The 57,671-nt window shown below is 71.7% G+C and carries 44 protein-coding genes, 3 tRNA genes and 2 pseudogenes (1 of these 49 running past the window's edge); 29 read left to right on the top strand and 20 right to left on the bottom strand.

Annotated features, from left to right (window positions below; all coding sequences use genetic code 11):
• The 4 genes from O1Q96_RS08745 to O1Q96_RS08730 form a co-directional block, all read left to right on the top strand.
• Positions 1–199 carry the final stretch of an acyl-CoA synthetase gene (locus O1Q96_RS08745; RefSeq protein WP_269247607.1) on the top strand. It extends 1,298 nt beyond the left edge of the window, so 199 of the gene's 1,497 nt are visible here — the last part of the coding sequence; its start codon lies beyond the left edge, outside the window; the stop codon is at positions 197–199.
• The gene (locus tag O1Q96_RS08740) at positions 192–1,550 is read left to right on the top strand and encodes a carboxyl transferase domain-containing protein (RefSeq protein WP_269247606.1); all 1,359 of its coding nucleotides are present in this window, start codon (positions 192–194) and stop codon (positions 1,548–1,550) included. The genes O1Q96_RS08745 and O1Q96_RS08740 overlap by 8 nt, the downstream gene beginning before the upstream one ends.
• Before the next feature lie 267 nt (positions 1,551–1,817).
• Positions 1,818–2,855: a rod shape-determining protein gene (locus tag O1Q96_RS08735; protein ID WP_269247605.1), complete on the top strand. Its 1,038-nt coding sequence runs from the start codon at positions 1,818–1,820 to the stop codon at positions 2,853–2,855.
• 47 nt (positions 2,856–2,902) lie between these two features.
• Positions 2,903–4,561, top strand: coding sequence for a sensor histidine kinase (locus O1Q96_RS08730; RefSeq protein ID WP_269247604.1), 1,659 nt, complete (start codon positions 2,903–2,905; stop codon positions 4,559–4,561).
• Between the two features lie 110 nt (positions 4,562–4,671).
• Here the strand turns inward: O1Q96_RS08730 and O1Q96_RS08725 are convergent, their stop codons facing one another.
• A complete protein-coding gene (locus O1Q96_RS08725) occupies positions 4,672–6,255 on the bottom strand; it encodes a glycoside hydrolase family 32 protein (protein WP_269247603.1) in 1,584 nt (527 codons plus the stop codon).
• A gap of 216 nt (positions 6,256–6,471) precedes the next feature.
• Here O1Q96_RS08725 and O1Q96_RS08720 point away from each other — a divergent pair, with 216 nt between their 5' ends.
• The 4 genes from O1Q96_RS08720 to O1Q96_RS08705 all read left to right on the top strand — a co-directional run bounded on the left by O1Q96_RS08720 (position 6,472) and on the right by O1Q96_RS08705 (position 11,175).
• Positions 6,472–7,881: an extracellular solute-binding protein gene (locus tag O1Q96_RS08720; RefSeq protein ID WP_269247602.1), complete on the top strand. Its 1,410-nt coding sequence runs from the start codon at positions 6,472–6,474 to the stop codon at positions 7,879–7,881.
• Complete coding sequence (locus O1Q96_RS08715; RefSeq protein ID WP_269247601.1) at positions 7,878–8,843, top strand: carbohydrate ABC transporter permease; 966 nt, start codon at positions 7,878–7,880, stop codon at positions 8,841–8,843. The genes O1Q96_RS08720 and O1Q96_RS08715 overlap by 4 nt, the downstream gene beginning before the upstream one ends.
• A 65-nt stretch (positions 8,844–8,908) precedes the next feature.
• Positions 8,909–9,769: a carbohydrate ABC transporter permease gene (locus O1Q96_RS08710; protein ID WP_269253535.1), complete on the top strand. Its 861-nt coding sequence runs from the start codon at positions 8,909–8,911 to the stop codon at positions 9,767–9,769.
• Between the two features lie 5 nt (positions 9,770–9,774).
• Positions 9,775–11,175 carry a glycoside hydrolase family 32 protein gene (locus O1Q96_RS08705; protein WP_269253534.1) on the top strand — a complete coding sequence of 467 codons (1,401 nt, stop codon included), beginning with the start codon at positions 9,775–9,777 and terminating at the stop codon, positions 11,173–11,175.
• On the opposite strand, the gene O1Q96_RS08700 is transcribed toward O1Q96_RS08705, so the two are convergent.
• From O1Q96_RS08700 to O1Q96_RS08685, 4 genes are all read right to left on the bottom strand, one after another.
• Complete coding sequence (locus O1Q96_RS08700; protein WP_269247600.1) at positions 11,138–12,202, bottom strand: LacI family DNA-binding transcriptional regulator; 1,065 nt, start codon at positions 12,200–12,202, stop codon at positions 11,138–11,140. The two genes, O1Q96_RS08705 and O1Q96_RS08700, sit on opposite strands and share 38 nt — an antisense overlap.
• 342 nt (positions 12,203–12,544) lie before the next feature.
• Positions 12,545–12,618: transfer RNA gene (locus O1Q96_RS08695), tRNA-Ile, on the bottom strand.
• 168 nt (positions 12,619–12,786) lie between these two features.
• Positions 12,787–12,859: transfer RNA gene (locus tag O1Q96_RS08690), tRNA-Asn, on the bottom strand.
• A 6-nt stretch (positions 12,860–12,865) separates the two neighbouring features.
• A tRNA-Asn gene (locus O1Q96_RS08685) sits at positions 12,866–12,938 on the bottom strand.
• Between the two features lie 164 nt (positions 12,939–13,102).
• On the opposite strand from O1Q96_RS08685, the gene O1Q96_RS08680 reads away from it, so the two are divergent.
• The 4 genes from O1Q96_RS08680 (at position 13,103) to O1Q96_RS08665 (ending at position 18,758) form a co-directional block, all read left to right on the top strand.
• On the top strand, positions 13,103–13,411 hold the full coding sequence (locus O1Q96_RS08680; RefSeq protein ID WP_269247599.1) for a YtxH domain-containing protein: 309 nt from the start codon (positions 13,103–13,105) through the stop codon (positions 13,409–13,411).
• Positions 13,412–13,474: 63 nt separating this feature from the next.
• Entirely contained in the window at positions 13,475–14,929 is a 1,455-nt protein-coding gene (locus O1Q96_RS08675; protein ID WP_269247598.1) for an FGGY family carbohydrate kinase, read from the top strand.
• Between the two features lie 167 nt (positions 14,930–15,096).
• Positions 15,097–16,830, top strand: a complete 1,734-nt coding sequence (locus O1Q96_RS08670) for an ABC transporter ATP-binding protein (RefSeq protein WP_217454422.1) — start codon at positions 15,097–15,099, stop codon at positions 16,828–16,830.
• Positions 16,830–18,758: an ABC transporter ATP-binding protein gene (locus tag O1Q96_RS08665; protein ID WP_269247597.1), complete on the top strand. Its 1,929-nt coding sequence runs from the start codon at positions 16,830–16,832 to the stop codon at positions 18,756–18,758. Before O1Q96_RS08670 ends, O1Q96_RS08665 begins: the two co-directional genes overlap by 1 nt.
• Before the next feature lie 99 nt (positions 18,759–18,857).
• Here O1Q96_RS08665 and O1Q96_RS08660 read toward each other — a convergent pair whose 3' ends face one another.
• Entirely contained in the window at positions 18,858–20,171 is a 1,314-nt protein-coding gene (locus O1Q96_RS08660) for an RNA polymerase sigma factor (protein WP_269247596.1), read from the bottom strand.
• A gap of 138 nt (positions 20,172–20,309) precedes the next feature.
• Between O1Q96_RS08660 and O1Q96_RS08655 the strand changes: the two genes are divergently transcribed.
• The gene (locus O1Q96_RS08655) at positions 20,310–21,002 is read left to right on the top strand and encodes a hypothetical protein (protein WP_269247595.1); all 693 of its coding nucleotides are present in this window, start codon (positions 20,310–20,312) and stop codon (positions 21,000–21,002) included.
• Complete coding sequence (locus tag O1Q96_RS08650; protein WP_269247594.1) at positions 20,999–22,024, top strand: nucleotidyl transferase AbiEii/AbiGii toxin family protein; 1,026 nt, start codon at positions 20,999–21,001, stop codon at positions 22,022–22,024. Before O1Q96_RS08655 ends, O1Q96_RS08650 begins: the two co-directional genes overlap by 4 nt.
• A 12-nt stretch (positions 22,025–22,036) precedes the next feature.
• On the opposite strand, the gene dnaG is transcribed toward O1Q96_RS08650, so the two are convergent.
• From dnaG to O1Q96_RS08630, 4 genes are all read right to left on the bottom strand, one after another.
• Positions 22,037–23,944, bottom strand: coding sequence for a DNA primase (gene dnaG / locus O1Q96_RS08645; protein WP_269247593.1), 1,908 nt, complete (start codon positions 23,942–23,944; stop codon positions 22,037–22,039).
• Positions 23,945–23,990: 46 nt separating this feature from the next.
• A complete protein-coding gene (locus O1Q96_RS08640) occupies positions 23,991–25,256 on the bottom strand; it encodes an NAD(P)/FAD-dependent oxidoreductase (protein ID WP_269247592.1) in 1,266 nt (421 codons plus the stop codon).
• 115 nt (positions 25,257–25,371) lie between these two features.
• On the bottom strand, positions 25,372–26,700 hold the full coding sequence (locus O1Q96_RS08635; RefSeq protein ID WP_269247591.1) for a deoxyguanosinetriphosphate triphosphohydrolase: 1,329 nt from the start codon (positions 26,698–26,700) through the stop codon (positions 25,372–25,374).
• A 222-nt stretch (positions 26,701–26,922) separates the two neighbouring features.
• Complete coding sequence (locus tag O1Q96_RS08630) at positions 26,923–27,822, bottom strand: sirohydrochlorin chelatase (RefSeq protein WP_269247590.1); 900 nt, start codon at positions 27,820–27,822, stop codon at positions 26,923–26,925.
• A 211-nt stretch (positions 27,823–28,033) separates the two neighbouring features.
• Between O1Q96_RS08630 and O1Q96_RS08625 the strand changes: the two genes are divergently transcribed.
• Both O1Q96_RS08625 and O1Q96_RS08620 read left to right on the top strand, forming a co-directional pair.
• Positions 28,034–28,738, top strand: a complete 705-nt coding sequence (locus O1Q96_RS08625) for a SanA/YdcF family protein (RefSeq protein WP_269247589.1) — start codon at positions 28,034–28,036, stop codon at positions 28,736–28,738.
• 121 nt (positions 28,739–28,859) lie between these two features.
• A complete protein-coding gene (locus O1Q96_RS08620; protein WP_269247588.1) occupies positions 28,860–31,184 on the top strand; it encodes a molybdopterin oxidoreductase family protein in 2,325 nt (774 codons plus the stop codon).
• A gap of 104 nt (positions 31,185–31,288) precedes the next feature.
• On the opposite strand, the gene O1Q96_RS08615 is transcribed toward O1Q96_RS08620, so the two are convergent.
• Positions 31,289–31,699, bottom strand: coding sequence for a gamma-glutamylcyclotransferase family protein (locus tag O1Q96_RS08615; RefSeq protein ID WP_269247587.1), 411 nt, complete (start codon positions 31,697–31,699; stop codon positions 31,289–31,291).
• A 185-nt stretch (positions 31,700–31,884) separates the two neighbouring features.
• On the opposite strand from O1Q96_RS08615, the gene O1Q96_RS08610 reads away from it, so the two are divergent.
• The 3 genes from O1Q96_RS08610 (at position 31,885) to O1Q96_RS08600 (ending at position 35,291) form a co-directional block, all read left to right on the top strand.
• On the top strand, positions 31,885–33,528 hold the full coding sequence (locus O1Q96_RS08610; RefSeq protein WP_269247586.1) for a M4 family metallopeptidase: 1,644 nt from the start codon (positions 31,885–31,887) through the stop codon (positions 33,526–33,528).
• 244 nt (positions 33,529–33,772) lie between these two features.
• Positions 33,773–34,201: a VOC family protein gene (locus tag O1Q96_RS08605; RefSeq protein WP_269247585.1), complete on the top strand. Its 429-nt coding sequence runs from the start codon at positions 33,773–33,775 to the stop codon at positions 34,199–34,201.
• Between the two features lie 193 nt (positions 34,202–34,394).
• Complete coding sequence (locus O1Q96_RS08600) at positions 34,395–35,291, top strand: aminoglycoside phosphotransferase family protein (protein WP_269247584.1); 897 nt, start codon at positions 34,395–34,397, stop codon at positions 35,289–35,291.
• A gap of 28 nt (positions 35,292–35,319) precedes the next feature.
• Here O1Q96_RS08600 and O1Q96_RS08595 read toward each other — a convergent pair whose 3' ends face one another.
• Positions 35,320–35,943 (bottom strand): NADPH-dependent FMN reductase, encoded by a 624-nt coding sequence (locus O1Q96_RS08595; protein ID WP_269247583.1) that lies wholly within the window; start codon positions 35,941–35,943, stop codon positions 35,320–35,322.
• Positions 35,944–36,256: 313 nt separating this feature from the next.
• Between O1Q96_RS08595 and O1Q96_RS08590 the strand changes: the two genes are divergently transcribed.
• Together O1Q96_RS08590 and O1Q96_RS08585 are read left to right on the top strand one after the other, a co-directional pair.
• A complete protein-coding gene (locus O1Q96_RS08590) occupies positions 36,257–36,781 on the top strand; it encodes a hypothetical protein (protein WP_269247582.1) in 525 nt (174 codons plus the stop codon).
• A 247-nt stretch (positions 36,782–37,028) separates the two neighbouring features.
• On the top strand, positions 37,029–37,649 hold the full coding sequence (locus O1Q96_RS08585) for a class F sortase (RefSeq protein ID WP_269247581.1): 621 nt from the start codon (positions 37,029–37,031) through the stop codon (positions 37,647–37,649).
• Positions 37,650–37,692: 43 nt separating this feature from the next.
• On the opposite strand, the gene O1Q96_RS08580 is transcribed toward O1Q96_RS08585, so the two are convergent.
• From O1Q96_RS08580 to O1Q96_RS08565, 4 genes are all read right to left on the bottom strand, one after another.
• Positions 37,693–38,475 carry a sulfite exporter TauE/SafE family protein gene (locus O1Q96_RS08580; protein ID WP_269247580.1) on the bottom strand — a complete coding sequence of 261 codons (783 nt, stop codon included), beginning with the start codon at positions 38,473–38,475 and terminating at the stop codon, positions 37,693–37,695.
• A gap of 70 nt (positions 38,476–38,545) precedes the next feature.
• The gene (locus O1Q96_RS08575; protein WP_269247579.1) at positions 38,546–39,196 is read right to left on the bottom strand and encodes a LuxR C-terminal-related transcriptional regulator; all 651 of its coding nucleotides are present in this window, start codon (positions 39,194–39,196) and stop codon (positions 38,546–38,548) included.
• 41 nt (positions 39,197–39,237) lie between these two features.
• Complete coding sequence (locus tag O1Q96_RS08570; RefSeq protein WP_269247578.1) at positions 39,238–40,572, bottom strand: sensor histidine kinase; 1,335 nt, start codon at positions 40,570–40,572, stop codon at positions 39,238–39,240.
• Between the two features lie 32 nt (positions 40,573–40,604).
• Positions 40,605–41,108: a hypothetical protein gene (locus tag O1Q96_RS08565; protein ID WP_269247577.1), complete on the bottom strand. Its 504-nt coding sequence runs from the start codon at positions 41,106–41,108 to the stop codon at positions 40,605–40,607.
• A gap of 340 nt (positions 41,109–41,448) precedes the next feature.
• On the opposite strand from O1Q96_RS08565, the gene O1Q96_RS08560 reads away from it, so the two are divergent.
• Genes O1Q96_RS08560 through nirD form a run of 3 tightly spaced genes read left to right on the top strand, consistent with a single transcriptional unit; the run spans position 41,449 to position 45,632 of the window.
• Entirely contained in the window at positions 41,449–42,678 is a 1,230-nt protein-coding gene (locus O1Q96_RS08560) for an NAD(P)/FAD-dependent oxidoreductase (RefSeq protein WP_269247576.1), read from the top strand.
• Positions 42,679–45,273, top strand: a complete 2,595-nt coding sequence (gene nirB, locus O1Q96_RS08555) for a nitrite reductase large subunit NirB (RefSeq protein WP_269247575.1) — start codon at positions 42,679–42,681, stop codon at positions 45,271–45,273.
• Complete coding sequence (gene nirD, locus O1Q96_RS08550; protein ID WP_269247574.1) at positions 45,270–45,632, top strand: nitrite reductase small subunit NirD; 363 nt, start codon at positions 45,270–45,272, stop codon at positions 45,630–45,632. Before nirB ends, nirD begins: the two co-directional genes overlap by 4 nt.
• A 23-nt stretch (positions 45,633–45,655) precedes the next feature.
• Here nirD and O1Q96_RS08545 read toward each other — a convergent pair whose 3' ends face one another.
• The 3 genes and pseudogenes from O1Q96_RS08545 to O1Q96_RS08535 all read right to left on the bottom strand — a co-directional run.
• Positions 45,656–47,119, bottom strand: coding sequence for a sensor histidine kinase (locus tag O1Q96_RS08545; RefSeq protein WP_269247573.1), 1,464 nt, complete (start codon positions 47,117–47,119; stop codon positions 45,656–45,658).
• A pseudogene (locus tag O1Q96_RS08540) lies at positions 47,116–47,451 on the bottom strand (winged helix-turn-helix domain-containing protein); the annotation flags it as partial. The gene O1Q96_RS08545 and the pseudogene O1Q96_RS08540, both read right to left, overlap by 4 nt.
• 813 nt (positions 47,452–48,264) lie before the next feature.
• Positions 48,265–48,537 (bottom strand): annotated as a pseudogene (locus O1Q96_RS08535) (response regulator); the annotation flags it as partial.
• A 283-nt stretch (positions 48,538–48,820) separates the two neighbouring features.
• Between O1Q96_RS08535 and O1Q96_RS08530 the strand changes: the two are divergent.
• The 5 genes from O1Q96_RS08530 (at position 48,821) to O1Q96_RS08510 (ending at position 54,411) form a co-directional block, all read left to right on the top strand.
• On the top strand, positions 48,821–49,426 hold the full coding sequence (locus tag O1Q96_RS08530) for a carbonic anhydrase (protein ID WP_269247572.1): 606 nt from the start codon (positions 48,821–48,823) through the stop codon (positions 49,424–49,426).
• A gap of 314 nt (positions 49,427–49,740) precedes the next feature.
• The gene (locus tag O1Q96_RS08525; protein ID WP_269253533.1) at positions 49,741–51,405 is read left to right on the top strand and encodes a SulP family inorganic anion transporter; all 1,665 of its coding nucleotides are present in this window, start codon (positions 49,741–49,743) and stop codon (positions 51,403–51,405) included.
• A 132-nt stretch (positions 51,406–51,537) separates the two neighbouring features.
• The gene (locus tag O1Q96_RS08520; RefSeq protein WP_269247571.1) at positions 51,538–52,470 is read left to right on the top strand and encodes an oxidoreductase; all 933 of its coding nucleotides are present in this window, start codon (positions 51,538–51,540) and stop codon (positions 52,468–52,470) included.
• A 149-nt stretch (positions 52,471–52,619) separates the two neighbouring features.
• A complete protein-coding gene (locus O1Q96_RS08515) occupies positions 52,620–53,780 on the top strand; it encodes an alkaline phosphatase PhoX (RefSeq protein WP_269247570.1) in 1,161 nt (386 codons plus the stop codon).
• Between the two features lie 217 nt (positions 53,781–53,997).
• Positions 53,998–54,411, top strand: a complete 414-nt coding sequence (locus O1Q96_RS08510; RefSeq protein WP_269247569.1) for an LAETG motif-containing sortase-dependent surface protein — start codon at positions 53,998–54,000, stop codon at positions 54,409–54,411.
• A gap of 171 nt (positions 54,412–54,582) precedes the next feature.
• Here O1Q96_RS08510 and ppdK read toward each other — a convergent pair whose 3' ends face one another.
• On the bottom strand, positions 54,583–57,333 hold the full coding sequence (gene ppdK / locus O1Q96_RS08505) for a pyruvate, phosphate dikinase (RefSeq protein WP_419586538.1): 2,751 nt from the start codon (positions 57,331–57,333) through the stop codon (positions 54,583–54,585).
• Positions 57,334–57,671 lie beyond the last annotated feature (338 nt).

The raw sequence follows: 57,671 nt of genomic DNA, 5'->3' as shown, positions 1-57,671 counted from the left end.
GGACCCCGACCTCGGGGAGCGGATCGTGGCGTGGATCGTGCCCGCCGACGCCGAGAACCCACCGCGGCTCGCGGAGTTGGCCGACCACGTGGCAGTCCGTCTCGCGCCCCACAAACGGCCCCGGGTCGTCCATTGTCTCGGCGCCCTGCCCCGCAACGACATGGGCAAGATCATGAAGCGTGCGCTGACTCATGACTGAGGCGTCCCGGCGGTTCACGGCCCGAGAGGCGATCGGTCTCCTCACCGCCGACTTCACCGAGCTGCCCGTCCCCTCGGGCGTGCACCGGCCGGACGGCCCGCTGTCCTGGCAGGGGTACGACGCCTCGCGCGCCCGGGCCGCGGACCGCACCGGCGAGGAGGAGTCCGTCGTCTGCGGTACCGGCACCCTCGGTACGACTCCCGCCGTGCTGATCTCCTTCGAGTTCGGCTTCCTCGGCGGCTCGCTGGGCGAGCGGACGGGCGACCGCCTGGAGGCCGCGTACACGTACGCGCGTGCACACCGCCTGCCGGTCGTCTCCCTCGTCGCGACGGGCGGCAGCCGTATGCAGGAGGGCATGCGCGCCCTGGTCCAACTCCAGCGCGTGGCACGTCAGTCGGCGCTCACCCGGGCGGCCCGCCTGTCCCAGGTCGCCGTCCTGCGCGACCCGACGACGGGCGGTGGCTGGGCCACCCTGGGCGCGGGAGCCGACGTGATCCTCGCGCTGCCCGGAGCACAGGTGGGTTTCGCGGGCTCGCGGGTCCGCCCGCCCGACGCGGACCCGGCGGCGTACACCGCGCAGGCGCAACTGGCGGCAGGAGCGGTCGACGCGGTGGTGCCCGAGCAAGAGCTGCCGGGGACGCTGGCGCTCTGGCTGCGCCTGCTGAGCCACCCGTCGACCGACCCCGTCCCCCCTCCCCCGGCCCTGGCCGGCACCGCACTCCCCGACACCGGCTGGGAAGCGGTGCACAACGCGCGGTCCCCCCAACGACCCCGCGCACAGGCCTACTTGGACGTCTGCTTCGCCGAGCGTGCTCCGATCAGCGGCGACCGCTGCGGCGGCACCGACGACGGCATGCTCTGCGGTGTCGGCGTACGGGCGGAGGACGGCCGGGTGGTCGCCTACGCCGCCCAGACGGGCACCGCGACCCGCCCCGCCGGCTACCGCACCGCCGCCCGGCTGATCCGGCTCGCGGACCGGCTCCGCATCCCCGTCCTGACGCTGGTGGACACTCCGGGGGCCGCCAACGACGCGGAGGCGGAGCGGCAGGGCGCCGGCGCGGCCATCGCCGACCTGTTCGGGGCCGTGGCGGCCGCGGAGACCCCCGTCACCACGTTGCTGATCGGCGAGGGCGGCTCGGGCGGCGCGCTGGCCCTCGCGGCACCGGACAACACGTGGGCCACGCCGGACAGCTACTTCTCCGTCATCGCACCGGAGCTGGCGGCCGCCATCCTCAAGCGACCGCCGCAGGAGGTGCGCGCCACCGCGGACCAGCTCCGCATCCGCCCACAGGACCTGGTGGACCTCGGCGTCGTACGCGGCATCGTGCAACCGGCAAGGCACCCCGAGTAGTCGGTCGGGGGCGACGCCGGCCGCCCCGGCCACCAGCCACCACCCGGGTCTCCGCACCACCCGGGCTCCAGCCCTCCGCCCGGCTCCCGACCACCACCACCCGGGCCGGCCCGTCACCTGATCGCCCGTCGCCCTCGAAGATCACCCATCCAGCGGCACCCCGCCCGGCCCACCCCGAAAGGCGACACCCCGTCAGGTCCCGCACGATGCGTAGGAGGACCGCCGCCCGGCCGAGTCCCACCGTCCGTGCTCTCGGGAGGACCCGCGATGACCGCCAGCCTGGAGCAGTTGCGCCGCTGCCATTTCGCCGTCGACATGGGGGCGGCGAGGACACGTGTCTTCGTGAAGGGCGCCGGGCTCGTCGTGGACCAGCCGAGCGTCGCCGCCGTGAACACGAAGACCGGCGCCCTGATCGCCGTCGGCGAGTTCGCGGAGAAGATGACGGGCCGTACGCCCGACTACATCCGCGTCGTACGGCCCGTCTCCGGCGGCACGGTCGTCGACATCGAGATGGCCCAGCGCATGCTGCGCCAGCTGCTCGGCGACAAGGTCCGCCGCGCCCTGCGCCGCAAGCCCCGGCTGCGGGCCGCCATCTGCACCCCGCACGACGCCGACCCGCTCGCGGAGCGCGCCGCCGTCGAGACGCTCGTCGGACTCGGGGCGCGGCGCGTCGAACTCGTCGACACGCTCATCGCCGCCGGTGTGGGCTGCGGGCTGCCCGTGGAACGGCCCGAGGCCACCATGATCATGGTGTGCGGGGCCGCCGCCACCCAGGTCGCGGTGCTGTCCCTCGGCTCGATCGTGACCGCCGCACGCATCCCCGTCGGCGGCGAGGCCATCGACCACGCCATCGTCCAACACCTGCGCCACCAGCACGAGTTGATGCTCCCGTCACAGTCCGTACGGCCGCTGCAGCTCGCCCTCTCCGGGAACGGCCTCACCCCGCACGGCCCCGCCTCCACCGAGATCCACGGCCGGGACGTGGCCACCGGCCTCGCCCGTTCCGTGCAGGTCGACACGGCCGCCGTGCGCGACGCGATCCAGACCCCGCTGACCGCCGTACTCGACGGCATCGGCAAGGTGCTGCGCGTCTGCCCGCCGGACCTGGTGGCCGACCTCGCCGACCGCGGGATCATGATGGTCGGCGGCAGCGCCCTGCTGCCGGGCCTCGACCAGATGCTGCGGCACGCGACGGGCATGCCGGTGAACATCGCCGAACGGCCCGACGTGTGCGCGGTCCTCGGCCTGGGCGCGATGCTGGAGGGCAGGATCGAGCCGCTGGTCCTCGACTCGACGGCCACCTGAGCGCCCGTACGGATCCGTACGCGCAGAGCCCGCCCCCGCCGCCCCGCATGACGGAACCCACCGGCCCCGCCGAGCCCGCGCAGTCCGCCGAGCGCCCCGTCCCGGAGCCGGCTCCCCGCCCCTCCCTCGCCCTCCCCCGCCTCCTCGAAGCCGTCCTCGGTGTCGGCAGCGATCTGGAGCTGCGTGCCACGCTCCAGCGCATCGTCGACAACGCGGCCGGGCTGACCGACGCCCGGTACGCGGCACTGGGGGTACTCGCCCCCGGCGACCACGGCCTGGCGGAGTTCTGCACGACCGGGCTGCCGGAGGCCGAGCGGGCACGCATCGGGCATCCGCCCGACGGACGCCGGGGCCTGCTCGGCGTGCTCGTCCGCGAGCCCGCTCCGCTCAGGCTCACCGACCTGGCCGCCGACCCGCGCTCGTGCGGCATGCCCTCCGGGCACCCGGAGATGCACAGCTTCCTCGGCGTTCCGGTGCGCGTGGAGGACGAGGTGTACGGCAACCTCTATCTCACCGAGAAGCGCGGCGGCCCGTTCACTGCCGAGGACGAGCAGGTGGCACGCCTGCTCGCCACCCAGGCGGGCATCGCCATCGGCAACGCCCGCCTGTACGAGACGGCCCGCCGGCGGGAACGCTGGATCGAGGGTGCGGCGGCCGTGACGACGGCGTTGCTCACCGGCGAGGCGGCGGCCGACGCGCTGATGACGGTCGCCGAGCGTGCCCGTGTCCTCGCCGGCGCGGCGGCCGGGGTGATCCTCCAGCCCACGGACGAAGGCGGTATGGAGATCGTCACGGCGTCGGCACTGGACGGTCCCGATGGCCTGGTCGGCACCACCATCGCGCCCGGCAGCTCCGTGCTGGAACAACTCCTCGGCGGGGAACCGGTGTTCGTCGAGGACTCGGCGACCGACCCGCGTATGACGACCCCCGTACGGCACCGCTTCGGACCGAGCATGCTGCTGCCGTTGCAGGCCGGGGGCCGGCTCATCGGCACCCTCGCCCTGCCGCGTCGGCGCGGTGACCGCCCCTACACCTCCGCCGAGAAGCTGCTGGCCACGCAGTTCGCCTCACAGGCCGCGCTGGCACTGGTGCTGGCCGACGCCCAGCAGGGCCGGGAGCGGCTCGCCGTCTTCGAGGACCGCGACCGGATCGCCCGTGACCTGCACGATCTGGTCGTCCAGCGGCTCTTCGCCACCGGCATGATGCTGGAGTCCACGCTGCGCCGCGCGGCCGCGGAGGAGCAGGACGCCGGGGTCCACGCGACGCTCGGCCGGGCCGTCGACGAACTCCGGTCGACCGTCCAGGAGGTCCGTACGGCGATCTTCGCCCTGCAGCAGCCGCCCGCCGACGCCCCGACCAGTTTCAGGGGCAGGGTGCTCCGCGAGACGGCGGGCGCCGCGCCGGTCCTCGGCGCCCAGCCGTCGGTCCAATTCACCGGTCCCGTCGACACCCGTGTGACGGACACGGTGGCCGGGCACCTCCTCACCGCCCTCCGGGGCGCCCTCACCGCCGTGTCCCGGCGCCCCGGCACGACGCGGGTCGGGGTCACGGTCGACGCGACGGTGACGCTCCCGGACGGCCGTCCCGGCGTGCGGCTCACCGTGTCCGACATCGAGAGCCCGGACGGCGACGACCGGGCCAAGGACACGATGACGTGGGTGTCCCCCCTCTGGACGGGCGAGGCTCCACCACAAGTCCCGGGGTGAAGCCTCGTGCCTGTTTCCGCGGTGCAGACGTCCCGCCTGCCTCGCGTTGGAGAGCCCTGGCGCGCCGGGCGTCGCCGACGGCCTTGTACGCCCACCCGCCTCACGTCGGATCAGACCGTGAACTCCCGGATCACCGTGTTCCGGAACACCGCCTGCCCGTCGATGGTGAACAGTGCCAGCCCCGTGTCGGACGGGTCGGGGAAGGCCTCGGTCGAGTGCACGTACCGGCCGTCGCCGACGAACATCTCGACGGACGTGCGGTCGACGAGGATCCGCAGGCGGACCGTGCCGGCGGACAGGTCGAAGGGCGTCCGGCTCTCCTGCCAGCGGCCGGAGGTGTCGGGGCTCACGGTGTAACCGCGGTTGACGAAGGCGTAGTCGCCGTGGACTCCCGCGTCGATGTGCCGCCCGCCGTCCGCCGAGCGCCGCAACTGGAGCCCGGCACCGGCCAGTTGGTCCCAGGTGATGTCACAGGTCAGCTCGTACGCGGTACCCGTGTAGTCGAGCGTTCGCGTGCCGTCGACCGTGATGTCGCCGAGGTCCACCGTGCGCGACACATGGTCGTCCAGGGCCGCCACCGGCCGGGACGCCAGGTAGTACGTACCCGACGACGAGCGCCGCAGCCGCACCTCGCGGACGATCGAGTCGGTGCCGTTGAAACCGTCGCACTCGACCGTGGGCGTGGTGTTCGCGTAGTCCCAGTGGTTCATCCACCCGATCGCGTACCGTGCGGCCGGGTCCAGGGCCCCGTTCGCGTCGCGCTTGTCGAAGGTGACCGCCGCGTACCAGTCCCAGCCGTGGTCCAGCCACTGGGGATCGGACGCGTCGGCGGTGAAGGTCGTGCCGTCGAAGGAACCCGTCCAGTAGGCGAACGTGCTCGGCAGCCCGGAGCCCTTGCCGTTGGCACTGACGCCCAGGACCCACTGCCAGGTCCCGTCCTCCGCCCTGATGCGGAACAGGTCGGGGCACTCCAGGACGCCGATGCCGCCCTTGATGAAGCCGCCGACGTACGTCCACGACGTGAGGTCGGCGGAGTGGTAGAAACCCACCTTGTCGTTCTCCGCGAGCAGCATCACCCACCGCCCGCGCTCCTCGTCGCGGATCACCTTGGGGTCGCGGAAGTCCCGTACGCCCGGATTGGCGAGGACCGGAGCCGTGCCGTGGTTCGTGAAGGTGCGGCCGCCATCGGTCGAGTAGTACAGGTACTGGGCCTGGGTGACGTCGTCGGGCGCCATGGTGGCGATGACGATCACCGCGCCCGCGCCGAAGCCCGCCGTGTCGTCCGTGTCGATGACCGCCGAGCCGGACCAGACATCGCCGTTGGGGGTCGCGTCCTTCGGCACGGCGACGCCCCGGTCGGTGAAGGAGACGAGGTCGGTGCTCGTGGCCAGGCGCCAGGCGGTGCCCGCGGTGGTGCCGCCCGTCAGGTAGTCGGGGTTGTAGAGGTAGTAGTAGTGGTACTCGCCGTCGATCCAGACCGGGCGCTGCGGGTCGTTCATCCACTGGTCGGGGACCGTGAAGTGGTACTCGGCGCGGTAGCTGCCCGTGCACGCGGCCGCCGTGGCCTCGACGGGCGCCGCCACCGCCGGTCTCACGAAGTCCGGAAGCAGAGCACCGGCGGCACCGGCGGCCGAGACCACCAGCAGCGACCTCCTGGACAGAGTCCCCGCTGGACTCAGCGAACTCCTCGACATGCCACGCATTGTGCGGCTCCCTTCCCCGACGTCGTCGTCGGGACGCGGCTCGTGTGACTCAGGTGGCCGGAACCGTATACCTAACTCGTTAAAGGTCAACCCTTCGCACACATTCCGTTCACGTGACTGCCCATTGGTGCCCATCCCTTGACAGAGCCACAACGGGGTTCTCATCATCGGGGAATCACCTTCGACTAACACGAGTTAGGCTCGCCGATGACCGACTCGCTCCTCTCCCGCCGGGGCCTGATGCGCTACGGCGCGTACGGCGCCGGAGCCGCCGCTGTCGCCGGTGTCGCGGCCGGCTGGGACCGCCTCATCGCCGCCGACATCCCCGGTCGCGACGACGGCTCGCTCGTCATCGCCACCCTCGGCTCCGCCTTCAACCTCGACGCCCAACGCGCCCTGCGCGACGGGTTCCGCGAGGTCCACCCCGACATCAAGATCCGTATCAACCCCGTACAGGCCTACGACTGGTCGGACTTCTTCTCCAAGATCCTCACCCAGATCGCCGCGGGCACGGCACCCGACCTCGTGTACGTCGCCACCGAGGGCGTGCAGCTCTTCGCCCAGCGGCTCGGCGTACCGCTGGACCGGTGGGCGAAGCGGGACGCGGCCGAGCTGCGCTCCTACTTCGCCGACGTCCATCCCTCACTGGTCGAGTCGATGATGTACGAGGGGAGCCTCTACCAGCTGCCGGTCGAGTTCAACGCGGCCGACATGTACCTCAACACCCGGGTCCTGGAGCGCGCCGGCGCCGACCTCCCCGACAACGACTGGACCCACGACGACTTCACGACGCTGCTGCGCGCGATGAAACGCAGCAACGGCGCCGGATTCACCCCGTACTTCTGGACCAACCGTCTGTGGGGCGGAGTGGTCCCCTGGCTGTTCGCGGGCGGCACCAACCTCCTCGCCGAGTCCAAGGCCCCCGGGGGCGACTGGCTCTGGAACTCCTTCTACCCCGAGGCACAGCGGCGCGGCCGGGGCGGCGGCTACCGGTGGACGACACCCCTGGCCGACTCCGACCGCGTCGCGGAGGTCTACGACTATCTCGCCTCCCTCATCCAGGAGGACCTGTGCACCCGGCCGGAGGGCGGCGACGGCCGGAACCTGGTCGGCGTGTTCTCCACCGGCCGCGTCGGTGTGACACCCGCGGGCGGCTTCTGGGCGGGCGGCCTGCATGAGGCGGGCATGAAACCGACCGACTACGACGTCCGGTATTTCCCGCGCCGGCACACACGGCGTCACCAGTTCGGCGCTGCCGGGTACGCGATGCTGCGCACGTCGAAGATGCGGGACGAGGCCTGGGAGTTCATCAAGTACGCCGCCCGCAAGGACGTGATGACCCAGCTCTTCGCAGCCAACCAGACCACTCCGGCCCGCCGCTCCATGGTCGACGCGGCCCGCTACCGGGAGACAGGACCGGCCCACTGGCAGGTCTTCTACGACACCCTCGACAAGATCCCCTCCACCGGCCCGATCCCGGCCCCGCCGCAGGTCAACGAAGTCGAGCAGCTGCTGATCAAGCACACCGGAACCGCCCTCGCGAGCCCCGGCGCGGTGCGCCCCGCGCTGCGCCGGCTGCAGGGGGACCTGGAGAAGGCCATGGAGCGTGAAGTGTGACGAACACCGAGATCAGGCCTGTCCGGCCGGAGCCCACCCGTCCCCGCAGGGCCCGTAAGGCGTCCGAGCCCGCGGCCACGACCGCCCGCACCCGGGGCACCCGTCTGCTCGCCGTGCTGTTCCTCGCGCCCACCGTCGTCGGTATCGTCGTCTTCACGGTCGTACCGATCGTCGGCTCGGTCGTCCTCAGCCTCTTCCAGTGGGACGTGATCGACGACCCGCGGTGGGCCGGAGCGGCCAACTACCGGGAGATCCTGACCGATTCGACGGTTCTCGTCTCCTTCCGCAACACGCTCGTCTTCATGGTGCTCGCGGTCGCGCTGCAGCTGCTGATCGCGCTCGTGCTGGCGATCGCGGTGAACGGCCGCATGCCCAAGTGGCTTCGCTCGGTGTTCCGTTCAGCCTTCTTCTTCCCGCTGGTGCTGTCCGCCGCGTCCATCTCGGTGGTGATGAAGTACCTGTTCAACCAGGACTTCGGCCCCGTGAACTGGCTCCTGGGCACGGTCGGTATCCCCTCGGTCCCCTGGCTGACCTCGGAGAACGGGGCGATGGCGGCCGTGGTCCTGGCGTACGTCTGGCAGCAGTTCGGCTTCTCGTTCCTGCTGTTCGTCGGCGGCCTGAACAACATCCCGAAGGAGGTGCACGAGGCGGCCGCGCTGGACGGCGCGAGCGGGGTGCGCAAACACCTCGCCATCACCCTGCCGCTGCTGTCGCCCACGCTGCTGGTGGCGTCCGTGGTCGGCATCATCAACGCCCTCCAGGTCTTCGAGCAGCCCTACGTCCTCACGGCCGGCGGCCCCGGCGACTCCACCCGCACGGTCGTGATGGTCATCTACGAGACGGCCTTCGAGCAGCTCCGCTTCGGCGAGGCGTCCGCCGTGGGCGTCCTGCTCTTCGCCCTGATCATGGCGGTCACCGCACTCCAGTTCCGGCTCAGCCGGCGTTACGTCCACTACCAGTGAGCCGGGTGAGTCAGATGAGTACGAGTTCCCTCTCGAAATCCCTGCCGGGTTCGGCGTCGGGTTCGATGCCGGGTCCCCGCACGAGCCCCACCGCGTCACGCGTACGGCACGGCCTGGCGCCCTGGGGCCGGATCACCGGCCTGGCGCTGTGCGCCCTGTTGACGCTCGGCCCGGTCATCTGGACGGTGTCGACATCACTGCGCACACCGGCGGAGTCCTTCGACCTGCCGCCGGAGATCATCCCCACGAACCCCACCGTCGGTGCCTACAGCGAGGTCTTCGACCAGATCGACGTCTGGCTGTACGCGCTGAACTCCACCCTGGTGACCGCGCTGATCGCGGCCGGCCAGATGATCACCGCGGGCCTGGCGGGCTACGCCTTCGCCCGCCTCGAATTCCGCTTCAAGAAGTCGCTGTTCGCGCTGGTCCTGGCCACGATGATGGTGCCGTTGCAGGTCACGATGGTCCCGGTCTTCCTGGAACTGAAGACGATGGGCCTGACCGACACCCTCCTCGGCCTCATCATCCCCGCCTTCCCGACGGCCTTCGGCACCTTCCTGATGCGCCAGTACTTCCTGGGCATGCCGAAGGACCTCGGCGAGGCGGCGATGATCGACGGCGCGGGCCCGTGGCGCGTCTTCCGGTCCGTGTACGCCCCCTTGGCGGCCCCCGGTCTCGCCATCGTCGGCGTCCTGGCCTTCAACTACCACTGGAACGAGTTCTTCCGGCCGCTGATCCTCGAAACCTCCACCGAGAACCTCACGCTGCCCCTGGGCCTGGTCTCCCTCCAGGGCAACCTCGGCACCGGATCGATCTCCGTGGTCCTCGCCGGAGTCGTCCTCTCCATGCTCCCCGCCGTCCTCGTCTTCGTCGTCGGCCAGCGCCCTCTGCGCGAGGGCATCACATCCGCAGGAGTCAATCGTTGAGTTCCGTGAGCCGGTCGACCGACGCCCACAGCCCGCGCTTCCGGGTCCGGCCGCCGTCCAACTGGATGAACGACCCGAACGGGCCGGTGCGCTGGGGCGGTCGATACCACCTCTTCTACCAGCACAACCCCGACGCTCCCGTCCATGCGAACGTCCACTGGGGCCACGCCTCCAGCCCCGACCTCGCCCACTGGGACGACCACGGGATCGCTCTGCGACCGATGCCCGGCGGCCCGGACGAGGCGGGCTGCTGGTCCGGCTGCGTGGTGGACGACGGTGGTGTACCGACAGCGGTGTACTCCGGGATCGGCCACGACCACCAGGGCCTGAGCGCGATCTGTCTCGCCGTGGCCGAGGACGACGGCCTTCAGGACTGGAAGCAACTGCCACTGCCGGTGGTCGCCGGCCCGCCGGCAGGCCTGGACGTGACGATGTTCCGGGACCCGTTCGTCTTCCGCTTCGCCGGCCGCCGCTGGGCGCTGATGGGCGCCGGCCACGCCGACGGCACCCCGTCCGTCCTGGTGTACGACTGCGAGGACCTGTACGCGTGGCGGTTCGCCGGGGTCCTGCTGGACGGCCGGGACGCGGCGGCGGCCCGCGCCTTCGGTACGCGGGCGATCGGCTGGGAGTGCCCGCAGCTGTGGGAGACCGCCGGGGGCGACTGGGTACTTGCGGTGGCGCTGTGGGACGGCGACCCGCTGAGCACCGCGTACCTGACGGGGCATCTGGTGGAGGAGCCGGACGGTGGATTGAGGTTCGCGGCCGGTACGGGCGGCGGCCCCCTGGATCTCGGCCGTGACTTCTACGCCCCCTCCGTCCTCCAGGACACGGAGTCCGGCCGCGCCCTGCTCTGGGGCTGGTCCTGGGAGTCACGCCCGCCCGAGGAGGTGGACCGCGCGGGCTGGTCCGGCGTCCTCACGGCACCCCGGGTGATGGACACCCACGAGGACGGCACGCTCCGGGTCGTACCGGCCGCGGAGCTCGAACTCCTGCGAGCGGCCGTCCCGTTCACGGCCGCGCCAGGACCGCACCGGCCACTCCCCCACGCGTACGACCTGCTGGTGACCGCCCGTTCAGCGGCGACCGTGAGTCTGCTGCGGGCCGCGTCCGGGGCCGAACTGACCGTACGGCTCGATCCGGCGTCCGGCACGGTGACCCTGGACCGCACGGCCTGGCCACGCTCCCGCCCGGACGGCGCGGCCCCCCTGGTCCTGCCGACCCCACCGGGCGAGACCCTCGCCGTACGGATCCTCATGGACGGCTCCCTGCTGGAACTGTTCGCGGGCGACCGGGCGACAGCCACGGAACGGGTCTACCGGCGGGACGACGATGTCGCGGAGCTGGCCGCGTCGGGCGCGGACGTCGAGGTCACGGGCTGGGAGCTGGTCCCACCGAACCCCGCATGACGACGGGGCACTCCAGCCGCCGGGTGGTGACCGGCGGCGCGGTCCCGCTGTCGATGGCGTCCAGGAGGAGGCGGACGGCCGTCTCCCCCATCGCGCGATGGGGCAGAGCGACCGTGGTGAGGGGCGGGCTGAGGAAAGCCGCCATGTGTTCCTGGTCGTCGTAGCCGACGACGGACAGGTCGGCGGGCACGTCGAGGCCCAGGCGCGCGGCGGCGTGGAGGACACCCGCGGCGACCCGGTCGTTGTAACAGACGATCCCCGTGGGCCGCCGGTGGGCGGGAACACCGTCCAGCAGCCGCAACGCTCCCTCGTACCCGGCGGCGATCTCCCCTCCCGTCCGCGTGATCCAGTCCTTCTCGGCGGTCAGCCCCACCGCCCGCAGCGCGTCCCGGAAGCCGCGCAGCCGCTCCGCGGTCGCGATGTCGTCCAGACCGCCCACCAGGGCGACACGGCGGTGACCCGCGTCGAGGAGGACGCGCGCGGCGCTGCGGCCACCGGCCCGCTCGGCGGGGATGACGGCCGGGAGGGAACCGTCCTCGGCGAGACAGTTGGCAAGCACGGCGAAGGTGCGGTGCAGCCCTTCCGGGACGTGGGCGCGGCGCAGCGACAGCGCGGCGTAGATGATCCCGTCGACCCTCCGGTCGAGCAGTTCGGCCACGGCCGCGTCCTCGGCGACCGGGTCCTGCCCGGAATCGACGGTGAGCACCAGATGCTCACTGTTCCACGCCATGTCCATGGCCCCGCGCAGCAGCCGCCCGGCGAACGGCGAGGTGGCGATCTCGTCCGTGACCAGACCGATCACGGCGGTACGACGCCGGCGCAGTCCACGGGCGACCGCGTGCGGCCGGTAGCCGAGCTGTGCGGCCGCCTTGCGGATCTTCTCCTGCGTCTCGGCGGAGAGGTTGCCCTGGGCACGCCCGTTGAAGACGAAGGACACGGCCGTGTGCGAGACCCCGGCAAGCCGGGCGACATCCTTCGAGGTCGCCCGCTCGGCTCCGCCACCCCGCGTCTTCTCGACCCCGCCCATGCACCGTCCCCGCCGACTTTGCCCGACCGGGCCAGCCTACCCGCGGACGCCGCCGCGGAGCCCGCCACCGCAGACCGCACGGGGCAACCGGTTTCGTGAGTCGGTGCGGTGCGGCGGGGGCAGTCCGGGCTGCCCTGGATCAGCAGCAGTGCTGCGACCGAAGGGAGCCCGTACGGTCGGCCCAACGTCTACGAACGGGCACATCCGCGCAGGTCAAAGCCGCTTGAACCAGCAACCCCGGCAACGAGGTTGAACTCATGCGCAGCGGATTCGGTCCGTTCGCCCAGGATCCTGAATACGCACTCCTGCTGAGACGTTTCCGCAGGTTACAAACGTGCACAGTGGGGCGGGTGGGACTCGAACCCACGGCCGGCGGATTATGAGTCCGCTGCTCTAACCGGCTGAGCTACCGCCCCATTACGGCGCGTCGCGCACATGTGTGCGCGCCGTCTGCCGCAGCATAGCCGCTCATACGATCTCCTGCTTCGGATGGTCGACTTCGCCTGCCCTCAAGGACCTCACCTGGGGCGCAGCGGTTCCCGCACACATGAAAAAGGACCCCATCGGGGTCCTCGTTCTGGTTGCTCTCCCGACTGGACTCGAACCAGTAACCTGCCGGTTAACAGCCGGCTGCTCTGCCAATTGAGCTACGGAAGATCGAAGCTCCCCCGACTGGACTCGAACCAGTAACCTGCCGGTTAACAGCCGGCTGCTCTGCCAATTGAGCTACAGGGGATTGCCTCGCTTGCATCGAACGTATCTCCCTGGGTATTCGCCAGGGGGCGTGCGCTCGCTGCGACACATACATTAGCGCAAGCAGGGGGGTGCTCCGCCAATCGGTAACCCGCCTGCGACCGACGCCGCCGCAATGACCGACTCACAAGAGGAAGGGTGGCCCCCATGCGCTACCGGCTCACGTTCGTCGTCGGACTGACCCTGGGATACGTGCTCGGCTCACGTGCCGGGCGCGAGCGGTACGAGCAGCTGAGGAAGACCGCCCAGCAGGTCGCGCAGAATCCGGCGGTGCGCAACACCGCCGAGTCCGCGGCCCAGCAGGGGCGGCAGTTCGCCGGGAAGGCGTACCACGTGGTGAGTGAGAAAGTCGGTGACAAGGTCCCCGACTCGGTCACCGAGAGGGTCCGCTCCCTGCGCGAGCGCAGCCCGAACGGCACCCGTACCGAGGACGACTGGGGCACCAGCAACACGTAACCGGTACGAGAGCCTCCGCCGCGCCGGTACGGCCGGCTCCGGTCGTACGGCAGAATTTCCGCCATGGGGATAGTCGCCGGGCTGGACAGTTCGCCCGATTTCACACGCATCGTCGTCTGTGACGCGGACAGCGGAGCCGTGCTCAGGCAGGGGTATGCCCCGCATCCGCTGGACGGCTCGGCGGACGGCGGGCGGCCCTCGGACGTCGACCCGCAGGCCTGGCTGCTGTCCCTGGGCGAGGCCGCGGGCGGCGGGCTCCTGGAGGGCGTGCAGGCCATCGGTGTGTCCGCGCAGCAGAACGGGCTCGTCCCGGTGGACGCCCAGGGCAACACGATCCGCCCGGCGATGGTCGGCGGGGACAAGCGGGCGCAGGTCGCCGCCGCCGACCTCGTCGACGCGCTCGGCGGGCGGGAGGCCTGGGCGCAGGCCGTGGGGTGCGTGCCGCAGGCGGCGCAGCCCGTGACGAAGCTGCGCTGGCTCGCGAAGAACGAACCCGAGGCGGCCATGCGCACCACGGTGCTGCTCCAGGCGCACGACTGGCTGGTGTGGCAGCTGCTCGGCCGTCCGGCGCGCCGGACCACGGACCGGGGCGGAGCCTCCGGCACCGGCTACTGGTCGGCGGCCACCGGTGCGTACCGGCCCGATCTCGTGGAGCTGGCGCTCGGCCACCAGGCGTTGCTGCCCGATGTGCTCGGACCGTGGGAGGCGGCGGGGACGACGCCCGAGGGGCTGCTGATCTCCGCCGGCACGGGCGAGACGATGGCGGCGGCCTTCGGCCTGGGCATCGGCCTCGGGGACGCGGTGGTGTCGCTCGGCGCCTCCGGTTCCGTGATGGCCGTTCACCAGGAGGCGCTGGTCGACTCCTCCGGGATGATCACCTCGCTCGCGGACGCGACCGGGATGCACCTGCCGGTCGTCACCACCCTCAACGCCGTACGGGCACTGCGCGGGGCCGCCGAACTGCTCGGCGTACCCGATCTGGAGGCCCTGTCGGACCTCGCGATGAAGTCCACCCCGGGCTCCCACGGGCTCGTGATGCTGCCGTATCTGGAGGGCGAGCGGACGCCCAACCTGCCGCACACCGCGGGGACGCTGGCCGGGCTGCGGCGGGAGTCGATGAAGCCCGAGCATCTGGCGCGGGCCGCCTTCGAGGGCATGCTGTGCGGGCTCGCGGACGCCCTGGACGTGCTGCGCAAGCGGGGTGTGGAGGTGCGGCGGATCTTCCTGCTGGGCCAGGCCGCCGAGCTGAGCGCGGTGCAGGCGTGCGCGCCTGCGCTGCTCGGTACGCAGATCGTGGTGCCGCAGCCCGCGGACTACGCGGCGATCGGCGCGGCCCGGCAGGCGGCCTGGGCGCTCGGTGTCCAGCAGGGCACGATCCAGCCGGGTCTGCCCCCGGTCTGGCAGGGGGCGGCCGCGCAGGTCCTGGAGCCCGGCGAGGAGCTGGCGGTGGGGCAGGCCGTGCGGCAGCAGTACGTCTCGGTGCGGGACCAGACCCACCCGGGGGCCTTCCGGTCCTGAGCCCTCCGAGGGTCCCGGCCACTCGGTCGGCCTACGGCTCCGGGCCGGCACGTGGTCCCCTCTTGGACCTCTCTTGGGTTAATCAGTTGAGGTAACACGGGTGGAGTGTTCGACGATAGGGGCCAAGGGCAACCAACCGCCCCGCCGCCGACCCCGAGAGACCCAGCGTGCTCATACGACTCCTGCGTACCTATCTCACGCCCTACAAGAAACCCATCGGCCTGCTCGTACTGCTGCAGTTCCTGCAGACCTGCGCCACGCTCTACCTGCCCACGCTGAACGCCGACATCATCGACAACGGTGTCGTGACGGGGGACACGGGCTACATCCTGTCCTTCGGTGCCCTGATGATCGGCATCTCGCTGGCGCAGGTCGTCTGCAACATCGGTGCCGTCTACTACGGCGCCCGCACGGCCGCGGCGGTCGGCCGGGACATCCGGGCCGGGGTCTTCGACCGGGTGCAGTCGTTCTCCGCGCGTGAGGTCGGCCACTTCGGGGCGCCGTCCCTGATCACCCGCACGACGAACGACGTGCAGCAGGTGCAGATGCTCGCGCTGATGACGTTCACCCTGCTGGTGTCGGCGCCGATCATGTGCGTGGGCGGGATCGTGCTGGCGCTCGGCCTGGACGTTCCGCTGTCGGGGGTGCTGCTGGCCGTGGTGCCGGTGCTCGGGATCTCCGTCAGTCTCATCGTGCGCCGGCTGCGGCCGCTGTTTCGCACCATGCAGGTGCGGCTCGACACGGTGAACCGGGTGCTGCGCGAGCAGATCACCGGAAACCGCGTCATCCGGGCCTTCGTGCGGGACGCGTACGAGGAGGAGCGCTTCCGGAAGGCGAACGCCGACCTCACCGAGGTGTCGCTGGGGACCGGGCGGATGCTGGCGCTGATGTTCCCCATCGTCATGACAGTGGTGAACGTCTCGTCGATCGCGGTGGTGTGGTTCGGTGCCCACCGGATCGACAGCGGCGGCATGGAGATCGGCGCCCTGACCGCGTTCCTCGCCTATCTCATGCAGATCGTGATGTCCGTGATGATGGCCACCTTCATGTTCATGATGGTGCCGCGCGCGGAGGTCTGCGCCGAGCGCATCCAGGAGGTCCTGGACACCTCCAGCAGTGTGGTGCCGCCGAAGGCGCCCGTGCTGGAGCTGCGGCGGCACGGTCATCTGGAGGTCCGCGGGGCCGGGTTCCGCTTCCCGGGCGCCGAGGAGCCGGTGCTGAGGGCCGTCGACCTGGTGGCGCTGCCGGGTGAGACGACCGCCGTCATCGGTTCGACGGGCAGCGGCAAGTCGACCCTGCTCGGGCTGGTCCCCCGGCTGTTCGACGCCACCGACGGTCAGGTGCTGGTGGACGGCGTCGACGTACGGACGGTCGAGCCGCGGCTGCTGGCGCGCACGGTGGGCCTCGTACCGCAGAAGCCGTATCTGTTCGCGGGCACCGTGGCCACCAACCTGCGGTACGGGAATCCGGACGCGACGGACGAGGAGCTGTGGCACGCGCTGGAGGTGGCGCAGGCCAAGGGGTTCGTCGAAGGGCTGGAGAACGGTCTGGACGCCCCGATCGCGCAGGGCGGGACGAACGTGTCGGGCGGTCAGCGGCAGCGGCTCGCCATCGCCCGGACCCTCGTGCAGCGTCCCGAGATCTATCTGTTCGACGACTCCTTCTCCGCGCTCGACTACGCGACGGACGCGGCGCTGCGTACGGCGCTCGCGCGGGAGACCGCGGAGGCGACCGTCGTGATCGTCGCCCAGCGGGTGTCGACCATCAGGGACGCCGACCGGATCGTGGTCCTCGACGAGGGCCGGGTCGTCGGGACCGGCCGCCATCACGAGCTGATGGCGGACAACGAGACCTACCGGGAGATCGTGCTCTCCCAGCTGACGGAAGCGGAGGCAGCCTGATGGCCGGGCCCATGGGGCGGATGATGGCCGGAGGCGGTCCCGACCAGCACTCGATGGATTTCAAGGGGTCCGGGAAGCGGCTGCTGGCGCAGTTCAGGCCGGAGCGCACCACGTTGTACGTGATGCTGGCCGCCGTGGTCCTCAGCGTGGGCCTGTCGGTCGTGGGCCCGAAGATCCTGGGCCGGGCCACCGACCTGGTCTTCGCGGGGATCGTCGGGCGGGACATGCCCGCCGGGCAGACGAAGGCCGAGGCCCTCGCGGCGATGCGGGAGCGCGGCGACGGCGGTACGGCCGACATGCTCTCCGGGACCGACTTCACACCGGGCGAGGGCATCGACTTCGGGGCGGTCGGCGAGGTGCTGGGGATCGCGCTCGTGGCGTTCCTGGTGGCCGGGCTGCTGATGACCGTGGCGACGCGGCTGGTGAACCGGGCCGTCAACCTGACCATGTACAAGATGCGCGAGGACGTCCAGACGAAGCTGTCGCGGCTGCCGCTCTCGTACTTCGACAAGCGGCAGCGCGGTGAGGTGCTCAGCCGCGCCACGAACGACATCGACAACATCGGGCAGACCCTCCAGCAGTCGATGGGCCAGCTGATCAACTCGCTGCTGACCATCATCGGGGTGCTCGCGATGATGTTCTGGGTCTCTCCGCTCCTCGCGCTCGTCGCGCTGGTCACCGTGCCGCTGTCGTTCTTCGTCGCCACCCGGGTGGGCAAGCGGTCGCAGCCGCACTTCGTGCAGCAGTGGCGGACCACCGGCAAACTGAACGCCCACATCGAGGAGATGTACACCGGGCACACCCTGGTGAAGGTCTTCGGGCGGCAGGACGAGTCGGCGGCGCGGTTCGCCGAGGAGAACGACCAGCTCTACGAGGCCGGGTTCCGGGCGCAGTTCAACAGCGGGGTCATGCAGCCGCTGATGATGTTCGTGTCGAACCTCAACTACGTGCTGGTGGCGGTGGTCGGCGGTCTGCGGGTCGCGTCCGGCTCGCTGTCCATCGGTGACGTGCAGGCCTTCATCCAGTACTCCCGGCAGTTCTCCATGCCGCTCACGCAGGTCGCGTCCATGGCGAACCTCGTGCAGTCCGGGGTCGCGTCGGCGGAGCGGGTCTTCGAGCTGCTGGACGCGGAGGAACAGAAGGCCGACCCGGTGACCGGCGTGCGTCCCGAGGAGCTCCGGGGCCGGGTGGCGCTGGAGGGGGTCTCCTTCCGGTACGACCCGGAGAAGCCGCTCATCGAGGACCTCTCGCTGAAGGTGGAGCCGGGGCACACCGTGGCGATCGTGGGGCCGACGGGCGCCGGCAAGACGACGCTGGTGAACCTGCTGATGCGGTTCTACGAGACGACGGGCGGGCGGATCACCCTCGACGGCGTCGACGTCGCCGGGATGTCCCGGGACGAACTGCGGGCCGGTATCGGCATGGTGCTGCAGGACACGTGGCTGTTCGGAGGGACGATCGCGGAGAACATCGCGTACGGGGCCTCCCGGGAGGTCACCCGGGGGGAGATCGAGGAGGCGGCGCGGGCCGCGCACGCCGACCGGTTCGTCCGTACGCTGCCCGACGGGTACGACACCGTCATCGACGACGAGGGGTCGGGGGTCAGCGCGGGTGAGAAGCAGCTCATCACGATCGCCCGGGCGTTCCTGTCCGATCCGGTGATCCTGGTGCTGGACGAGGCGACGAGTTCCGTGGACACCCGGACCGAGGTGCTCATCCAGAAGGCCATGGCGAAGCTCGCGCACGGGAGGACGTCGTTCGTCATCGCGCATCGTCTGTCGACGATCCGGGATGCCGACACGATTCTGGTGATGGAGGACGGGGCGATCGTGGAGCAGGGGGCGCACGGGGAGCTGCTGGCGGCGGGCGGTGCGTACGCGCGCCTCTACCAGGCGCAGTTCGCCCAGGCGGCGGTGGAGGTGGACTGAGGGAGTTTCTCGTCCTCGGACGCCGGACGGGCTGAGTTCCCAGCCCGTCCGGCGTCCGAGGACCGGGGGTCCGGGGGCGGAGGCCCCCGGGAACGCCCGCTAGTCCAGGTAACCCCGCAGCTGGTCCGCGAACGCGTGGTCGCGGAGTTTGTTGAGGGTCTTGGACTCGATCTGGCGGATGCGTTCGCGCGTCACGCCGAAGATCCGCCCTATCTCCTCCAGCGTGCGGGGGCGGCCGTCCGCCAGCCCGTACCGCAGCTGCACCACCTTGCGCTCGCGCTCGCCGAGCGTGGACAGGACCGCCTCCAGGTGCTCGCGCAGGAGCAGGAAGGCCGCCGACTCGACGGGGCTCGTCGCGTCGCCGTCCTCGATCAGGTCGCCGAGGGCCACGTCGTCCTCCTCCCCCACCGGGGCGTGGAGGGACACCGGCTCCTGGGCCAGCCGCAGGACCTCGCTGACCCGCTCACCCGTCAGGTCGAGGTGCGCGGCGACCTCCTCGGGCGTCGGCTCGTACCCCTGTTCCTGCAGCATGCGGCGCTGGACGCGCACGACCCGGTTGATCAGCTCGACCACGTGGACGGGGACCCGGATCGTGCGGGCCTGGTCGGCGAGGGCCCGGGACATGGCCTGGCGGATCCACCAGGTCGCGTACGTCGAGAACTTGTACCCGCGGGCGTAGTCGAACTTCTCGACCGCCCTGATCAGGCCCAGGTTCCCTTCCTGGACCAGGTCGAGCATGGTCAGTCCGCGCCCCACGTACCGCTTGGCGACGGAGACGACCAGCCGCAGGTTCGCCTCGATGAGGCGGCGCTTGGCCATCCGGCCCATGACCACCAACTTGTCGAGGTCAAGGGCGAGTTGGCTGTCGAGGTCGGGGGTCCGCCGCAGCTTCTCCTCGGCGAAGAGGCCCGCCTCGACCCGCCGGGCGAGCTCCACCTCCTCCGCCGCGGTCAGGAGGGGGATCCGGCCGATCTCCCGCAGGTACTGGCGGAACAGGTCGGACGAGGGTCCGCCGGTGTCCGCCCGCCCGCGGGGCATTTCCACCGGTTCCGGCGCCTCGGTCTCGCTCTCCACGAGGACGGCGGGCCGCTCGGGCGGGCCCTGGGGCTCCGGTGTCGTCTCGGGGTGGTGCGCGGCACGGTTCTGCGCCGGTACGGCCGCGAGGACGTCTGCGTCCGGGGCCGTGTCCGCGTCCGTGTCCGTGGTGTTGTCGGCTTGCGTCTGGTTCTGGGTCAGGGTCTGGGTCTGCACGGGGGCGACCTCCATGAATGTCGCTGCTGAGGCGTGCGGCAGCGGTACGTCGGGGATGGGGTCGGCGGCCTTGCCGCTGTCCATCCCGAAGTCATTGAGCGGAACCGCGGGGACTTCGGACCCGTCGCGTTCGGGTCGGCCGCGCTCCGAGGACTCAGGCACCGGAACCCAGTGTGGAGTACGACACATCACCGCCACGAGGGGCGTGCGGTGACTTTTTGAGTCCGGTCCGTGACCGCGTGGTTACCGTCCAGGAAAACTCACGTGCTCGTTCGTATCCTGATCTGGCACGATCCCCGAGTGTCCGGTTCCCTTTACGAAACTCATGTGACGGTCCGCTGCGCGGGCGCCGTCGAATCGGAACGGCTGCGGTGCTGGGCGGCCGGGGCGGGTCTCAAGCTGACGCACATCGTGCTGGCCCGCGGCCGTGTGCCGTCGCAGCCGATGGTCACCTTGGCGGGTTCCCCGTCCTACGCCGTCGAATCGGCCCGGGCACAGGAAGTGACCGCTCTTCTGCGGGCGGACGGCTTCGTGCCCCTGCGCGTCAAGATCGAGTCGTCCCCGTGGGCCCCGGAGGTGCCACGCGAAGGCCAACCACACGAAGACCAGCAGTACTTCGAGCACCATGTGAAGCTGCTGCTGGACGCCGGTACCGACCTCCACGCCCTGGCCGCGAGGGTCGTCCCGCACGGCGCCCACCTCTCGTGGAACGCCCGGCGGGTGCGTGACGGCCACGGCGCGGGCGGACGGCACGAGCGGTTCGTGACACAGCGGTGCCGGGGTGTGGACGCGCAGGGTGCCGGGCGGAAACTGGAGCGGCTGCTGTCGGAGCTGAACGGGATCGAAGTGGTCGATGTGGAGCGGGAGTTCGTGCTCCACGACAGTGACGTCTCCCTCGACGACGGGTGGATCGAGGAAGGCGTCGAGGAAGGCGCGGACGCACGGCGGCGCGGGTCACTCGTGCCGAGAGCGCCCCAGGAGGTTCGGACATGAGCGGGGCCTGGCAGGACTTCGGATGGCGGAGCGCCGAGATACCCCGGGAGGCGCTCGACGACACCACCCGCCGGGAGCGGGACCTGCCACGGACGCTGACCTGGGTGGAGGCGGACGACGCGGTGCAGTACCCGGTCTTCGATCCCTCCATGAAGCACCATCACAACGCCTACCGCGCCACCGACCCCGGCTTCGCCGACCCGGCCAGGGGTGCGGCCTGGCGGACCGCCCGGCGCCGCGCCCTGGATCTCGTACTCGCCGCGATCGCCGGATCGGAGTGGGTGGACTCGCTGGTGCTGCGCGGCAGCGTGCTGATGTCGGCGTGGTTCGGGGACGCCGCTCGTGAGCCCGGTGACCTGGACTTCGTCGTCGTTCCGCGCACCTGGCGGATCGACGAGGGGCGCACCGGCCGGATGCTCGACGGGATCGCCGCCGCCTCGCAGGCGCTGGCCGAAGAGCGCCGCCGGGAGCGCGGGCCGGACGTGGGTGTCTCGGCGCGGGGCGCTGTCGTCGAGGACATCTGGACGTACGACCGGGTGCCGGGCCGCCGTATGGTGCTGCCCTGGGACGCCCCCGGCCTTCCCGGCGGGCACGTGCAGCTCGACTTCGTCTTCAACGAGCGACTGCCCGAGGAGCCCGAGCCGGTCGAACTGCCGGGCGGCTCGGTCGTGTGGGCCGCCACTCCCGGTCTGTCGCTGGCCTGGAAGCTGATGTGGCTGATCAACGACATGCACTCGCAGGGCAAGGATCTGTACGACGCCGTGCTGCTGGCGGAGCGGCATCCACTGCCGTACGAGCTGTTGCACGAGGTCTTCCGGCTGTCGGGCGAGTGGCCCCGCCATGACCGGGAGGGGGTCTTCCTCGAAGACCTGGCGCAATCCCTGCAGTACGTGGAATGGGAGCACTTCGTCACGGAGTATCCGCGGTTCGCGGCTCATGAGCGGGAGTTCGTCGACCGGCTGGTACGGGCGATGACGCCGGCGTTCGAGGGGCGGCGGCCCGGCCCGCACCGGCACGGCTGACCCCGGCCCGGCTCAGAGCGCGGAGGGGCCCTTCTCGCGCAGGGCCTGGTCGTACTGCTGGAGCACCCACAACTCGTTCTGCACGGCGGCCAGCTGGGCCGGGTCCCCGTGGGCGCTGGCGCGGGCGAGGGCGCCCTGGACGTCGCGGACCCGGCGCTCGACGGCGCGGCGGCGGACGGTGACCAGCTGCTCGCCCGCGTAGTGCTCGTCGACCGTCTTGCGCATGATGGCCTCGACGGCCAGCTCCGTGACCATGGCGCGGACCACGTCGTCCGGGGCGGCCTCGCGGACGCGGACCAGGTACTCCTGCGGGTCCTGTGTGCCGTTCTCCGCGCCGCCCGCCTCGATGATCGTCTCGCGGACGGCCGCGTACGGCGGGGCGGTGAACTCGTCCACCCCGTACGCGTCGAAGGCCGGGGAGACCAGGTCGGGGCGCTGGAGGGCGAGTTTGAGGAGCTCCCGCTCGGTGGCGAACACCGGGTTGCGCAGGGTCAGGGCGGGGCCCGAGGAGGGCCGGGGACCGCTGTTCTCGTACTGCTGCGGCGGGCGGCCGGTGCTCGTCGGGGCGGGGCCCTTGCCGCCGCGGTCGCGGGCCCAGCGGGCGAGCTGGGCGACCCGCTTGACGACGAACTGCGTGTCGAGGATGCCGAGCATGCCCGCGAGCTGGACGGCCACCTCGTGCTGGGCACCGGTGTTCTTGATGCGGGCCACGACCGGCGCGGACTCGTCGAGAGCGGCGGCGCGGCCCGCGGGTGTCTCCAGGTCGTAGCGGGCGACGATCTGGCGCAGGGCGAACTCGAAGAGAGGTGTGCGTGGTTCGACCAGGTCGGCGACGGCCGCGTCGCCCTTGGCGAGGCGCAGCTCGCAGGGGTCCATGCCGTCCGGGGCGATCGCGATGTACGTCTCGGCGGCGAACTTCTGGTCGTCCTCGAAGGCGCGCAGGGCGGCCTTCTGACCGGCCGCGTCGCCGTCGAACGTGAAGATCACCCGCGCCGAGCCGTTGTCCATCAGGAGCCGGCGCAGGATCTTGATGTGGTCGCTGCCGAAGGCCGTGCCGCAGGTCGCGATGGCGGTCGTGATGCCGGCGAGATGGCAGGCCATGACGTCGGTGTAGCCCTCGACCACGACCGCCCGGCTGCTCTTGGCGATGTCCTTCTTGGCGAGGTCGATGCCGTACAGCACCTGGGACTTGCGGTAGATCGGCGTGTCCGGGGTGTTCAGGTACTTCGGGCCGTTGTCCGACTCGTACAGCTTGCGGGCGCCGAAGCCGACGACCTCGCCGCCGATGTCGCGGATCGGCCACATCAGGCGGCCGCGGAAGCGGTCGATGGGTCCGCGGCGGCCCTCCTGGGCGAGGCCGGAGAGCAGCAGCTCCTTGTCGGTGAAGCCCTTGCCGCGGAGGTAGCGGACGAGGTGGTCCCAGCCCTGGGGGCTGTAGCCGACGCCGAAGTGCGTGGCGGCCGACTGGTCGAAGCCGCGCTCGGCGAGGAACTTGCGGCCGGTGTCCGCCTCGGAGCCGTTGTCCAGCTGCTCGATGTAGAACTGGGCGGCGGCCTTGTGGGCCTCGACCAGCCGGATGCGCTCGCCGCGCTGGTGGGAGGGGTTGTACCCGCCCTCCTCGTAACGGAGGGTGATGCCCGCCTGGCCGGCGAGGCGCTCGACCGCCTCCGAGAAGGAGAGGTGGTCGACCTTCATCACGAACGTGATGGTGTCGCCGCCCTCCTGGCAGCCGAAGCAGTGGAAGAGCCCCTTGCTCGGGCTGACCTGGAAGGAGGGCGACTTCTCGTCGTGGAACGGGCACAGACCCTTGAGGTTTCCGCCGCCCGCGCTGCGCAGCTGGAGGTACTCGGACACCACGGCGTCGATCGGGACCCCGTCCCGAACAGCCTTCACGTCCTCGTCGTTGATCCTTCCAGCCACGCGCCGAGTCTACGGGGACGGTGTGACAGTCGAGTGCCGCCGTCGGTCACGGGACCAGACTGTCGAGCGCGACGTGCGGGTCCGCGAGTGCCTCCGTGTCCACCTGTGCCCCCGACCGGATCAGCTGTTGGATCGGTTCTGTGACGTCCCACACATTCACGTTCATCCCGGCCAGCACACGGCCCTCCTTCACCCAGAAGGCGATGAACTCCCGCTTGGCCGCGTCTCCCCGGATCACCACTTGGTCGTACGTCCCCGGGGGTGCCCAGCCCGAGTACTCGAGCCCCACGTCGTACTGGTCGGAGAAGAAATAGGGCACCCTGTCGTACGTCGTTTCGCGGCCCAGCATCGCTCGGGCCGCCGCCGGGCCGCCGTTGAGCGCGTTCGCCCAGTGCTCGACGCGCAGCCGGGTGCCGAACAGGGTGTGCGGGAAGGCGGCCACGTCACCGGCGGCGTAGATGTCCGGGTCGGAGGTGCGCAGCTGCTCGTCGACCGCGATACCGCCGCCGTGCGCGCGGTCGGCGATCTCCAGGCCCGCCGCCTCGGCGAGCGCGGTGCGCGGTGCGGCGCCGATCGCGGCGAGGACGTCGTGCGCGGGGTGCTCCTCGCCGTCGTCGGTGCGGGCCGCCAGGACCATGCCGTCCTGGCCGGTGATCTCGGTGAGCCGGGCGCCGAAGTGGAAGCGGACGCCGTGCTCGCGGTGCAGTTCGGCGAAGAGCTGGCCGAGCTCGGGGCCGAGGACCGAGTGCAGCGGGGTCGCCTCGGGCTCGACGACGGTGACCTCGGCGCCGTACTCGCGGGCGGCCGCGGCGATCTCCAGCCCGATCCAGCCGGCGCCGGCGATGACCAGATGGCCGTTGTCACGGCCGAGGGCGGCCAGGACGTGCTTGAGGCGCTCCGCGTGGGCGAGGCGCCGCAGGTGGTGGACTCCGGCGAGGTCGGTGCCCGGGATGTCCAGGCGGCGCGGTTCGGCGCCGGTGACGAGCAGCAGCTTGTCGTAGTGGACGAGCGTGCCGTCGTCGCCGAAGCGGACGGTCTTCGCGGTGCGGTCGATCGCGTCGACGGTCTGGCCGAGGTGCAGCTCGACGTCGTTGCGCGCGTACCAGGCGGGCTCGTGGACGAAGACGCTGTCGCGCTCCTCCTTGCCGAGCAGGTAGCCCTTGGACAGCGGAGGGCGTTCGTACGGGTGGTCGCGCTCGTCGCAGATCAGTATCACGCGGCCGGTGAAGCCCTCCGCCCGGAGCGTCTCGGCCGCCTTGGCGCCGGACAGGCCTCCTCCGACGATGACGAATGTCTGATCTGCGTCGACCACTTGATGCCTCCTCGTACGGATGTCGCCACATGCGAGCGTCCCGCACGCAGCGTGATGGGGGAAGAGGGAGTGGCCCGATCAGGCCACGCAGGGTCACGCTTGTGGGGTCCCGACGTCACACTTGCCCCCTGAGCCTCGCGTGCAGTGATCGCGCGGCGGCGTCCGTCAGTGAGGAGATCTGGTCGACGATCACCCGCTTGCGGGCGCGGTCGCCCGTCGCCTGGTCGAACAAGGCTCGAAACTGCGGGTCGAGACCGTCCGGCGCCCGCGCGGTGAGCACCTCGGCCAGCTCGGCGACGACGATCCGCTGGTCCGCGCGGAGCCGCTCCTGCTCGGCGCGCTGCATGACGTACCGGTCGGCGACGGCCTTGAGCACCGCGCACTCCAGGCGCGCCGCGCGCGGGACGACCAGCTCGGCCTCGTAGCGCGTGAGCCGTCCCCTGCCGTACGTCGCGCGCGTGGCGCTCTCCGCCGCGAGGCAGAACCGGCCGATGAGCTGGCTCGTGGCGTCCTTCAGGCGGGCCTGGGCGACGGCCGAGCCGTCGTAGCCGTGCGGCCACCACTCCTGGGCGAGGAGCCGGTCGAGCGCCTCGGCCAGCTCGGCGGGGTCGGTGTCCGCGGGGACGTACCGCCCGACGGCGACCTGGAAGATCTCCTGCCGCTCGGGCTCCGCGTGCAGGCAGTTGGGGTCGACGTGGCCCGCGTGGAGGCCGTCCTCGACGTCGTGCACCGAGTACGCCACGTCGTCGGACCAGTCCATGACCTGGGCCTCGAAGGTGGTGCGGGTGCCGGGGGCGCCCTTGCGGACCCATTCGAAGACGGGGAGGTCGTCCTCGTAGACCCCGAACTTCGGGGACCCGGGGTCGGTCGGGTGGGCGCCGCGCGGCCAGGGGTACTTGGTGGCGGCGTCGAGGGTGGCACGGGTGAGGTTCAGGCCGACGCTGACGAGGTCGCCGCTCTCCCGGCTCCGCACGAAGCGCTTGGGCTCGATGCGGGTCAGCAGTCTGAGCGACTGGGCGTTGCCCTCGAAGCCGCCGCAGTCCTCGGCGAACTCGTTCAGTGCCTGCTCTCCGTTGTGCCCGAAGGGCGGGTGGCCGAGGTCGTGGGAGAGACAGGCCGCCTCGACGAGGTCGGGGTCGCAGCCGAGGGCGGCCCCCAGCTCGCGGCCGACCTGGGCGCACTCCAGGGAGTGGGTCAGGCGGGTGCGGGGGCTGGCGTCCCAGACCTGGCTGCGGGTGCCGGGCGTGACGACCTGCGTCTTGCCGGCGAGGCGGCGCAGGGCCGAGGAGTGCAGGACGCGTGCCCGGTCGCGCTGGAAGGCGGTACGGCCTGGGCGTTTGTCGGGCTCCGCGGCCCAGCGGTCCACCGACGTGGGGTCGTAACCGGGGGGTGAGACGTGGTGCTCGTATGCCTGTGGGGTGGTGTCTGTGCTGGTGCCTTCCATGCCTCGACAGTAAGCGGAGCTGCTGACAATTGGGGCGCTGTGTTGTGCGCCTGGGCGTCCGCAGGGTTCTGCCGTGCCGCGGCTGCGGGTGCTCCGTGGCGGGTCGCGCCTCCCCGCGCCCCCTTCGGGGCACGGGCCTGCGCCGACGTTTTCAGGGGCGCGGGGAACTGCGCGGCCGGCCACGACGGCCCTGCGGCCGGCGCGCCGGGCCCGGCGGAGGGCTCAGGCCGTAGCCAGTTCTCGTGCCCTGTTCGCCGGGGCGGCGAGGGCCTGGTCGTAGCGGTGCAGGACCAGGCGGGCCATCACCGGGTGGGCACCGAGCGGGGCCGCGGCGATCCAGGGGGCTGCGGCCGCGCATTCGGTGGAGAAGCGGCCGGGAGCGGTGAAGTACGAGGCGACGGCGACGCGGTGGCGGCCGCGGGCGGCGAGGGCGCGTACGGCGTCGGGGACGGTGGGCGCGGCGGCGGAGGCGTACGCGGGTACGACGGGGACGCCGAGCCGCTCGGCGAGGAGAGCCGCGGTGCGGCGGGTGTCGACGGCCGCGTCGGGGTCGCGGGAGCCGGCGGCGGCGAGCACGACCCCGCTCGCCCGGCGCTCCGCGTCGTCCAGGGGCGCCCGCCAGCCGGCTTCCACGAGGCGCTCGTGGAGCGTCTCCACGAGCAGCGGGTGCGGGCCGAGCGGTGCGGCGGTCCGGGTGCGCGCCGACGAGGCGGCCGCCGCCTCCGGGATGTCCTGCTTGACGTGGTAGCCGCGGCTCAGCAGCAGCGGTACGAGGACCGCGTCACCGGTGCCGAGGTCCGCGAGCGTGTCGGACAGCAGGGGCTCGTTCAGTTCGATGTGCCCGAGGTGCACGGGCAGACCGGGGCGCAGCTCACGGATCCGGTCCATGAGGGTCCGGATGGTGCTCAGGGCGCGCGGGTCACGGCTGCCGTGGCCCACGAGGACGAGCGCGGGCGGGGTGTGGCGCCGGGTGCCGTCGAGGGAGACGAGGGCGAGCCGACTGCCGAGCTGACTGCTGATCCGGTTCATGAGTTGCGCCGTACTGTCGAGGTGACCGCCATGGAGCGGCTGGCCGCCGGGGCGGGTCCTGGGCTCGTCGCGAGGAGGGTTCGACGCCGTCATGCACCGATGGTGCCGGTCGGAGGTTGCCTCCCCGTTGCGTGGGAATGACAGGTGTTTTCCGGGGGTTCACGGTGGGGCACAGGGGGTCTGTGAGGTGTCGTGACCTGGGATTACGTCACTTCGAGTGAAGCTGGTCACGTGGTGCGGGGTGAACCGGATCACCGTGCCCGGCGTCCTTGAGGGTCAAGGCCACCCCCGGAGGGACCGTCCCATGCGTCGTCCGAAACTGCCGAAACCGCCGAAGCTGCCGAGACCGCGACTGCCGCGCACGCGTACCGGACAGCGCCGGGCCGTGCAGGCCGTGATGGCCGGCTGTGTGCTCGCGCTGCTGCCGTCGACCTGGATGTTCACGGTCGCGGGCGACCGGCTGCGGACGGCGGCGGACGTGCCGCGCACCGAGGTCGCGGTGGTCTTCGGGGCCGGCCTGTGGCAGGGCGAGCCGTCTCCGTACCTGGCGCACCGGCTGGACGCGGCGGCCGGGCTGTACCGGTCCGGCCGTATCCAGGTGGTCCTGGTCACCGGCGACAACAGCCGCGAGGACTACGACGAGCCGGACGCCATGCGCACCTACCTCACGAAGCGGGGCGTGCCCGACGGGCGGATCGTCAGCGACTACGCCGGTTTCGACACCTGGGACTCCTGCGTGCGGGCCAAGAAGATCTTCGGCGTGGACGAGGCCGTGCTGATCAGCCAGGGCTTCCACATCCGGCGTGCGGTCGCCCTGTGCCAGGAGGCGGGCGTCGAGTCGTACGGCGTCGGGGTGGACGCCGTGCACGACGCGACCTGGTACTACGGCGGGGCGCGCGAGGTGGTCGCGGCGGGGAAGGCGCTCCTGGACGCCGTGTTCGAGCCGGACCCGGTGTTCCTCGGCCCCCGGGAGCCGGGCGTGGAGCGGGCGCTGGCGGCCGGCCGGTAGACGACGGCGCCGCCCCGATGGCCGCCCTCACGGCCGTCCGGGGCGCGCGGGGAGGTCCCCGTGCCTGCCGCGTAACGGGGTGCGTTGCACCGCGTAACACGCCCGACGCACGCTGAACGGTATGCAGACCTCCGTGACGCCCACCCACTGCCCGTACTGCGCGCTGCAGTGCGGCATGAACCTGACGCCGGTGCCGGACGGCGGCGGCAGTTCGGTCGAGGTGACGGAACGCGCGGACTTCCCGGTGAACCGGGGCGCCCTGTGCGGCAAGGGCCGCACGGCGCCCGCGCTGCTCTCGTCCGCGGTGCGGCTGACCTCGCCCCTGGTCCGCAGGGCGGGCGTGCTGGAACCGGCCGGCTGGGACGAGGCGCTCGACCGGATCGCCGAAGGGCTGTCCCGCACGCGTACGGAGCATGGCCCGGACGCGTGCGGGGTGTTCGGCGGGGGCGGACTGACCAACGAGAAGGCGTACACGCTCGGCAAATTCGCCCGGGTCGCGCTCGGCACCTCGCAGATCGACTACAACGGCCGCTTCTGCATGTCGTCCGCGGCGGCAGGCGGCATCAAGGCCTTCGGCCTGGACCGGGGTCTGCCCTTCCCGCTGGAGGACATCCCGAAGACGGGCTGCGTGATCCTCGTCGGCTCCAACCTCGTCGAGACCATGCCGCCCGCCCTCCGCTATCTCACCGAACTCCGGGAGAACGGCGGAAAGTTGATCGTCATCGACCCGCGCCGCACGCGCACGGCCGAGCAGGCGGACCTGCATCTGGCGCCGCGCCCCGGCACCGACCTCGCCCTGGCCCTCGGGCTGTTGCACCTGGTGGTGGCGGAAGGGCGTACGGACGAGGCGTACATCCAGGAGCGGACGAGCGGCTGGGAGGAGGCGCGGGCCGCAGCGATGGCGCACTGGCCGGAGTACGTGGAACGGATCACGGGAGTGTCCGTTCCCCAACTCCGGGAGACCGTACGGCTGTTCTGCGAGCCGGAGTCGGCGATGGTGCTCACCGCGCGCGGCCCCGAGCAGCAGTCCAAGGGCACGGACACCGTCGGGGCGTGGATCAACCTCTGCCTGGCGACCGGGCGGGCGGGGCGGCCCTTCTCGGGGTACGGCTGTCTCACCGGACAGGGCAACGGGCAGGGCGGACGGGAACACGGCCAGAAGGCCGACCAGTTGCCCGGATACCGCAAGCTCGACGATCCCGCGGCCCGGCGTCACGTCGCCGAGGTCTGGGGCGTCGACCCCGATTCGCTGCCGGGGCCCGGCCGCAGCGCGTACGAGCTGCTCGACGCCATGGGCACGGACATCCGCGCACTGCTGCTGATGGCCTCGAACCCGGTGGTGTCCGCACCCCGGGCCGCCCACATCGAGGAGCGTCTGCGGTCGCTCGACTTCCTGGCCGTCGCCGACGTGGTGCTGTCCGAGACCGCGGAGCTCGCGGACGTCGTCCTCCCCGTCACCCAGTGGGCCGAGGAGACGGGCACGACGACCAACCTGGAGGGCCGTGTGCTGCTGCGCAGGCAGGCGATCACACCTCCGGACGGCATCCGCAGCGATCTGCACGTGATGCACGAACTGGCGGCGCGCCTGGGCGTGGAGAAGGGCTTCCCCACGGATCCGGAAGAGGTCTTCGAGGAGCTGCGCCGGGCCAGCGCGGGCGGGCCCGCCGACTACTCGGGCATCACGTACCGCCGCCTCGCGGAGGAGAACGGGGTGTTCTGGCCGTGCCCGCTGGAGCCGGACGGCTCCGCCGCGCAGGAGGCGGAGCGAGCGGGAGAAGCGGGCGAGGGGGTCGCGTCGGGCGCTGTCGCGACCGGCCGCCCGGCGGGGGACGCCGCTTCCGGCGGTCGGTCGGGCGCCGGGACGGACGGTGCGGCCGACGTGGTGGCCGGTGCGGGACTCGCCGGGATCGACGCGGGGCCCGCCGGGTCCGGGGCCGCTCCCGCCGGGGCGCACCCCGGTACGCCGCGTCTCTTCCTCGACCGTTTCGCGACCCCTGACGGCCGCGCCCGTTTCGTCGCGGTGAGCCATCGGCCACTGGCGGAGGAACCCGACGACGAGTACCCGGTGCTGCTCACCACGGGACGGGTGGTCTCCCAGTACCAGTCGGGTGCCCAGACCCGCCGCGTCGACGAGCTGAACGCCGCCGCGCCCGGCCCCTTCGTGGAGCTGCATCCCCGGCTGGCCGAGCGGCTGGGGGCCGTGGAGGGGGAGCCGCTGGCCGTCGTGTCCCGGCGGGGGCGGGCGGTCGCGCCCGCGCGGATCACCACCACGATCCGGCCCGACACCGTGTTCATGCCGTTCCACTGGCCGGGCGAGGGGCGCGCCAACACGCTGACCAACCCGGCCCTCGACCCCACCTCGCGGATGCCGGAGTTCAAGGCCTGCGCGGTGCGGGTGGAGCGGGTGGAGCACGCCGAGCCGGCCGAGCCCGAGCGGACGGGCTGAGGTGGAACGGACGCTGCGGGCCGTCGTGGGCCGACCACGCGCCCCGCGCCCTCCTGGCGGCGCCCGCGTCCCTTCTCGCGGCCCCGCGTCCCTTCGCGGTGTCCTCACCTGGCCCGCCAGTCGCCCCCCTCGATGAGCTTGCCGCTCGCCCGCAGCCCCGCCGCCACAGCGGGCGCCGCCACGTACACCCAGGCCCACGTACGCGTCCCGTCCGCGCGGGTCACCTCTCGGGCCACGCGCTCGTAGAGGTTGGCGGGGTCGCCCGGCGCGTACTCCTCCAACCGGTCGAGGGCGCCCAGGAGTCGGACGTACAGACGGGGCTCGGCGGTGACGAGTTCCCCGCACACAACACCGGCGGGCTCCTCGACCGCGTACGGGTAGCCGGGCCCCTCGTACAGCACTGCACCCGTGAGTCGTGCCGGGGCCTCGAAGAGCGTGCGGCCCCGCAGGAAGACGTCGTGGTTCTCCTCGCCGGGAAGCAGGGTCCCGTAGACGAAGAAGGGCAGCCGGCTCATCCGACGGTCTCCTCCCGGAGCTTCGCGGGGCGTTCCCAATCCTTTGCAGAAACGATTCTCACCCCTCACACGCCCCCCGGTGATCAGCTATGGACATGACACCGTCCGGCCGCCTAGAACTGAGCGGACATCCGCGTCCCCCCACCCCCCCACCACGCGTTTCGCGTGCCTTCGCAAGGAGTTCGATGAGTCGGACACGGCACATCCGAGGCTCACGCCTCGCCACCGTCGGCATATCCGCGGCGGCCACCACCTTGTTGGCGGGCGCACTGTCCCCCGGCGCGGGAGCGGCCGACGAGCCGGCCCGGGACACCGTACTGAACGACGCGGCGGCGGTGATCGCCGACCAGGCCGCGCGCCTGGGCCTCACCTCCGCGCAGGGGACGAAGGCCCGCGACGTGATCGTCGACGCGGACGGCACGAAGCACGTGCGGTACGACCGGACGTACCGTCAGCTTCCGGTCCTGGGCGGCGACTTCGTGGTCCACCTGACGTCCGGTGGTGACTACCGCGGTGCCGACCGGGCCACCACGCGTCCGCTCTCCCTCACGAGCGTCGAACCGTCGGTGCCCGCCCCGAAGGCCGCCGATCTCGCCACCGCGGCCCTGCGCCTCGCGAACGTCGGCGAGACGCTCCGCGGGATAACCGCCGAGCCCCGGCTGGTCGTCGACGCACTGCACGGGGAGCCCCGGCTGGCCTGGCGCACCGAGGCCGCCGGCAAGGACTCGCTGGGCAACCCGATGGCCCGGGTCGTCCTCACGGACGCCGTCACCGGCACAGAGATCGACGCCTGGGACAGCATCGAGACGGCGGCCGGCGACGGCCGGTCCCTCTACGGCGGAAAGGTCCCGCTGCAGACGACACGGTCCGGTTCGACGTACCAACTGTCCGACCCCACAAGGGGAAACACCTACACGGGCGACACCGGGAACAAGACCGACTCCTGCATCCTGGTGCTCTGTTACAAGCGTGCCGCCGCGCCCGTCCTCACGGACGCCGACAACCACTGGGGAACCGGTGCCGCTTCCGACCGTGCCTCGGCGGCGGTCGACGCGCAGTACGGCACCGACACCACCTGGGACTACTACAAGAACGTCCACGGTCGCAGCGGTATCGCGGGTGACGGCAAGGGCTCGTTCAACCGCGTGCACTACGGCAGCGCCTACAACAACGCCTTCTGGGACGACGGCTGCTTCTGCATGACGTACGGCGACGGTGACGGGACGACGTTCGGACCGCTGGTGTCCCTGGACGTGACCGGCCACGAGATGTCCCACGGCGTGACCTCGAAGACGGCGGCCCTGACGTACTCCGGCGAGCCCGGCGGCCTGAACGAGGCGACCTCCGACATCTTCGGCGCCCTGGTGGAGTTCTACGCGAAGAATCCCGCCGATCCCGGCGACTGGCTGATCGGCGAGAAGATCGTGAAGTCCGGCTTCGGCCGCTCCGCCCTGCGCTACATGGACCGGCCCTCCAAGGACGGCAGCTCCGCGGACTGCTGGACCTCCAAGGTCGGCGACCTCGACGTCCACTACTCCTCGGGCGTCGCCAACCACTTCGCGTACCTCCTCGCCGAGGGCAGCGGGCCGAAGACCATCGGCGGCGTCGCCCACAACGGCACGACCTGCGACGGCACGAAGGTGACGGGCATCGGGAAGACCAAACTGGGCGCGGTCTGGTACCGGGCGCTGACGGTCTACATGACCTCGTCGACGAAGTACGCGGGCGCGCGCACGGCCACGCTGAGCGCGGCGAAGGACCTGTACGGGGCCAAAAGCACCGAGTACGCGGCGGTGGGCGCGGCCTGGTCCGCGGTGTCCGTGAACTGAGACCGCGCGAGGGCGAGGGCGGGGGCGCGCTGCCGGAAACTGCGTTGCCCCTGCCCGTGCCGGCCACTAAGGTCCGTCGGGTGACTGCCGGGTCGGCCTTGGGCCATACACGAACGGGTCGCCCGGCCTCGGCGTGAGGCCGAGGCGGGCGAGAGGCCCGCCCCCTTCTCCGTGTCCTTGCGACAGGCGCCCGTCCGTGGCGCCTTGCCCCAGCAGGCCCCGCAGACCCGGAGACAGATCACCCATGCGTTACGACCAGCAGCACCCGAACCCCGCCGAACCTCCCACGACCACGGTCCAGTTGAACCACATCGCCGTCTACGCGACGGACCGGCTCCTGTCGGCGGAGTTCCTCGCCGCGATCCTGGAGCTGAAGGTGGGCGCTCCCTTCGGCCCCTTCCTGCCCATCGACCTCGGCAACGGCGTCACCCTCGACTACTACGAGTTCAGGGACGGGCCGGTCCAGCCCCAGCACTACGCGTTCCTCGTGCCCGAGGCCCGTTTCGACGCCATGGTGTCCCGTCTGGAGGCGGTCGGGGTCACGTACTACGCGGACCCGAGCCACACCGAACCAGGGCGGACCAACGACCTGTTCGGCGGCCGAGGCGCCTACTTCGACGACCCGGACGGCCACAACATGGAGATCATGACCCGGCCCTACGCCCGCCCCTGACCGGTCGGACGAGGAGAGACACGGCGGCGCGGCGGCGGGGCGGGGCGGGGCGGCGAAAAGTGATGGTGGCGGATCGGCCCATGTGGATACGCTCTGCCGTCCCGTCGCCACCGAGCGGCTGTCCCGCTCGCGGCCACCGCCCCTCCCGCCGCCGATCCCCCGGAGAACCATGCCGTCCGGCCCGAACCCGAAGATGCACCCTGACGAGCTCGACATCGACGAGGCGCTCGTCGGGCGGCTGGTCGCGGAGCAGTTCCCCGAGTGGGCCGGGCTGCCGGTGAAGCAGGTGGTGTCCGCCGGGACGGAGAACGCCATGTACCGGCTCGGCGACGACATGGTCGTACGGCTGCCGCGGCTGCCCCGCGGGGCGCGGGAGGTGGACAAGGAACAGCGGTGGCTGCCACGGCTCGCTCCGCATCTCCCGCTGGCCGTTCCCGTGCCGCTCGCGAAGGGGGCACCCGGACAGGGGTACGCGCTGCCGTGGGGCGTGTTCCGCTGGCTGGACGGCGACACCGTCCACGACGCGCCCCTCGGCGGCCGGGCCGGTCTCGCGGACGCGGCGGTCGAGCTGGGCCGATTCGTCGCGGCGCTGCGGAAGGTCGACGCGGTCGGCGGGCCCCCGTCGTGGCGCGGCGGTCCGCTCACCGACGACGACGAGATGCGCGCGGCGATCCGCGACCTGAGCGCGGACGGCACGGTGGACGGGGACACCGTGGCGGCCGTCTGGGAGGACGCCCTGCGGCTTCCGCAATGGGCCGGCGCGCCCGTCTGGCTGCACGGCGACCTCCTGCCGGGCAATCTGCTGGCCCGGGAAGGCCGGCTCAGCGCGGTCATCGACTTCGGGGGCCTCGGTACCGGCGACCCCGCGGCCGACGTACTCGCCGCCTGGGCCGTGTTCACCTCCGGGACCCGCCCCCTGTTCCGTGAGGCGGCCGAGGTCGACGACGCGACCTGGGCCCGCGGGCGGGGCTGGGCCCTGCACTTCGGTCTGGTGGCGGATCACCACTACCGGGTCACCAATCCCGTCCTCGCGGCGGTGGGGCGCCGGGCGGTGGCCGAGGCCCTCACCGACCACGGGGCCGGAGCCTGAGTCCGGGCCGAGTCTCCGCCCGGTCTCCTCAACTCCCGTACGGGCGAACCGCCTTGGCCTCCTTCAGTACCGACGCCCACCACGCCAGCTGGTCCAGCATCACCTTCGCGGCGGCGTCCGGCGCCGCGGGGTCCTTGTGCCGGCCCCGGTCGTCGAAGGACGCGCCCGCGTTGTGGAAGGACACCGTGTCGCGGACGGTGACGGCGTGCAGCTCGGCGAAGACCTGGCGGAGCTGCTCGACGGCGCGCAGGCCGCCCGAGACACCGCCGTACGAGACGAAGCCGACGGGCTTGGCGCGCCACTCCTCGTAGTGCCAGTCGATGAGGGCCTTGAGCGAGGCGGGGAAGGAGTGGTTGTACTCGGGGGTCAGGACGACGAAGGCGTCCGCCTCGGCCAGCCTGGGGGTGACCTTCGCCAGCTCTGAGGCCACCTCCGGGGACGGGGAGTAGGACAGGGCCGTCGGCAGGCGCAGGTCGGCGGTGTCGACGACGTCGACCGAGAGGTCGGCCCGGTCGAGGAAGCGGCCCAGCAGCCAGTCCGCGACCACGGGGCCGAAGCGGCCCTCCCGGTTGCTGCCGACGATGACGGCGACCTTGAGGGGCGCGGGGTGCTGGACGGGAGGGGGGACGGATACGTCGGTGGTGGGGTTCATGAGCCCAGCCTCATACCTCGACCAAAGTTGAGGTCAAGCGTGCGGCGCGGCGAGCCGGTCACCCGTTCACACGCGCTGTCCACTCCCTTCGGGTTCTTTTCGCCCACGCGCCGACGACACGCCGGTGACCAGCCGAAACGCCGCGGGATGCGACACGGGGCTCCCTCGCCTGACACCCGTTCACATCGTTTCTGATGTGCCATCAGGAGGCGTGGGGCCTCGACTGCCACTTACCTCGGTAGGGCAGGGGCGTGACCGACGCAGCGGCACTCGCAGGTGCCGCGGGCCGCGCCCCCTCGGAGGAGCGAGCACGATGCGCACAGCCCGTCTGCTGACCGGTACCGCGCTCGCCGTCGTCGCGGCGGGCCTCGGTGCGGCGCCCGCTCACGGTGTCGGCGCGGGGTCCATCGAGTTGTACCCGGCCTCCGTCGCGCCCGGCACCGAGGTCACGGTGAACACGGCGGCGTGCGGGGCGAGCGACGCGGTGTCGGGTGACGCCGGGGCCGTCGGCGCGGGTGACTTCACGCTGATGCCCAGCGCGCACGAGGGTCACGCGGTCGGGCAGTTCACCGTGCCGCCGTCCGCCCAGCCGGGCACGTACGAGATCGTCGCGCGCTGTTCGAGCGGCTTGCGGATGACGAGCGACCTGGTGGTCACCCTCACGTCCACCCAGGAGCGCGGACAGCAGGTCCACCCGCGAGGAAGTGTGAAGACGGGGGTCGGCGGCGCACTCGGTCCCGACCCCGTGCAGACCGCGGCGGGAGTGGCGGCCCTGGCCGTCGCCGCCGCGGGCGGTACCTGGCTCCTGCATCGCCGGGCGAGAGGCGACGGGATCTGACGGACACCCTCCGCTGTCCACCGGTACCGCCGTCCCCTCCCCCTCCGGACCCGACGCCCCTCGCGGCCCGGAGGGGGACGCGGGACCCACAGAGCCGATCCGGCCGGTCCGGGAGCCGCGGGAACCGGGCGCTCCACGAGCACCGGAAACGCCGTGGGTGCCAAGAACTTCCAGAACACCCGGAACACCCGGAACACCCGGAACACCGAGAAGTCCGTGACCGAACGACCCGAGAGAGGGGGCTGACGTGCGCCCGTTCAGCAACATCTCCATAGCCGCCGTCACCCTCGTCGCCCTCCTGTGCGGGGCCCTGCTGCTGCACCGCGGCGCGCAGACGCACGCGCCGCCCCAGCCGTCGCCCGCGCAGGCCCGCGCGGGCGCCCATGTGGACCGGCCCGCGGCCGCCGCGCTGCCGTCCTCGCCGCCCGAGCGGATCCGCATCCCCTCCATCGGGGTGGACGCCCCTCTGATGGGCCTGGGCCTCTCCCCGCGGGGCAGCCTCGACGTGCCGCCCGCCGCCAGGAAGAACCTCGCCGGCTGGTACGAGGCCGGTACCGCGCCCGGCGCGACGGGCACCGCGATCGTCGCCGGCCATGTCGACAACACCGAGGGCCCCGCCGTCTTCTTCCGCCTCGGCGCCCTGGAGAAGGGCAGCACGATCGAGGTCGGGCGCCGGGACGGCAGGGTCGCCCTCTTCTCCGTCGACGCGGTCGAGGTGTACGACGCCCGCGCCTTCCCCGACGAGAAGGTCTACGGGGCCGCGCGGCGTCCGGAGCTGCGCGTGATCACCTGCGGGGGCGGCTACTCCCCGGCCACCGGCTACCGGGGCAACGTGGTCGTCTTCGCCCATCTCACCGGCAGCCGCTAGACACGGCGGTGTCATCGGCAGCCGCTGGACACGGCGGCGGCCGTCAGAGCCAGAAGTCGTACGCGAGCTTCGCCACCAGCGCGAACACCACCGTCAGCAGCACGCCCCGTACGAACCCGCTGCCCTTCTTGAGCGCGGTGTGCGCCCCGACCGTTCCGCCGACGAGGTTGAAGACGGCCATCAGGGCGGCCAGCTGCCAGTACACCGTGCCCTGCCAGGCGAACATCGCGAGCGCTCCCGCGTTGGTGCAGCAGTTGACGATCTTCGCGGTGGCGGAGGCGGTCACCAGGTCGAGGTGGAGCAGCGCGGTCAGGGCGAGCACCAGGAACGTACCCGTGCCGGGCCCGACGAGCCCGTCGTAGAAGCCGATGCCGAGGCCCGCGAGCCCGATCGCGGCGAGGACGCGGCGCGGTGTGACGGGCTCGGCCGAGGGGGCCGTGCCGAAGGCGGGCCGCATGATCACGAAGGTGCCGACGCCGAGCAGGACGACCATGACCACCGGTTTGAGCACGTCGGTGCTCATCCCGGCGGCGACGAAGGCCCCGCCCGTGGACCCGGCGAGCGCCGCCAGACCGATCCGTACCGCCGTGCGGACGTCCACGGGCGCCCTGCGCGCGTACGTCACCGCCGCGCCCGTCGTCCCGACGATCGCCACGGCCTTGTTGGTGCCGAGCGCGTACTGGGCCGCCGATCCCGAGTTGGGCAGCCCGAGCAGCAGCATCGGCAGGAGGAGCAGTCCGCCGCCGCCCACGACCGCGTCGATCCACCCGGCGGCGAGCGCGGCGAGGCACAGGACGACGACCATGGTCAGCGATATGTCGGGCATGATCGCGACTCTATGGACGAGGTAGATGTGCCGTCCATGAGTCCTGTGAAGCTTGAGAGTCTTCTGAGCTTCAGCCCGTCGTCTCCAGGTGACGCAGCACCGCGAGCACCCGCCGGTTCTCCGTGTCGGAGGGCGGCAGGCCGAGCTTGGCGAAGATGTTGGCGATGTGCTTCTCCACGGCCCGTTCCGAGACGGTGAAGGAGGCGGCGATCGCGTGGTTCGTACGCCCCTCGGCCATCAGCGCGAGCACCTCCCGCTCGCGGGGCGTGAGGGCGTCCAGGGCGGTGGCGCGGCGGCTCGCGCCGAAGAGCTGCGCGACGACCTCCGGGTCGAGGGCGGTGCCGCCGGCGGCGATCCGCTCCAGTGCGTCCACGAACTCGCCGATGTCGACGACCCGTTCCTTGAGGAGGTAGCCGACGCCGCCCGGGTTGGTGCCCAGGAGCTGCGCGGCGTACTTCGTCTCGACGTACTGCGAGAAGATCAGCACCCCGGTGGCCGGGTGGTCGGCGCGCAGCCGTACGGCGGCGCGGAGCCCCTCGTCCGTCTGGGTCGGCGGCAGCCGGATGTCGACGACGGCGGCGTCCGGGCGGTGCTCGGCCACGGCCGTCAGCAGCGCGTCGGCGTCCCCGACGGCGGCGGCGACCACCACGCCCCGCAGCTGGAGGAGCTGGGCCAGTCCGTCGCGCAGGAGGGCGGAGTCCTCGGCGATGACAACGCGCATGTGCCCCTCGTGATCAGTGAGCCGGGTTGCGGCGGCGAATTTCAGTACGGCAGCTCGACCGTGACCACCGTAGGCCCTCCCGGCGGGCTCTCGCAGGTGAGCGTGCCGTCGACGGCCCGTACCCGGGCGAGCAGGCCGGTGAGCCCCGAGCCCGCGCCGATCGCGGCCCCGCCGCGGCCCTCGTCCCCGACGGCGAGCCTGAGCAGCCCGGAGTGCGCGCTCACCGTCACCGTGGCGCCGGCCGCCCCGCTGTGTTTGGCCGCGTTGGCGAGGAGCTCGGCGGCGCAGAAGTAGGCGATGGACTCGACTGCGGGCGCGGGGCGGGCCCCGATGTCCGTGACGACCTCGACGGGCAGTGCGACGTCCGCCGCGAGGGTGGCGAGGGCCGTGTCCAGGCCCTGGTCCAGTACGGGCGGATGGATGCCCTTGACGAGGTGGCGCAGGTCGGCGATGGCCTGCTTGGCGTTGCCCTGGGCGGTGTCGACGACGGTGAGGAGCCGTTCGCGGCCGGCGTCCGCGCCGATCAGTTCCCGGATCATCGTCAGATGCATCGCGAGCCCGACGAGCCGGGCCTGCGTCCCGTCGTGCAGGTCGCGCTCGATCCGGCGGAGAGTGGCCGCCGCGTCGTCCACCGCCTGGGCGCGGGTCTCCTCCAGGGTGCGGATGCGGCGGTCCGCGGCGCTCGGGCCGAGCGTGGCGGCGAGCAGCAGGCGGTGCGGGGCGAGGCCGTGGCGCGTCAGCCAGGGCGCGGCCGACAGGAGGAGGAGTCCCACGGCCACCGGGAGCAGCCAGCGTGGCCAGGTGTCCAGCTGGACGCCGAGGACTTCCAGGGACACGTGCCGCACGGAGTCGCCTTCGCGGACGGTGTGGTGGTTCCACCGTCCGAGCAGGGGGTGCAGGCTCAGCTGGGTCCCGTAGGCGTACGCGCCCAGGACCGTCACGTACGCGATCACGGCCGTGACGGGCACGCCCAGCGCGCAGCCGACGGCACGCCATCCCGTACGGCCGAGGAGCAGGGCCCGCCGCCGGCCGAGCACTCCGTCGGCCCGGGGTGTCGGCGGCTCCTCGATGTCCAGGCGCAGCAGCCGGCGCGCCAGCGTCCTCTGGAGCGCGCCGAGCGCGAGCGCGCCCCGCACGGTCAGCGCGAGGACCCACAGCCCCAGCGTGGTCACGGACAGAACGCCGCCGACGAGCAGCCCCGCGAGCGTCAGCAGGCAGCCCAGGAGGGCGAGCGGCAGGGTGATCACCGCGTAGAGCAGGGCGGCCAGGGCCCGTGGCGTGAAGGCGGCGAGCACACGGCCCGCGGCCGTGGCCGCGAAGGCGGTGACCGGGTGGCGCGTGCCCCCGCCGGGGGCAGGGGCGGTCAGTCGGAGCATGGCGTGGGCCTGGGGTCGGGCATCCCGTCAACCTACGGGCGGGCGAGGAGCGCTGTCGCGAGACGCAGCTGGAGCGCGCCGAGGGCGCGGCCGAGCCACGGCATGAGCAGCAGGAACCCGACTCCGCCCACCACCGCGTGGAAGGCCCACGCGCCGGCGAGGGTCGGCCCGCCCCAGGCCGTGGCCGGGTCGCCGCCGCGCAGGGGCCAGCCGATGTTCATGGGGACGACCGACCAGCCGTAGAGCGTGACGACCGCCACCACCAGGTTCGGCGGCAGGGAGAGCAGGGCGTGGAGCGCGCCCCGTGAGGAGCCGGGCAGCTCCACACCGAGGAAGCGCCGGACTAGGCCCCGCTGCCACCGGCCCGCCCGGCGGCCGCCGAGCAGCGCCACCGGCAGGCTGACCAGCCCGACCGGCACGGCGAGCAGGGCGTACGCGACCCGCCGCCAGGTCCGTGCGGTGAACGGCTCGCGCACGAGCCGCCAGGCCCGTACGGCGGCGGCGTCCCGGGTGTACGGCTTCCGGGCGGTGTCCATGCTCGCTCCCTGTGTACGCGTGTCCGCGGGGCCGGGTCCGCGTGTTCCGTGGCGGCCGGGTCCGCGTGTTCCGTGGCGGCGCGGACCGCCGCGCGGGTGGCCCGACACCGCAAGGTTTCCGCGTCCCGGCCCCAAGACCGATGGTGCCCGCACGGATTTCGGGGGTTCGGTTAACCTCACCCCCGAGGGCGCCCCGGCCGGGTACGGCCCGCCTCACCAGGCCCTCTCCCCGGCCGCCGAGAACCCTCACATCCCCCTCCGGGCTCCGCTGAGGGCAGCGTTCCCCGCGGGAAACAGTCGTGATGCGGCCGGGTAACACCGGCACCGCACGCTGCCGTACATGACCTCGAATACGCGTGTGGTGGTGATCGGCGCCGGCCTCGCGGGCGTACGTCTCGCCCGCAGGCTCGGAGAGCTCGGCGTGCCCGCCGTGCTCGTCGGCGACGAGGAGCACACCCCGTACAACCGGGTTCTGCTCGCGGAGGTCCTGGCCGGGCGCTACGCCCCCGAGGTCATCGCGCTCCCGACGCCCGAGCGGCTGACCCGTGGCCGGGCCGTCCGCATCGACCGCGCGGAGCGGGAGGTGCACTTCGCCGACGGTTCGGTGATCGCATACGACACGCTGGTCCTGGCCACCGGCTCGAACCCGGTCCTGCCGCCCCTGCGCGGCCTGTTCGCCCCCGACCGGCACGAACTGCCCGACGGCGTGCACGCGTTCCGCACGATGGACGACTGCCTGGGGCTGTCCGAAGCCGTACGGCAGGACTCCAGGGCCGTCGTCATCGGCGGCGGCCTGCTGGGCGTCTCGGCGGCCCGCGCACTCGCCGAACGCGGCGCGCAGGTCGTACTGGCCCAGCAGGGCGAGCGACTGATGGAACGTCAGCTCGACCCGTCGGCGTCCAAGCTGGTGCTCCGGCACCTCAAGGACCTCGGCGTCGAGGTGCACATCGAGAGCCGGGTACGCGGCGTGCGCTGCGTCGGCGGCGCGGTCCGCTCGGTCGAGATGGCCGACGGCTACGCCCTCGACGCCGACCTGGTGGTGCTGGCCTGCGGAGTGCATCCGCGGGTGGGCCTCGCCCAGGACGCGGGCCTCGCCGTGCACAAGGGCGTCATTGTCGACGACGAACTGCGCACCTCCGACCCGCACATCCGGGCGATCGGCGACTGCGCCCAGCACAACGGCCAGGTCTACGGCCTCGCCGCTCCCGCGCTCGAACAGGCCGAGGTTCTGGCCGGGCTGCTCGCCCGGACCGCACCCGCCGAAGGTGCCGCTGGTTACAGCGGCACCCGCGCCCTGACCCGGCTGACCCTCTCCTCGGGCAACCCCCTGGACCTCGCCGCCTTCGGGGAGCACACACCGCTTCCCGGCGACGACGTCATCCAGCTCACCGACGCGACCCGCGGCACCTACCGCAAGGTCGTCGTCCGCGACGACCGGCTGGTCGGCGGGGTCCTCGTCGGGGAGCTCGGCACCGTCGGCGCGCTCGCCCGCGCCTGGGAGGGAGCAGAGCCGCTCCCCACGGACGGCGCACCGCTGCTCCACCTGCTCACCAACGATGGAGGCTCCTGAATGTCCGCCAGCCTGGAGGCCACCCCCACGATCGTGCTCGTCGGCCACGGCATGGTCGGCCAGCGCTTCCTCGAAGCGCTCGCCGAACGCGGCCTGACCGCCACGCACCGCGTGGTCGTGCTGTGCGAGGAGCCACGCCCCGCCTACGACCGCGTGCAGCTGACCTCGTACTTCTCGGGCACCTCGCCCGAGGAACTGTCCATGACGGACATGGAGTTCATCAAGGACCACGGGATCGAGCTGCACATCGGCGACCCCGCCGAGACGGTCGACCGGTCCGCGAAAACGGTGACGGCCCGCTCCGGCCTGGTCTTCGGCTACGACACGCTGGTCCTCGCCACCGGTTCGTTCCCCTTCGTACCTCCCGTCCCCAACAAGGACGCCGAGGGCTGCTTCGTCTACCGCACGATCGAGGACCTCCTCGCCATCGAGGAGTACGCCAGGTCGAGGACGACGGGCGCGGTGGTCGGCGGCGGTCTGCTCGGGCTGGAGGCCGCGGGCGCGCTGAAGGGCCTCGGGCTCACCTCCCACATCGTGGAGTTCGCACCCCGCCTGATGCCGGTCCAGGTCGACGAGGGCGGCGGCGCCGCGCTCCTGCGGACCATCGCGGACATGGGCCTGTCCGTCCACACGGGCGTGGGCACGCAGGAGATCCTGGTCGACGAGTCCGGCGCGGTCACCGGCATGAAGCTGTCCGACGGCTCCGAACTCGCCACCGAGCTGGTGGTGTTCTCCGCCGGTGTACGCCCCCGCGACCAGCTGGCCCGCGACTGCGGCCTGACGGTCGGCGAGCGCGGCGGCATCTCGGTCGACGAGCAGTGCCGCACGGTGAACGACCCGCACGTCTTCGCGATCGGCGAGTGCGCGCTGGCCTCCGACGGCCGGGTGTACGGCCTGGTCGCCCCCGGCTACGAGCAGGCCGAGACGGTCGCCGCGACCATCGCCGAGGACGAGGCGGAGTTCACCGGCGCCGACCTCTCCACCAAGCTGAAGCTGCTCGGCGTGGACGTGGCCTCGTTCGGTGACGCGCACGGCACGTCCGAGGACTGCCTCGACGTCGTCTACTCCGACTCCCGCGCGGGCCTGTACAAGAAGCTGGTCATCGGCCGCGACGGGACGCTGCTCGGCGGCATCCTCGTCGGCGACGCCGAGGCGTACGGCACGCTGCGGGCGTTCACCGGCTCGGTACCGCCGGTCTCCCCGGAACAGCTCGTCCTTCCGGCCGGCGCGGGCGCGGCCGTCCAGCTGGGCCCGTCCGCGCTGCCGGACGAGGCGATCATCTGCTCCTGCCACAACGTCACCAAGGGCGCGGTCCGCGGCGCGGTGACCGAGCACCGTTGCACGACGGTGCCCGAGGTGAAGAAGTGCACCAAGGCCGGTACGGGCTGCGGCAGTTGCGTCAAGGTCCTCGGCCAGCTGGTCACCTCCGAACTGGAGGCGAGCGGCGTCGAGGTCGACAAGGGCCTGTGCGGCTGCTTCTCACAGACCCGCGAGGAGCTGTACGAGATCGTCCTCGCCCTGCGCATCACCTCGTACCAGCAGCTCCTGGACCGCTACGGCCGTGACAACGCACGTGGCGGTGACGGCTGCGAGGTCTGCAAGCCCACGGTCGGCTCGATCATCGCCTCGCTCGCGCCCACCATCGGCGCGGACGGCTATGTCCTGGACGGCGAGCAGGCCTCCCTCCAGGACACCAACGACCACTTCCTCGCGAACCTGCAGAAGAACGGCTCGTACTCGATCGTGCCGCGCATCCCCGGCGGCGAGATCACGCCCGAGAAGCTCATCGTGATCGGTGAGGTGGCCCGGGACTTCGGCCTCTACACGAAGATCACGGGCGGTCAGCGGATCGACATGTTCGGCGCACGTGTCGAACAACTGCCGCTGATCTGGGCCCGGTTGGTGGACGCCGGTTTCGAGTCCGGGCACGCGTACGGAAAGTCGCTGCGGACCGTCAAGTCGTGCGTCGGGCAGACCTGGTGCCGTTACGGCGTCCAGGACTCGGTGCGCATGGCCATCGACCTGGAGCTGCGCTACCGGGGCCTCAGGTCCCCGCACAAGCTCAAGTCGGCGGTCTCGGGCTGTGCCCGCGAGTGCGCCGAGGCCCAGTCGAAGGACTTCGGCATCATCGCCACCGCCAACGGCTGGAACCTGTACGTCGGCGGCAACGGCGGCGCCACCCCGCGCCACGCCGACCTGCTCGCCCAGGACCTCTCCGACGCCGAACTGATCCGTCTGATCGACCGCTTCCTGATGTTCTACATCCGCACGGCCGACCGTCTGGAGCGCACCTCGACCTGGCTGGAGCGGATCGACGGCGGCCTGGACCACGTGCGCGACGTGGTGGTCGAGGACTCGCTGGGCATCTGCGAGGAGCTGGAGTCCCTGATGACCGCGCATGTCGCGGGCTACCGCGACGAGTGGGCCGAGACCATCAACGACCCGGAGAAGCTGTCCCGTTTCGTCTCCTTCGTGAACGCGCCGGACACCCCGGACCCGGTCGTCGGCTTCGTCCCCGAGCGCGACCAGATCAAGCCCGACCTGCCGCTGCTGACCATCGGCACGCGACCCCTGGAAGGAAGCGCCCAGCGATGACGCTCGCCCCCGAGACCACGACGATCAAGATCCAGCTCCGGCTGGACGGCCCGGCCGCCGACGACTGGTTCACGGTCTGCGACCTGTCCGTGCTGATCCCCGGCCGCGGCGTCGCGGCCCTGCTCCCGGACGGACGCCAGGTGGCGCTCTTCCTGGACCGTACGGGCCGGATGTACGCGATCGACAACCGTGACCCGTTCACCGGCGCGGCCGTCCTCTCCCGCGGCCTGACCGGCTCCCACCAGGGCCGCCCGTTCGTCGCCTCGCCCCTCCTCAAGCAGCGCTTCGACCTGGAGTCGGGGCAGTGCCTGGACGAGGACTCGGTGACGGTGACGACGTACGAGGTGCGGACGAGCTGAGGTCCGGACACCTCCCTCGGTCCTCAGGGTGAGGCGGTGGTCTCCAGCGGTCTGGCCGCCGGGGCCGTGGGGTCGCCCGCCGCGGGCAGCCGGACCACCGCGTCGAGCCCTCCGTGGACGGCCGGACGCAGGCTGATGTCGCCGCCGCTCGCGTGGGTGAGGCGCTGGACCAGGGCCAGGCCCAGACCCGTACCGCCCTTGGGGGCGCCGGGCGCCCGCCAGAAACGGTCGAAGGCCCGGCGGCGCTGCTCCTCGGTCATGCCCGGCCCCTCGTCCGTGACATGCAGTTCGACGCGGGCGGGGCCCGCCGGACGGTGGTGGAAGCGGCGTTCGTGGGTCGCCGGCCTGCGCAGGTCCACGGAGACGGTGGAGTGGGGCGGCGACACCTTCAGGGCGTTGGAGAGCAGGTTGTCCAGGATCTGCTCCACCGCGCCGGGCACGGCCAGGACGGGCCCGCCGTAGTCGCCGAGCAGCACGAGCTGTACGCCGTGCTGCTCGAACATCGGCGCCCAGGCCCGGTGCCGTTCGGCGCAGACCCGGTCCAGGTCCACCTGTTCGCGGACGGCGGCGCTCTCGTCGAGCCGCGCCATGGCCAGCAGTCCTTCGACCATTCTGGCGAGCCGGTCGGTCTCGGTCACCGCGGCGTCGAGGTTGCCCCGGGCGTGCAGCGCGATGTCGGACTCCAGGTTCTCCAGACGCAGCCGCAGCGCGGCGAGGGGCGTCTTGAGCTGGTGCGAGGCCTCGCCCGCGAAGGCGCGCTGGGAGGCGAGGAGGTGTTCGAGGCGGGCGGCGGTGCGGTTGAAGGTGGCGGCGAGACTGCGTACCTCCGGCGGCCCGTTCGTGATCGCCACGGGAGTGGCGGGGCCTCCGTCCGCCAACTTGTGTGTGGCGCGCTCCAGTTCGCGGATGGGGCGGCCGGTCCAGCTCGCGATGGCGAAGCCGATGACGGCGACGGCCGCGAGGACCGCGAGCCCGCCGAGGATGAGCAGCAGCCACACGTGCTGCACGCGCTCCGCCACCATCCGGCTGGGCACCGTGATCCGCACGGCGCCCAGCCTCTCGGCGCCGTGTGTCACCGGGGCCGCGACCGCGATGTACTCCACGCCGCCGATGGTGGACGTGCGCACGTCCGCGGTGGAGTCGCCCCTGAGCGCGGCCGCGATGCCGGGCCAGGAGGCCGGGTTGCCCGACTCGGCGCCGGACAGTTCGTGCGAGGTGGCCAGCAGGTCGCCGGAGCGGTCCACGATCAGCACCCTGCCGCCGATGCGCTCGGCGCAGTGGGCCGCCCGGCCGGGCAGGTCCTGCGTCGCGCGTCCGGCGTCGATGGACAGCGCGGCGAACGCCGAGACCGACTCCGCCTCGTCCTTCGCCGCGTTCATCACCCGCTCCAGCTCACCCCGCGAGTACACGAACCCCAGCGGAATCTCCAGACAGAGCAGGACCAGGGCGGTGAGGGCGAGATAGCTGAGGAGCAGCCGTCGGGTCATCGGTACGCCGCCGGCCGGCCCGGTGCCGGGTACGGGACGGGCGGCTGTGTGTGGACCGCCAGCCGGAAGCCGACCCCGCGCAGGGTCTGGATCCACGCCGAGTGCCCCAACTTCCGGCGCAGCGTGGCGACATGGACGTCCAGCGTCTTGGTCGGGCCCTGGTAGTGCGGGTCCCAGACCCGGTCGAGGATCTGCTGCCGCGAGTAGACCGCCCCGGGGTCCTCGGTGAGCAGCGCGAGCAGTTCGAACTCCTTCGGCGTCAGCGCGACGGAGGTCTCGCCGACCCAGACCTGCCGGGTCCGGCGGTCGACCACGAGGGGCCCCGGTGGCGGCCTCTCGGCACCCTCGTCCGGGTCGGGATCCGCGTCGGGCAGAGGTACGGGTTCGAAGTGCCGCGGGGCGTCCCTCCGGGCAGAGAACGGCTCCCCGCCGAACGGCTCTCCCCCGAACGACTCACCGGAGAACGGCTTCGCACCACGCGGCCCGCCGGGGGACGGCTCCGCGCCACGCGCCCCGCTCGGGAACGTCTCCGCACCACGGGGCGCGGAGGTCTCCCTCGGAGACGTTTCCGGGCCGCGCGCCTCGCTCGGGAACGGTTCCTGGCCGTCCGACGCACGGGAGAACGACTCCCCGCCGCCCGGCCCGCCGGAGAACGACTCCGCGCCACGCGCCTCACCGGAGAACGGCTCCGCGCCGCCCGACCCACGGATGAACGGCTCCGCGCCACCCGACCCACGGGTGAACAGCTCCACGCCGTCCGACCCACTGGTGAACGCCCCTGGGCCGCGCACCTCGTCCGGAAAGGGTTCCGTGCCGCGTGAGCTCGGGGCGAAGGGCCGCGCACCGGACGGCCCGGTGTCCGGAGCCTCCGGCGTGTACGGCCATCCGCTCTCCGGGGCGCCGGACTCGTACGGTTCGGCGCCCTGCACGCCCGCACCCGGCGGGCGCACGAGCGGTGTCCCCCGGGGAGGCGTCCCCGTGACGGGCGCCCCCACCCGGGGCACCCCGGCCGGAGGAGTCCCGAAGTCCCCCTCGGGGTGGCCCTGTCGCACGCCCCGCCCCAGTTGCGTGCGCCGTGTGACCGCCCGCACCCGGGCCACCAGCTCACGCAGGCTGAAAGGTTTCGCCAAGTAGTCGTCCGCGCCGAGCTCCAGGCCCAGCACCCGGTCGGCCTCCTCACCGCGCGCGCTGAGGATGATGATCGGCACGTCGGAGACCTGCCGGATGCCACGGCAGACGTCGATGCCGTCCATGTCGGGCAGGCCCAGATCGAGCAGGACGGCATCGCCGTAGGGCCCTCTCAGCCCTTCGGTCCCGGTGGAGACGCGGTCGACCGTCAGCCCGAAGTGGCCCAGACCCTCGGCGAGAGGTTCGGCGATCGTGTCGTCGTCCTCGATGAGCAGCACTCGTACGCCCATACGTCCTGTCTCCCCATGAACCCGGACAGCACGAATTCCGTGCCGTGAAGGAGTCACGCTACAAGAGCCGACAATGGCACACCGCATTAACCCCGGGTAATGTGACGGGTCGCTCAAAGACCGTCCACGGACGGCCGGTTGACGCCGGAGCGAGCCGACAGGACGAAATATGGGCCATTCCTGGTCCCGCTCTAGTGTTCCGTTAACCTTCGCCTGGCAATCACCCCTCTACGGTGGAGGAACGACGGGAAATACCTGTTCGGACCCCATGCCGGGAGGTGCCGTGAAGGCATTGCTGGACCGCGCCCGCTCGTTCGCTCGACGCGTCGATTTCGAGAGCGGCGAATACCGGAAGCTGGCCGAGGGCCAATATCCGGAGGCATTGTTCATTACTTGTTCGGACTCGCGGGTCATACCCGCCCTGATCACGGGCGCACGCCCCGGAGAGATATTCGAGCTGCGGAACGCGGGGAATATCGTCCCGCCGCACGGGCGGCCGGGCGCCTCGGGCGAGGCCGCCACCATCGAGTACGCACTGGAGGTGCTCGGCGTTCAGGACATCATCGTGTGCGGTCACTCCCACTGCGGTGCGATGGGCGCGCTGAAGTCCGGCGACGACCTGTCGGCGCTGCCCGGCGTGGACGCCTGGCTGGACCTGGCCCGCCCCGAGCTGGCACCCCTGCTCGACGGGGCCCTCGAAGACCCGTCGATGCCGGCCGTGGCGCAGCTCAACGTCGTCAACCAGCTTGCGGCACTGCGGAGTTATCCGATAGCGCGGCAGCGGATCGACTCGGGAAGGCTGCGGCTGCACGGCTGGTACTACGAGGTCGACACGGGCCAGGTGCACGAGCTGGACGAGGACGGCCGCTTCCGGGTGCACGCCCTGTGAGCGGCCTGCACGCACGCGGGCGCGTACCGGCCCACTCCAGGATCCCGCCGCAGCCACCGGACCCGCCTCCCGCCCCCGGCGCCCGCCAGGCGTACGACGACTTCGACGACTTCGACGACTTCGGCAGCTTCGACGGCTTCGAGCACCACGCAGGCCACGCGGCTGCCACCCACGCCGTCGGCACTTCCGGTGCCGCCGAGCCCGGCGGCACCGGCACCGGCGGAAGCAACAGGGGTGGCAAGGGCAGCAGTTGGCTCAGCAGGAGCGGTAAGAACAGCAAGGGAAGCCAGGGCGACAAGAGGCCCGGGGTCGACCTGGCCACCGAGATCACCGCCTCGCTCGTCGTCTTCCTCGTCGCTCTCCCTCTGTGCATCGGCGTCGCCGTGGCCTCCGGCGTCCCCGCCGAACTGGGCATCATCTCCGGTGTCATCGGCGGTCTGGTCGTCGGCGCGGCTCGTGGCAGCACCCTCCAGGTCAGCGGTCCCGCGGCCGGGTTGGCGGCCCTCGTCGCGGAGACCGTCCTCCAGTACGGCGTGGCCATGCTCGGTGTGATCGTCCTCGGCGCCGGCATCCTGCAGATCGTTCTCGGCCTGGTCCGGCTCGGCCGGATCTTCCAGGCGATCTCCCTGGCCGTCGTCCAGGGCATGCTCGCGGGCATCGGACTGCCGCTGATGTTCAGCCAGCTCTATCCGATGTCCGACTCCAAGGCCCCCGGCACCCCGGTCGAGAACATGGCCGGTCTCCCCGGGCTGATCGCCGACACGGTGACGAACCCCGACGCGCTCGTCGCCGCGGGACTCGGTGCGGCCACCATCGCCCTGAGCTTCCTGTGGAAGGGGATGCCCGGCCCGGTGAAGAAGGTCCCGGCCGCGCTCGTGGCCGTCGGGATCGGCATCGGCGTCGCCTCCCTGCCGGGCGTGGACGTGCAGACGCTCCAGGTGGGCAACCTGCTCGCCTCCGTCGACGTACCCGGCCCGAAGGAGTTCGCCGGCCTCGCCGACGTCGGGATCATCACCGCGATCCTCACCTTCACGGTGATCGCCTCGGCGGAGAGCCTCTTCACGGCCGCCGCCGTGGACCGCATGCACAGCGGGCCGCGCACCCGCTACAACCCGGAACTCATCGCCCAGGGCGCCGGAAACACGGTGGCGGGCCTCCTCGGCGCGCTGCCCATCACGGCGGTGGTGGCCCGCAGTTCGGCGAACGTCCAGGCGGGCGCCAAGACCCGCCTCTCCCGCACACTCCACGGCCTGTGGCTGCTCGCCTTCGCGCTGCTCCTGCCCCAGGTACTGGCCCTGATCCCGATCTCCGTCCTCGCGGGCGTCCTCGTCCACAGCGGCTGGAAGCTCTTCGCGCCCGCGGAGTTCCCGAAGATGTGGCGCCAGGACCGGGGCGAGTTCGCGGTGATGACGCTCACCACCCTGGTCATCGTGGCGACCGCGCTGCTCGAAGGTGTCCTCTTCGGCCTCGCCGCGGGGATCGTCCTGGCCGCGCTGCGGATGTCCCAGACCGTCATCAAGCAGCATCTGGAGGAGGACACCGCCAAGGTCGTCATGGCGGGCAACGCCACGTTCCTGCGGCTGCCCCAGCTGATCGAGGCCCTGGAGGCCGCCGCCGAGGCGGGCAGGCCGCGTATCCGGCTCGACCTGACGGGGGTGACCCACCTCGACCACGCCTGCCGCAGCCAGGTCGAGGAGTTCGTCGCGCAGCAACGAGGGCTCGGGCTGCGCGTGGAGCTGCTGATGCCGGGTCCGGCGAAGCCTGCGGGTACGCCGACGGGCGTGGCGGACACGGCGGTTGGTGAGCATGTGCCCTCACCGGCTCACCCGGCAGGCAACGCGCCTCCCGGGCAGCCGTACGCGCCCCCGGCCACGGTCCCGGCTCCGGGCCCGAGCCCTACCGCCGAGTGGTTCTATCTCGACACCCGGCCCATGCCCGAGGAGTACCCGATCCGGCCGGAGGAGTACGTCTCCCGCTGAGCGCCGCCTGGGCCGTTCGTACCTGCGGGATGTTTGTGGCTGGTCGCGCAGTTCCCCGCGCCCCTTGCGGGGCGCCGTGACGCCGGCCCCCTCTAGGCTGTGGAGCCACCCATACGTGGAGGGAGCCGAGCCATGGCCGGCTGGAGCGCGAACGACATACCCGAGCAGAGCGGCCGCACGGCCATCGTCACCGGGGCGAACAGCGGGATCGGGTACGTCACCGCCCGCGAACTGGCCCGGCGGGGCGCCCGGGTCGTCCTCGCCTGCCGCAGCGAGAGCCGCGGAACCGAGGCCGCCGACCGCCTGACCGACGAAGTGCCGGACGCGGACGTGCAGTTCGTACGTCTGGACCTCGGGGACCTTGACTCCGTACGGGAGTTCGCGGCGGCGTACGGCAGCGCGCACGACCGACTCGACGTGCTCGTCAACAACGCGGGCGTGATGGCGCTCCCGCAGGGCCGCACGGTGGACGGCTTCGAGACGCAGTTCGGGGTCAACCACCTCGGCCACTTCGCGCTCACCGGGCTGCTGCTGCCGACCCTGCTCACCACGCCCGGCGCACGCGCGGTGAGTCTGTCCAGCACCATGCACGCGACGGCGAACATCGACATCAACGACCTCAACAGCGAGCAGAAGTACGGGCGTTGGACCGCATACAGCCGATCCAAGACGGCCAACCTGCTGTTCGTGCACGAGTTGGCCCGTCGGCTCGCCGCCGCCGGCTCCGACGTCGTGGCGGCGGCCGCGCATCCCGGTTACGCCGCCACCAACCTCCAGACCGCGGGCCCGAGGATGGAGGGCCGCCGAGTCTCCCAGCGGTTCATGGAGACGGGCAACCGCTTCTTCGCGCAGTCCGCGGAGGCGGGCGCCCTCCCCACGCTGTACGCGGCGACCGCTCCCGGCGTACGCCCGGACTCCTTCACCGGCCCTTCGTTCCTGGGCTGGCGCGGTTCCCCCGCGAAGTCGTGGCGCGCGAAGTGGACACTCAACGACACGGCGGGGCAACGGCTCTGGGAGGAGTCGGAGCGGCTGACGGGAGTCACGTACGACGCTCTGAAGGCGTGACGCCCGGGCGTACGGGGCACCATCCTCATGACGCGTACACGTCATCGCCTGTCCATGGCGCGTCCACCCCGCACTCCTAGGCTCCGACGGTGCGCGACCCCGTCCCCGACCGGCGGACGGGGCGTCCCCGGCACCCCCTTGGAGCGACAGTGGAACGTCGTACCCTCCTGCGCGCGGCCGTCCTCGGCGGTTCGTCGGCCGTCCTCGGCGGAACCCTGTGGCGCGGCGCCGCGTACGCCGCGCCCGCCCAGCCCGGCCCGGGCCCGTACGGGGCACTCGGCCCGGCGGACGCGAACGGTGTCAGACTGCCGAGCGGTTTCACCAGCCGGGTGATCGCCAGATCGGGCCGGACGGTGTCCGGCACCTCGTACACCTGGCACAACGCCCCTGACGGCGGGGCCTGTTACGCCGACGGAGCCGGCTGGATCTACGTGTCCAACTCGGAGATCAACCCGTCGGGCGGCGCGAGCGCGGTCAAGTTCTCCTCGACGGGGACGGTCACCGGCGCGTACCGCGTCCTGTCCGGCACCCGGCAGAACTGCGCGGGCGGCAGAACTCCGTGGAACACCTGGCTGTCCTGCGAGGAGGTGTCCCTCGGATACGTCTACGAGACCGACCCGTGGGGTGTGAACGCGGCCGTGCGCCGGGACGCCATGGGCCGCTTCAAGCACGAGGCGGCCGCCGCAGACCCGGTGCGCAAAGTGGTCTACCTGACGGAGGACGAGACGAACGGCTGCCTCTACCGCTTCGTACCGACGACCTGGGGCAGCCTCGCCACCGGCACCCTCCAGGTCATGGTCGCCGGGTCGGCCACCTCCGGCTCCTTCACCTGGGCGAACGTGCCCGACCCGGACGGCTCCCCCACCACGACGCGTACCCAGGTCTCCGGCTCGAAGAAGTTCAACGGCGGCGAGGGCTGCCACTACGCCGACGACACCGTCTGGTTCACCACCAAGGGCGACAACCGTGTCTGGCAGCTCAATCTGGCCACCAACACCTACGAACTCGCGTACGACGACTCGCTCGTGACCTCGGGCACGGCTCCGCTGACCGGCGTCGACAACATCACCGGGACCTCCTCGGGCGACCTGTTCGTCGCGGAGGACGGCGGCACCATGGAGATCTGTGTGATCACGCCCGCCGACGTGATCGCCCCGTTCCTCCGCCTCGACGGCCAGTCCGGCTCCGAGATCACCGGCCCCGCCTTCTCCCCCGACGGCACCCGCCTCTACTTCTCCAGCCAGCGCGGCACCAGCGGCAGTTCGTCCGGCGGCATCACGTACGAGGTGAAGGGGCCGTTCCGCTCGTAGTCGCTTCTTCGCGACCCCGGAGAGCACGCCCGCCGGGTGTACGGAACGCGGGTCCGTGAGCGGAGAGCTACCGTCCGGTCACGTCACGTTCGCATCACGGGTCCGTCGTTCCGCCGCGGCATCAATCACCCCTCTCGTACTTTCGTCACCTCAAATCCGACTGATCGCCTCTCCGTGATCATGCCTACGGATATCAGCACAATATGAGGGGCTCCTCGTGAACCTGATCCGCAAGCCCGCCGCCGTGGCCCTCGCCGCACTGGCCCTGGCCGTCCTGCCGGCCACCGCCGAGGCCCACGACGGCGACGGGGCGTTCAAGAACTGCACCGAGGCGTACGCGAAGGGGCACGCCAACATCGCCAGGGGCGACAAGCACTACGGCGACCATCTCGACCGGGACCAGGACGGCGTCGGCTGCGACAAGCCGCCCGCCGGTTTCGTCGCCGCGCAGGACGAGGGCGCGGACGACGCCGAGGACAGTTCCTCCGCCCCCGCCGAGCAGCAGGGCACGGACCTGGCCGAGACCGGTGGCAGCGGCGTCACGTCGTACCTCGCGGGCGGCGGGGCGGTCGTCCTCCTCGCGGGCGGCGGCCTGCTGGTCGCGGCCCGCAGGCGCGGCAACTCCGGCTGACCGCCGGGCGCACCCGCCTCACCCGAGAACGCGGGAGGCACCGCGGAACGCGGGAAGAGCGGCGAAGGGGCGGCACCTCCGCACAGGTGCCGCCCCTTCGCTTTCGTACGCCGGATCCGTCGTCCGTCGGTGAGGGTGGGTGACGGATCCGGGGCCCGGAGTCCGGTGGACCTACCGGTGGTCGCTCCCCTGCGAGGAGGAGGCCGCACGGCCCGCCTCCAGGCGCGCCACCGGGATGCGGAACGGCGAGCAGGAGACGTAGTCGAGTCCCACCTCGTGGAAGAAGTGGACCGACTCCGGGTCGCCGCCGTGCTCCCCGCAGACGCCGAGCTTCAGGTCGGGGCGGGTGGCGCGGCCGGCCTCCACCGCCAGCTTCACCAGGGAACCGACGCCGTCGCGGTCGATCGTCTCGAACGGGCTGACGCCGAAGATGCCCTTCTCCAGGTAGGCCGTGAAGAACGAGGCCTCCACGTCGTCGCGGCTGAAGCCCCACACCGTCTGGGTCAGGTCGTTCGTGCCGAAGGAGAAGAACTGCGCCGCCTCGGCGATCTGACCGGCGGTCAGCGCGGCGCGCGGCAGCTCGATCATCGTGCCGATGGAGAGCTTCAGCTGGACGCCCGTGGCCGCCTCGACCTCCGCGATGACCTCGTCGGCCTCCTCGCGGACGATCTCCAGCTCCTGGACCGTGCCGACGAGCGGGATCATGATCTCCGCGCGCGGGTCGCCCTTGGCGGTCTTGCGCTCGGCCGCGGCCTCGGCGATGGCCCGTACCTGCATGGTGAACAGGCCGGGGATGACCAGGCCGAGGCGCACGCCGCGCAGCCCCAGCATCGGGTTCTGCTCGTGCAGGCGGTGGACGGCCTGCAGGAGGCGCAGTTCGTTCTCGTGGGGCTCCTGACGGGACTCCGCCAGCGCCACACGGACCGACAGTTCGGTGATGTCGGGCAGGAACTCGTGCAGCGGCGGGTCCAGGAGGCGGACGGTGACCGGGAGGCCGTCCATCGCCGAGAACAGCTCCACGAAGTCCTGCTTCTGGAGCGGAAGGAGCGCCTTCAGCGACTCCTCGCGCTCGGCCTCCGTGTCCGCGAGGATCAGGCGCTCGACCAGCTCACGGCGGTCGCCGAGGAACATGTGCTCCGTACGGCACAGACCGATGCCCTGGGCACCGAAGCGGCGGGCGCGCATCGCGTCCTCGGCGTTGTCCGCGTTGGCGCGCACCCGCAGGCGGCGCTTGCGGTCGGCGAACGCCATGATCCGGTGCACGGCCTCGACCAGCTCGTCGGCGTCGTTGGCGCCGGCGTGCATCCGGCCCTCGAAGTACTCCACGACCGGGGAGGGCACGACGGGCACCTCGCCCAGGTACACCTTGCCGCTGGAGCCGTCGATGGAGATGACGTCGCCCTCCTCGACGACGTGACCGCCGGGGACCGTCATCCGGCGGCGCTTGGTGTCGACCTCGAGCTCCTCCGCGCCGCACACGCAGGTCTTGCCCATGCCACGCGCCACGACGGCCGCGTGGGAGGTCTTGCCGCCGCGCGAGGTGAGGATGCCCTCGGCCGCGATCATGCCGTCGAGGTCGTCGGGGTTCGTCTCACGGCGGACCAGGATGACCTTCTCTCCGGACCGGGACCACTTCACGGCCGTGTACGAGTCGAAGACCGCCTTGCCCACGGCGGCGCCCGGCGAGGCCGCGATGCCCCGGCCGACCTTCTCCACCTTCGCCTCGTCGTCGAAGCGCGGGAACATCAGCTGCGCGAGCTGGGCACCGGTGACGCGCTGGAGCGCCTCGGCCTCGTCGATGAGTCCCTGGTCCACGAGCTGCGTGGCGATACGGAAGGCGGCACCGGCCGTCCGCTTGCCGACGCGGGTCTGGAGCATCCACAGCTGCCCGCGCTCGATGGTGAACTCGATGTCGCAGAGGTCCCTGTAGTGGTTCTCCAGCGTCGCCATGATCTGCATCAGCTGGTCGTACGACTTCTTGTCGATCTGCTCCAGCTCGGCGAGCGGGACGGTGTTGCGGATACCCGCGACCACGTCCTCGCCCTGGGCGTTCTGCAGGTAGTCGCCGTACACGCCCCGGTGGCCGGAGGCCGGGTCCCGGGTGAAGGCGACGCCGGTGCCCGAGTCGGGGCCGAGGTTGCCGAAGACCATGGAACAGACGTTGACGGCCGTGCCCAGGTCGCCCGGGATGCGCTCCTGGCGGCGGTAGAGCTTCGCGCGGTCCGTGTTCCAGGAGTCGAAGACCGCGTGGATGGCGAGGTCCATCTGCTCGCGCGGGTCCTGCGGGAAGTCCCGCCCGGCCTCGGTCTTGACGATCTTCTTGAACTTGGTGACGAGCTTCTTGAGGTCGGCCGCTTCGAGGTCGGTGTCGACCGCGACCTTCTTGGTGTGCTTGGCCGCCTCCAGCGCCTCCTCGAAGAGGTCGCCGTCGACGCCGAGGACCGTCTTGCCGAACATCTGGATGAGACGGCGGTACGAGTCCCACGCGAAGCGGTCGTCTCCGGCCTGCTTGGCCAGGCCCTGCACGGACTTGTCGGAGAGGCCGATGTTCAGGACGGTGTCCATCATGCCCGGCATGGAGAACTTCGCCCCGGAACGGACGGAGACCAGCAGCGGGTCGTCGGCCTGGCCGAGCTTCTTGCCCATCTTCGCTTCGAGCGCGTCGAGGTGTGCACTCACCTCGTCACGCAGTGCCGCCGGCTCCTCGCCGCTGTCGAGGTAGGTCTTACAGGCCTCGGTCGAGATCGTGAAGCCCGGAGGGACGGGAAGGCCCAGGTTGGTCATCTCGGCGAGGTTGGCACCCTTGCCGCCGAGGAGATCCTTGAGTTCCTTGTTGCCTTCGGTGAAGTCATAGACGAACTTCACGCCCTCGAGGCCGCTGTCGCCGGTCTCAGCTACGTGGGGATCTTTGTTTTCCGACACGGGTCTCGACTCCTCGACGACGCGGTGGCTGCCCTGACGACGGGGAACATACCCAGATCGAAGGCGTCTGGGTACGTCCACTTGCGTGTCATACGGCCGTAACCAGTCGTCCGCCAGCAGATCGAAAGTCAACAACAGGTAAGCCGACGGAGCATCCGGCGTTCACTTCTTGAAGGAGTCAACACCCGTAGATGCCGGATAGCGCTCATACGAGCAGCCCTCAGCACGCCTGAGTTCAGATCGTAAACGATCAAAGGGTGGCACTGAGTGCCACCCTTTGGAGAAGTGCAGTCGCTCAAGATCCGCTCATCTGAGCGAAACCCCGATCAGGCGTGGCG

Origin of the sequence: Streptomyces aurantiacus (genome assembly GCF_027107535.1) — a bacterium.
GTDB lineage: Bacteria > Actinomycetota > Actinomycetes > Streptomycetales > Streptomycetaceae > Streptomyces.
The sequence above is the reverse complement of the archived record's forward strand: the minus strand, read 5'-3'. Positions and strand labels throughout refer to the sequence as shown.

Excerpts from the sequence above, each read along its gene's own strand:
- O1Q96_RS08740 (WP_269247606.1), top strand. The coding sequence starts at position 192 with ATGACTGAGGCGTCCCGGCGGTTCACGGCCCGAGAGGCGATCGGTCTC.
- O1Q96_RS08635 (WP_269247591.1), bottom strand. The coding sequence starts at position 26,700 with ATGGAAGGCACCAGCACAGACACCACCCCACAGGCATACGAGCACCAC.
- O1Q96_RS08650 (WP_269247594.1), top strand. The coding sequence starts at position 20,999 with ATGAGCGGGGCCTGGCAGGACTTCGGATGGCGGAGCGCCGAGATACCC.
- O1Q96_RS08605 (WP_269247585.1), top strand. The coding sequence starts at position 33,773 with ATGCGTTACGACCAGCAGCACCCGAACCCCGCCGAACCTCCCACGACC.
- O1Q96_RS08570 (WP_269247578.1), bottom strand. The coding sequence starts at position 40,572 with ATGCTCCGACTGACCGCCCCTGCCCCCGGCGGGGGCACGCGCCACCCG.
- nirB (WP_269247575.1), top strand. The coding sequence starts at position 42,679 with ATGTCCGCCAGCCTGGAGGCCACCCCCACGATCGTGCTCGTCGGCCAC.
- O1Q96_RS08560 (WP_269247576.1), top strand. The coding sequence starts at position 41,449 with ATGACCTCGAATACGCGTGTGGTGGTGATCGGCGCCGGCCTCGCGGGC.
- O1Q96_RS08625 (WP_269247589.1), top strand. The coding sequence starts at position 28,034 with ATGCGTCGTCCGAAACTGCCGAAACCGCCGAAGCTGCCGAGACCGCGA.
- O1Q96_RS08735 (WP_269247605.1), top strand. The coding sequence starts at position 1,818 with ATGACCGCCAGCCTGGAGCAGTTGCGCCGCTGCCATTTCGCCGTCGAC.
- nirD (WP_269247574.1), top strand. The coding sequence starts at position 45,270 with ATGACGCTCGCCCCCGAGACCACGACGATCAAGATCCAGCTCCGGCTG.
- O1Q96_RS08720 (WP_269247602.1), top strand. The coding sequence starts at position 6,472 with ATGACCGACTCGCTCCTCTCCCGCCGGGGCCTGATGCGCTACGGCGCG.
- O1Q96_RS08675 (WP_269247598.1), top strand. The coding sequence starts at position 13,475 with ATGGGGATAGTCGCCGGGCTGGACAGTTCGCCCGATTTCACACGCATC.
- O1Q96_RS08575 (WP_269247579.1), bottom strand. The coding sequence starts at position 39,196 with ATGCGCGTTGTCATCGCCGAGGACTCCGCCCTCCTGCGCGACGGACTG.
- O1Q96_RS08520 (WP_269247571.1), top strand. The coding sequence starts at position 51,538 with ATGGCCGGCTGGAGCGCGAACGACATACCCGAGCAGAGCGGCCGCACG.
- O1Q96_RS08725 (WP_269247603.1), bottom strand. The coding sequence starts at position 6,255 with ATGTCGAGGAGTTCGCTGAGTCCAGCGGGGACTCTGTCCAGGAGGTCG.
- O1Q96_RS08590 (WP_269247582.1), top strand. The coding sequence starts at position 36,257 with ATGCGCACAGCCCGTCTGCTGACCGGTACCGCGCTCGCCGTCGTCGCG.
- O1Q96_RS08620 (WP_269247588.1), top strand. The coding sequence starts at position 28,860 with ATGCAGACCTCCGTGACGCCCACCCACTGCCCGTACTGCGCGCTGCAG.
- O1Q96_RS08545 (WP_269247573.1), bottom strand. The coding sequence starts at position 47,119 with ATGACCCGACGGCTGCTCCTCAGCTATCTCGCCCTCACCGCCCTGGTC.
- O1Q96_RS08700 (WP_269247600.1), bottom strand. The coding sequence starts at position 12,202 with ATGGGCGGGGTCGAGAAGACGCGGGGTGGCGGAGCCGAGCGGGCGACC.
- O1Q96_RS08615 (WP_269247587.1), bottom strand. The coding sequence starts at position 31,699 with ATGAGCCGGCTGCCCTTCTTCGTCTACGGGACCCTGCTTCCCGGCGAG.
- O1Q96_RS08595 (WP_269247583.1), bottom strand. The coding sequence starts at position 35,943 with ATGAACCCCACCACCGACGTATCCGTCCCCCCTCCCGTCCAGCACCCC.
- O1Q96_RS08580 (WP_269247580.1), bottom strand. The coding sequence starts at position 38,475 with ATGCCCGACATATCGCTGACCATGGTCGTCGTCCTGTGCCTCGCCGCG.
- O1Q96_RS08610 (WP_269247586.1), top strand. The coding sequence starts at position 31,885 with ATGAGTCGGACACGGCACATCCGAGGCTCACGCCTCGCCACCGTCGGC.
- O1Q96_RS08730 (WP_269247604.1), top strand. The coding sequence starts at position 2,903 with ATGACGGAACCCACCGGCCCCGCCGAGCCCGCGCAGTCCGCCGAGCGC.
- O1Q96_RS08680 (WP_269247599.1), top strand. The coding sequence starts at position 13,103 with ATGCGCTACCGGCTCACGTTCGTCGTCGGACTGACCCTGGGATACGTG.
- O1Q96_RS08600 (WP_269247584.1), top strand. The coding sequence starts at position 34,395 with ATGCACCCTGACGAGCTCGACATCGACGAGGCGCTCGTCGGGCGGCTG.
- O1Q96_RS08630 (WP_269247590.1), bottom strand. The coding sequence starts at position 27,822 with ATGACGGCGTCGAACCCTCCTCGCGACGAGCCCAGGACCCGCCCCGGC.
- O1Q96_RS08665 (WP_269247597.1), top strand. The coding sequence starts at position 16,830 with ATGGCCGGGCCCATGGGGCGGATGATGGCCGGAGGCGGTCCCGACCAG.
- O1Q96_RS08710 (WP_269253535.1), top strand. The coding sequence starts at position 8,909 with ATGCCGGGTCCCCGCACGAGCCCCACCGCGTCACGCGTACGGCACGGC.
- O1Q96_RS08565 (WP_269247577.1), bottom strand. The coding sequence starts at position 41,108 with ATGGACACCGCCCGGAAGCCGTACACCCGGGACGCCGCCGCCGTACGG.